Source organism: Pseudomonas sp. IT-P395 (assembly GCF_949767675.1).
Lineage (GTDB): Bacteria > Pseudomonadota > Gammaproteobacteria > Pseudomonadales > Pseudomonadaceae > Aquipseudomonas.
Map to the genome: position 1 here is coordinate 57672 of NZ_CATKPW010000006.1, position 57671 is coordinate 115342.

General features: G+C 59.3%; 49 protein-coding genes and 1 tRNA gene (2 of these 50 cut by a window edge). 30 read left to right on the forward strand and 20 right to left on the reverse strand.

The features are described from left to right. The 14 genes from ACM6IN_RS05570 to ACM6IN_RS05635 form a co-directional block, all read left to right on the forward strand. Positions 1 to 2636: the 3' portion of a bifunctional diguanylate cyclase/phosphodiesterase gene (locus ACM6IN_RS05570; RefSeq protein ID WP_414915558.1), read on the forward strand. It extends 1111 nt beyond the left edge of the window; only the last 2636 of its 3747 coding nucleotides appear in the window; its start codon lies off the left edge, out of view; it ends in the stop codon at positions 2634 to 2636. 15 nt (positions 2637 to 2651) lie between these two features. Next, positions 2652 to 2728 (forward strand) — tRNA-Ile (locus tag ACM6IN_RS05575). Positions 2729 to 2959: 231 nt separating this feature from the next. Then, positions 2960 to 4060 carry an acyltransferase family protein gene (locus tag ACM6IN_RS05580; protein WP_414915559.1) on the forward strand — a complete coding sequence of 367 codons (1101 nt, stop codon included), beginning with the start codon at positions 2960 to 2962 and terminating at the stop codon, positions 4058 to 4060. 176 nt (positions 4061 to 4236) lie between these two features. Beyond that, positions 4237 to 5331, forward strand: coding sequence for a pyridoxal phosphate-dependent aminotransferase (locus ACM6IN_RS05585; protein ID WP_007910087.1), 1095 nt, complete (start codon positions 4237 to 4239; stop codon positions 5329 to 5331). 145 nt (positions 5332 to 5476) lie between these two features. Next, positions 5477 to 5938 (forward strand): Lrp/AsnC family transcriptional regulator, encoded by a 462-nt coding sequence (locus tag ACM6IN_RS05590; RefSeq protein ID WP_007910086.1) that lies wholly within the window; start codon positions 5477 to 5479, stop codon positions 5936 to 5938. A 223-nt stretch (positions 5939 to 6161) separates the two neighbouring features. Then, positions 6162 to 7844 carry a flavin monoamine oxidase family protein gene (locus tag ACM6IN_RS05595; RefSeq protein ID WP_414915560.1) on the forward strand — a complete coding sequence of 561 codons (1683 nt, stop codon included), beginning with the start codon at positions 6162 to 6164 and terminating at the stop codon, positions 7842 to 7844. A 12-nt stretch (positions 7845 to 7856) separates the two neighbouring features. Then, the gene (locus tag ACM6IN_RS05600; protein WP_007910081.1) at positions 7857 to 8651 is read left to right on the forward strand and encodes a carbon-nitrogen hydrolase family protein; all 795 of its coding nucleotides are present in this window, start codon (positions 7857 to 7859) and stop codon (positions 8649 to 8651) included. A 38-nt stretch (positions 8652 to 8689) separates the two neighbouring features. Beyond that, complete coding sequence (gene pqqF, locus ACM6IN_RS05605) at positions 8690 to 11104, forward strand: pyrroloquinoline quinone biosynthesis protein PqqF (RefSeq protein WP_414915561.1); 2415 nt, start codon at positions 8690 to 8692, stop codon at positions 11102 to 11104. Between the two features lie 156 nt (positions 11105 to 11260). After that, positions 11261 to 11335 (forward strand): pyrroloquinoline quinone precursor peptide PqqA, encoded by a 75-nt coding sequence (gene pqqA, locus ACM6IN_RS05610; protein ID WP_003422658.1) that lies wholly within the window; start codon positions 11261 to 11263, stop codon positions 11333 to 11335. A gap of 81 nt (positions 11336 to 11416) precedes the next feature. Beyond that, positions 11417 to 12328, forward strand: a complete 912-nt coding sequence (pqqB, locus tag ACM6IN_RS05615) for a pyrroloquinoline quinone biosynthesis protein PqqB (protein ID WP_095112716.1) — start codon at positions 11417 to 11419, stop codon at positions 12326 to 12328. Between the two features lie 134 nt (positions 12329 to 12462). Next, on the forward strand, positions 12463 to 13215 hold the full coding sequence (pqqC, locus tag ACM6IN_RS05620; protein WP_007949605.1) for a pyrroloquinoline-quinone synthase PqqC: 753 nt from the start codon (positions 12463 to 12465) through the stop codon (positions 13213 to 13215). After that, entirely contained in the window at positions 13212 to 13487 is a 276-nt protein-coding gene (gene pqqD / locus ACM6IN_RS05625; protein WP_007910068.1) for a pyrroloquinoline quinone biosynthesis peptide chaperone PqqD, read from the forward strand. The genes pqqC and pqqD overlap by 4 nt, the downstream gene beginning before the upstream one ends. Beyond that, the gene (gene pqqE, locus ACM6IN_RS05630; protein ID WP_123375972.1) at positions 13459 to 14619 is read left to right on the forward strand and encodes a pyrroloquinoline quinone biosynthesis protein PqqE; all 1161 of its coding nucleotides are present in this window, start codon (positions 13459 to 13461) and stop codon (positions 14617 to 14619) included. The genes pqqD and pqqE overlap by 29 nt, the downstream gene beginning before the upstream one ends. Then, the gene (locus ACM6IN_RS05635; protein WP_414915562.1) at positions 14585 to 16396 is read left to right on the forward strand and encodes a prolyl oligopeptidase family serine peptidase; all 1812 of its coding nucleotides are present in this window, start codon (positions 14585 to 14587) and stop codon (positions 16394 to 16396) included. The genes pqqE and ACM6IN_RS05635 overlap by 35 nt, the downstream gene beginning before the upstream one ends. A gap of 111 nt (positions 16397 to 16507) precedes the next feature. Here ACM6IN_RS05635 and ACM6IN_RS05640 read toward each other — a convergent pair whose 3' ends face one another. From ACM6IN_RS05640 to ACM6IN_RS05655, 4 genes are all read right to left on the reverse strand, one after another. Next, positions 16508 to 16666, reverse strand: coding sequence for a YqaE/Pmp3 family membrane protein (locus tag ACM6IN_RS05640; RefSeq protein ID WP_003228885.1), 159 nt, complete (start codon positions 16664 to 16666; stop codon positions 16508 to 16510). Positions 16667 to 16775: 109 nt separating this feature from the next. Beyond that, a complete protein-coding gene (locus ACM6IN_RS05645; RefSeq protein WP_007910062.1) occupies positions 16776 to 17096 on the reverse strand; it encodes a helix-turn-helix domain-containing protein in 321 nt (106 codons plus the stop codon). Further along, complete coding sequence (locus ACM6IN_RS05650; protein ID WP_414915563.1) at positions 17089 to 17445, reverse strand: type II toxin-antitoxin system RelE/ParE family toxin; 357 nt, start codon at positions 17443 to 17445, stop codon at positions 17089 to 17091. The genes ACM6IN_RS05645 and ACM6IN_RS05650 overlap by 8 nt, the downstream gene beginning before the upstream one ends. 253 nt (positions 17446 to 17698) lie before the next feature. Then, a complete protein-coding gene (locus tag ACM6IN_RS05655) occupies positions 17699 to 18982 on the reverse strand; it encodes an aspartate aminotransferase family protein (RefSeq protein ID WP_095112719.1) in 1284 nt (427 codons plus the stop codon). A 169-nt stretch (positions 18983 to 19151) separates the two neighbouring features. Between ACM6IN_RS05655 and ACM6IN_RS05660 the strand changes: the two genes are divergently transcribed. Beyond that, positions 19152 to 20066 carry a LysR family transcriptional regulator gene (locus ACM6IN_RS05660; protein WP_007910057.1) on the forward strand — a complete coding sequence of 305 codons (915 nt, stop codon included), beginning with the start codon at positions 19152 to 19154 and terminating at the stop codon, positions 20064 to 20066. Positions 20067 to 20293: 227 nt separating this feature from the next. Here the strand turns inward: ACM6IN_RS05660 and ACM6IN_RS05665 are convergent, their stop codons facing one another. From ACM6IN_RS05665 to bioB, 10 genes are all read right to left on the reverse strand, one after another. Then, positions 20294 to 22072: an acyl-CoA dehydrogenase C-terminal domain-containing protein gene (locus tag ACM6IN_RS05665; protein WP_414915564.1), complete on the reverse strand. Its 1779-nt coding sequence runs from the start codon at positions 22070 to 22072 to the stop codon at positions 20294 to 20296. 196 nt (positions 22073 to 22268) lie between these two features. Beyond that, positions 22269 to 24065, reverse strand: coding sequence for an acyl-CoA dehydrogenase C-terminal domain-containing protein (locus ACM6IN_RS05670; RefSeq protein ID WP_414915565.1), 1797 nt, complete (start codon positions 24063 to 24065; stop codon positions 22269 to 22271). Positions 24066 to 24155: 90 nt separating this feature from the next. Beyond that, entirely contained in the window at positions 24156 to 25445 is a 1290-nt protein-coding gene (locus ACM6IN_RS05675) for a GGDEF domain-containing protein (protein WP_007910051.1), read from the reverse strand. Between the two features lie 192 nt (positions 25446 to 25637). Beyond that, positions 25638 to 27443, reverse strand: coding sequence for a phenylacyl-CoA dehydrogenase (locus tag ACM6IN_RS05680; protein ID WP_095112722.1), 1806 nt, complete (start codon positions 27441 to 27443; stop codon positions 25638 to 25640). Between the two features lie 275 nt (positions 27444 to 27718). Next, complete coding sequence (locus tag ACM6IN_RS05685; protein WP_007910046.1) at positions 27719 to 28015, reverse strand: hypothetical protein; 297 nt, start codon at positions 28013 to 28015, stop codon at positions 27719 to 27721. Positions 28016 to 28122: 107 nt separating this feature from the next. Further along, positions 28123 to 28803, reverse strand: a complete 681-nt coding sequence (gene bioD / locus ACM6IN_RS05690) for a dethiobiotin synthase (protein ID WP_007910044.1) — start codon at positions 28801 to 28803, stop codon at positions 28123 to 28125. After that, the gene (bioC, locus tag ACM6IN_RS05695; protein ID WP_414915566.1) at positions 28800 to 29609 is read right to left on the reverse strand and encodes a malonyl-ACP O-methyltransferase BioC; all 810 of its coding nucleotides are present in this window, start codon (positions 29607 to 29609) and stop codon (positions 28800 to 28802) included. The genes bioD and bioC overlap by 4 nt, the downstream gene beginning before the upstream one ends. Then, the gene (locus ACM6IN_RS05700) at positions 29602 to 30333 is read right to left on the reverse strand and encodes an alpha/beta fold hydrolase (protein WP_007910035.1); all 732 of its coding nucleotides are present in this window, start codon (positions 30331 to 30333) and stop codon (positions 29602 to 29604) included. Before ACM6IN_RS05700 ends, bioC begins: the two co-directional genes overlap by 8 nt. Continuing rightward, complete coding sequence (bioF, locus tag ACM6IN_RS05705; RefSeq protein ID WP_414915567.1) at positions 30326 to 31504, reverse strand: 8-amino-7-oxononanoate synthase; 1179 nt, start codon at positions 31502 to 31504, stop codon at positions 30326 to 30328. The genes ACM6IN_RS05700 and bioF overlap by 8 nt, the downstream gene beginning before the upstream one ends. Before the next feature lie 130 nt (positions 31505 to 31634). After that, on the reverse strand, positions 31635 to 32690 hold the full coding sequence (gene bioB / locus ACM6IN_RS05710; RefSeq protein WP_007910031.1) for a biotin synthase BioB: 1056 nt from the start codon (positions 32688 to 32690) through the stop codon (positions 31635 to 31637). Between the two features lie 91 nt (positions 32691 to 32781). On the opposite strand from bioB, the gene ACM6IN_RS05715 reads away from it, so the two are divergent. The 5 genes from ACM6IN_RS05715 to rarD all read left to right on the forward strand — a co-directional run bounded on the left by ACM6IN_RS05715 (position 32782) and on the right by rarD (position 38635). Beyond that, positions 32782 to 33516 carry a ComF family protein gene (locus ACM6IN_RS05715; RefSeq protein WP_414915568.1) on the forward strand — a complete coding sequence of 245 codons (735 nt, stop codon included), beginning with the start codon at positions 32782 to 32784 and terminating at the stop codon, positions 33514 to 33516. Between the two features lie 189 nt (positions 33517 to 33705). Continuing rightward, complete coding sequence (locus ACM6IN_RS05720) at positions 33706 to 34470, forward strand: TOBE domain-containing protein (protein ID WP_007910027.1); 765 nt, start codon at positions 33706 to 33708, stop codon at positions 34468 to 34470. A 70-nt stretch (positions 34471 to 34540) separates the two neighbouring features. Continuing rightward, positions 34541 to 36442, forward strand: a complete 1902-nt coding sequence (locus ACM6IN_RS05725) for a PhoX family protein (RefSeq protein WP_007910026.1) — start codon at positions 34541 to 34543, stop codon at positions 36440 to 36442. Positions 36443 to 36612: 170 nt separating this feature from the next. Then, a complete protein-coding gene (locus ACM6IN_RS05730; RefSeq protein WP_007910023.1) occupies positions 36613 to 37587 on the forward strand; it encodes a serine/threonine protein kinase in 975 nt (324 codons plus the stop codon). Between the two features lie 160 nt (positions 37588 to 37747). After that, complete coding sequence (gene rarD, locus ACM6IN_RS05735) at positions 37748 to 38635, forward strand: EamA family transporter RarD (protein WP_007910020.1); 888 nt, start codon at positions 37748 to 37750, stop codon at positions 38633 to 38635. Positions 38636 to 38858: 223 nt separating this feature from the next. Here the strand turns inward: rarD and ACM6IN_RS05740 are convergent, their stop codons facing one another. Further along, a complete protein-coding gene (locus ACM6IN_RS05740; protein ID WP_007910018.1) occupies positions 38859 to 39377 on the reverse strand; it encodes a glycine cleavage system protein R in 519 nt (172 codons plus the stop codon). Between the two features lie 504 nt (positions 39378 to 39881). On the opposite strand from ACM6IN_RS05740, the gene ACM6IN_RS05745 reads away from it, so the two are divergent. Beyond that, positions 39882 to 42059, forward strand: a complete 2178-nt coding sequence (locus ACM6IN_RS05745) for a malate synthase G (RefSeq protein ID WP_414915569.1) — start codon at positions 39882 to 39884, stop codon at positions 42057 to 42059. A gap of 280 nt (positions 42060 to 42339) precedes the next feature. Here the strand turns inward: ACM6IN_RS05745 and ACM6IN_RS05750 are convergent, their stop codons facing one another. Next, positions 42340 to 42786 carry a response regulator gene (locus ACM6IN_RS05750; protein WP_414915570.1) on the reverse strand — a complete coding sequence of 149 codons (447 nt, stop codon included), beginning with the start codon at positions 42784 to 42786 and terminating at the stop codon, positions 42340 to 42342. 257 nt (positions 42787 to 43043) lie between these two features. On the opposite strand from ACM6IN_RS05750, the gene ACM6IN_RS05755 reads away from it, so the two are divergent. From ACM6IN_RS05755 to ACM6IN_RS05790, 8 genes are all read left to right on the forward strand, one after another. Then, complete coding sequence (locus ACM6IN_RS05755; protein WP_414915571.1) at positions 43044 to 44978, forward strand: putative nucleotidyltransferase substrate binding domain-containing protein; 1935 nt, start codon at positions 43044 to 43046, stop codon at positions 44976 to 44978. Further along, positions 44975 to 45682 (forward strand): PolC-type DNA polymerase III, encoded by a 708-nt coding sequence (locus tag ACM6IN_RS05760; RefSeq protein WP_414915572.1) that lies wholly within the window; start codon positions 44975 to 44977, stop codon positions 45680 to 45682. Before ACM6IN_RS05755 ends, ACM6IN_RS05760 begins: the two co-directional genes overlap by 4 nt. Before the next feature lie 338 nt (positions 45683 to 46020). Further along, positions 46021 to 46497 (forward strand): RNA polymerase sigma factor, encoded by a 477-nt coding sequence (locus ACM6IN_RS05765; RefSeq protein WP_256588363.1) that lies wholly within the window; start codon positions 46021 to 46023, stop codon positions 46495 to 46497. Next, positions 46494 to 47468, forward strand: coding sequence for a FecR domain-containing protein (locus ACM6IN_RS05770; RefSeq protein WP_007910012.1), 975 nt, complete (start codon positions 46494 to 46496; stop codon positions 47466 to 47468). The genes ACM6IN_RS05765 and ACM6IN_RS05770 overlap by 4 nt, the downstream gene beginning before the upstream one ends. 231 nt (positions 47469 to 47699) lie before the next feature. Continuing rightward, the gene (locus ACM6IN_RS05775) at positions 47700 to 50126 is read left to right on the forward strand and encodes a TonB-dependent siderophore receptor (protein ID WP_414915573.1); all 2427 of its coding nucleotides are present in this window, start codon (positions 47700 to 47702) and stop codon (positions 50124 to 50126) included. Between the two features lie 74 nt (positions 50127 to 50200). Further along, positions 50201 to 51331 (forward strand): PepSY-associated TM helix domain-containing protein, encoded by a 1131-nt coding sequence (locus ACM6IN_RS05780; RefSeq protein ID WP_414915574.1) that lies wholly within the window; start codon positions 50201 to 50203, stop codon positions 51329 to 51331. Further along, positions 51328 to 51507, forward strand: a complete 180-nt coding sequence (locus ACM6IN_RS05785) for a hypothetical protein (RefSeq protein ID WP_007910007.1) — start codon at positions 51328 to 51330, stop codon at positions 51505 to 51507. The genes ACM6IN_RS05780 and ACM6IN_RS05785 overlap by 4 nt, the downstream gene beginning before the upstream one ends. A 209-nt stretch (positions 51508 to 51716) precedes the next feature. Continuing rightward, positions 51717 to 52346, forward strand: a complete 630-nt coding sequence (locus ACM6IN_RS05790; protein WP_414915575.1) for a glutathione S-transferase — start codon at positions 51717 to 51719, stop codon at positions 52344 to 52346. 208 nt (positions 52347 to 52554) lie between these two features. Here ACM6IN_RS05790 and creD read toward each other — a convergent pair whose 3' ends face one another. The 4 genes from creD to ACM6IN_RS05810 form a co-directional block, all read right to left on the reverse strand. Further along, positions 52555 to 53925: a cell envelope integrity protein CreD gene (gene creD, locus ACM6IN_RS05795; RefSeq protein ID WP_007910002.1), complete on the reverse strand. Its 1371-nt coding sequence runs from the start codon at positions 53923 to 53925 to the stop codon at positions 52555 to 52557. A 169-nt stretch (positions 53926 to 54094) separates the two neighbouring features. Continuing rightward, complete coding sequence (gene creC / locus ACM6IN_RS05800) at positions 54095 to 55513, reverse strand: two-component system sensor histidine kinase CreC (protein ID WP_414915576.1); 1419 nt, start codon at positions 55511 to 55513, stop codon at positions 54095 to 54097. Further along, on the reverse strand, positions 55513 to 56193 hold the full coding sequence (creB, locus tag ACM6IN_RS05805) for a two-component system response regulator CreB (protein ID WP_042704954.1): 681 nt from the start codon (positions 56191 to 56193) through the stop codon (positions 55513 to 55515). Before creB ends, creC begins: the two co-directional genes overlap by 1 nt. Before the next feature lie 73 nt (positions 56194 to 56266). Continuing rightward, positions 56267 to 56770, reverse strand: coding sequence for an ATP-dependent zinc protease (locus tag ACM6IN_RS05810; RefSeq protein ID WP_008078089.1), 504 nt, complete (start codon positions 56768 to 56770; stop codon positions 56267 to 56269). Between the two features lie 307 nt (positions 56771 to 57077). Here ACM6IN_RS05810 and ACM6IN_RS05815 point away from each other — a divergent pair, with 307 nt between their 5' ends. Further along, on the forward strand, positions 57078 to 57671 hold the 5' portion of the coding sequence (locus ACM6IN_RS05815; protein WP_414915577.1) for an acyltransferase. Its footprint extends 294 nt past the window's final position; 594 of the gene's 888 nt are visible here — the first part of the coding sequence; its start codon is at positions 57078 to 57080; its stop codon lies off the right edge, out of view.

Below are 57671 nucleotides of genomic sequence, written 5' to 3' on the forward strand. Positions count from 1 at the left end.
CGCAGAATTACTGCAAAGAAGCACTGCGCGAGGGTCGCGATCACATCGTCGATTATCGCGTGATCACCGCGGATGGCCGCTGTTTGTGGGTACGCGACATCGTCAGTCTGATCGAACATGGTCACGAGCCGGTGATGCGTGGTTTGATGATCGACATCAGCGAAATCAAGCGCACAGAAGAGGCGCTGCGGCTCTCGGAGCAAAAATTCGCTTCGGTCTTCCAGCAGTGCCCGGACATCCTGGTCATTGCACGGCTGTCCGATGGCTGCCTGCTGGAGGTCAATGAAGCATTTGAAGAACAGATCGGGCTGAAAGCCGAGGAAGTGCTTGGGCAAACGGCCACCGACCTGAATATCTGGGGAATTCCCGGCGTCGGTCCGGGACTGCTGCAACGTTTGCAGGCGGGCAGTATTCGCAATCTGGAGATGCCTTTTCGCCGCAACAACGGCCAACTGTTTACTGGTCTGATTTCCGCCGAACCCTTCGATCTGGACACAACGCCAGCCCTGGTCGTCGTCGTGCGTGATATCACTCAGCTCAAGGAAACCCAGCAGCAACTGCAAACCTCCGAAGAGAAGTTCGCCAAAGCCTTCCATGCCTCGCCGGATGGTTTGTTGTTGTCACGCCAGAGCGATGGCCTGCTGCTGGAGGTCAACGAAGGTTTCAGCCGCATCACCGGTTTCAATAGCGCCATGTCGGTGGATCGCTCGGCGCTGGATTTGGGCATCTGGGTGAACCTCAACGAGCGCAAACAGATGCTCGACCTGTTGCACCGCGATGGCTTCGTGCGTGACTTCACCTGCCATATCCGTCGCAGTGACGGGCAGATTCGCCTCTGCGAAGTGTCCAGCCGTCCGCTGCCGATCGGTGAAGAAGACTGCATGCTGACCATCGCCCGCGACATCACCGAGCGCCATCTGATGCAGGAAAAACTGCAACAGGCCGCCACCGTGTTCGAAAGCACCGCCGAGGGCGTGCTGATCACCGACACCCAACAGCACATCAGCGCAGTCAACCGCGCCTTCACCGAAATCACCGGCTACAGCGAAAGCGAAGCGCTCGGGCATACACCGCGCCTGCTTGCCTCCGGCCTGCACGACAGCGCGTTCTACGCGGCAATGTGGCACCAATTGACCGACGAAGGACACTGGCAAGGCGAGATCTCCAACCGGCGCAAGAACGGCGAGTTGTACCCGAGCTGGCTGACCATCAGTGCCGTACGCAATCGCGACAAGTTCATTACTCACTTTGTCGCGGTGTTTGCCGACATTTCCAGCCTCAAGCATGCACAAGCCAAGCTCGACTATCAGGCGCACCACGACCCACTTACCGGTCTGCCGAACCGCACGCTGTTCGAAAACCGTTTGTTGATGGCGTTGAACAGTCAGCAGGAAAACGGCGGACAGGGTGCCGTGCTGTTTCTCGATCTCGACCGTTTCAAACATATCAACGACAGCCTCGGCCATCCGGTCGGCGACCTGCTGCTCAAGGGCATCGCCGTGCGCCTGAAAGAGCAACTGCGCGACATCGATACCGTGGCGCGCCTGGGCGGCGACGAATTCATCATTCTGTTACCCGGCCTGCAACAGGCCAGCGACGCGGATAACATCGCCACCAAACTGCTCAACTGCTTCGGTGCACCGTTCCAGGCGGGCGAGCATGAGTTTTTCATCAGCGCCAGCATCGGCACCAGTCTCTATCCTCGGGACGGCAACGACGTCGCCACACTGGTGAAAAACGCCGACGCGGCGATGTACCGCTCCAAGGCCAAGGGCCGCAATCGTGTCGAAAGCTACACCCGCGACCTCACGGCCCAGGCCAGCGAGCGCATAGCGCTGGAACACGAATTGCGCCGCGCCATTGAGCGTGACGAACTGTTCCTCTACTACCAACCGAAAATAAGCCTCGATGACCATCGTCTGGTCGGTGCCGAAGCGTTGATCCGTTGGCGTCACCCGACTTTCGGCGAAGTACCGCCAGAGCACTTCATTCCGCTGGCCGAAGAAAACGGCATGATCCTGCAGATCGGTGATTGGGTGCTCGAGACCGCGTGCCGGCAAATGTTCGAATGGAATCAGATCTACGACAGCCTCGGCCCGCTGTCGGTGAACCTCGCCGGCGCACAGCTGCGTCAGCCGAATCTGCTCGGACGCATCGAACAACTGCTCAAGGACAACCGCCTCCAGCCAGACTTACTGCAACTGGAAATTACCGAGAATTTCATCATGAGTCAGGCCGAAGAGGCGCTGGCGGTGTTGCACCAGCTCAAACACCTCGGCGTGCAACTGGCGATCGATGACTTTGGCACCGGATATTCTTCGCTCAGTTACCTCAAACGCCTGCCGCTGGACATCCTCAAGATCGACCAGTCATTCGTTCGCGGACTGCCCGACGACCCCCACGATGCGGCGATTGTCCGGGCCATCATCGCACTCGGGCGGAGCATGCAATTCACGGTCATCGCCGAGGGCGTGGAAACCCAGGCACAACAACAATTTCTCGCCGCCGAAGGCTGCGAACAGATCCAGGGCTACATCGTCAGCCTGCCGCTACCACCGGAAGAATTCGCGGCAACGTTTCTTCGTGTAACCGTATCGGATTATTCGGATAGCACAGCCGAGAAACCGTCGCTATAATCCGCGACCTACTGAGGGCCTATAGCTCAGTTGGTTAGAGCAGAGGACTCATAATCCTTTGGTCCACGGTTCAAGTCCGTGTGGGCCCACCAAACCTGAAAGCCGCGCAAATGCGCGGCTTTCGCGTTTCTGGCGCGAGAGCGGGCCAAGTGTCGAAGCAGAACGGCATCCGCCTCACTCAACACCCGCCGTAACGTTGCAATTTTTTGAAATCGATTGCCGTATGGCAAATGGCGGTTTCCGCGCTTCGCCCTTGCGTCAAAGATGCGTTACTTTCAAACTGCCAACACAGGATGTCTAGCCAGTTCGAAGGACGAAATCAGGTGCATAAACTTACCTCGCTACAAGCTGCTAGAGGCCTGGCGGCTCTTTTGGTTGTTGCGTTCCATTCTATTTTTATCAATACAAAATACCTACAGAATGAGTTGATCATTCCCGAGCTGTTTGTATTCGGACAAACAGGCGTCGACCTGTTCTTCGCACTCAGTGGCTTCGTAATGATCATCGCCTTTCGCAAAAAATTTGGGCTGCGCGGCGAGACATTAAACTTTCTCAAGGGCCGCTTTCTTCGAATCTATCCGACCTACTGGGTTTATTTTCTGGCAGTCCTATTGGTCTTCATCATCAGGCCAGAACTGGTAAACAACTCTCAGAGCGGCCATTCAAATATCCTTTCGTCCTTTCTATTACTACCTGAAGAGTCAGCTCCCCTGGTGATGGTTGCGTGGTCACTCACGCATGAAATATGGTTTTACCTGGTCTTTGCCTTAATATTGAAGCTGCCAGTACAGTACGTTTCGGCTGCCTTGCTCGTGTGGTTGCTTGCAATTGTCTTCGCTTCTTTTTTCATGACCACAACGGGCGCTCCTTATCTGCGGATTATCACCCACGAATTTTCAATCGAATTCATACTCGGCGCGCTGTCGGGCGTCGCTTATCTGAAGCTTGCGCAACGCGGCCTGAAAACGATACCCCCCGTGTTACTTGCAGCGGTGGGGATGAGCAGTCTGCTCTACGCGTTTTTCGATAAAACAGTGGGCAATGCTGATGTTATTCAGGCGATATCACTGAAAAGGGCGTTCCTGGTCGGCGGTGGCTACGCTCTATTGTTATTGGCTTGTGCCTTGCAAGAAGTCATAAGCAAAAAACACGCTCCCCGCCTGCTAGCATTTATCGGCGACATTTCCTATTCAATGTATCTGTCGCACATCCTCACATTAAGTGTCTGCGGCCGCATTTGGAGCATGCTCGGTTACTCCAACGGTGGGCTGTGGAGCGCCATACTTTTCTGGACCATTTCTTATAGTGCGGTCATTCTCGTTTCATTCATCAGTTACCAACTTGTCGAGCGCCGCGTAATGCAGGTATCTCGTCGAGCCAGAAGGCCTTTGCCACGATCACTAGAAAACGCAAACACCCTCTGAAGAGTGCAGATGGCAAACGCCTTGTATCCAGAAAACTGCATAGATCTATTTCAGGACTGAGTGTGTCATCGCTTTTCACAGTGCCTCAACGGTAAATCAACCATTAACCATTTCGTTACTTCATTAAAGGGGCCACACAGCAGTGGCGCATCTGATGATCCGAAAAGGGAGTTCTCATGGTTGATGTCACTCGACGCTCATTCGTTGGATTTGCCGCGACGCTGCCACTGCTGGCGCACAATCCTTGGGCTCAGGCTCAAATTGAAACAGCCTCTGTAGCGGCAACTTCTGACGAGGTGCTGATCAACTTCAACGAAAGCCCTTGGGGACCCTCGACGGCTGCTCGACAAGCGATGCAGGAAGGTATCGCCCTGTCGGGACGTTATCCCTACAAGATCCAGTACCGGCTCAATGCACTGTTTGCCCGCCAGCAAGGCATTCCCGAAGATTTCGTGCAGACCTACAGCGGCTCCAAGCAGGCCCTGCAGCACGCCGTGCATGCCTTCACGCAACAGGGAAGTCTGGTGGTTGCCGCACCGTCCTATGAAGATCCCGTCCAGGCTGCGCGCGGTAGAAATGTCGCTGTCCACGAAGTACCGCTGAACGCTGAGCATGCTCACGACCTGCCGCGCATGCTGGCTGCCGATCATCAGCCGGGGTTGATCTACATCTGCAATCCGAATAATCCGACCGGCACCCTCACTGCCCGTAGCGATATTGAACGCGCGTTGAAGGACAAACCCAAAGGCTCGATTCTGTTGGTGGATGAGGCTTACATCGATTTCTCGCAGGCCATCACCTGCATCCCACTGGTCAAGGATCACCCCGACCTGCTGGTGCTGCGTACCTTTTCGAAAATCTACGGCATGGCGGGTGCAAGGCTCGGCATCGCAGTAGGTAACCCTGCGCTGTTGGAACAATTGGAAGTGTTCGGCAACTACAACGTCCCGGCCGCTTCGTCTTTGCTGGGAGCAATCGCCAGCCTTGAGGACGCTTCGTTGCTGGCGCAAAGGAAACAGAACAACACGCGTCTGCGAGAGGAAACCATCGCCTGGCTGAGTGCGCGAGGCTTTCGTTGCACAGCGTCCCAGGCCAATTGCTTCATGATTGATGTCAGACGCCCTGCGGCTGCCGTGGTAAAGGCATTGGCCGAGCGCCACGTTCATGTCGGTCGCGTATGGAAAGAATGGCCGACCTGGGTTCGAGTGAGTGTCGGCACGGACGATGACATGCGCCGATTCCGGGAGGCATTTGCCAAGGTACTGGCGTAAGAAACACGGGCTCGAATCAACGGTCAGGTTTCAGCAGGACAATAGCGTCGACATGCGGATGAAACCCAATCATCGCCTGCAAGCGTCCCGGCAATTGAGCCTGTAACATGCGCCAACCACCGATCCGCGCCAATGGAGCCGCCCCTTGCCAGACATCCGCCCGCCCGTGCTTGATGAAATCGATCGTCAGTTGATCGCTGCCCTGCAGATCAATGCTCGTGAGAGCGTGGCCATGCTTGCCCGGCAATTGGGCATTGCGCGCACCACCGTGACGTCGCGTCTGGCGCGCCTGGAAAAAGCCAAAGTGATCACCGGCTATGGCGTACGCCTGGGTCAGCGGGTGGTCGATGGCGGGTTGCAGGCGTATGTCGGGATCAAGGTGCAGCCGCGCTCAGGCAAAGAGGTGTTGCGCCGGTTGAGTGCGATGGCACAGGTGCAGCAACTGTGTGCCGTGAGTGGCGAGTTTGATTATGTGGCGTGGTTGCGTACGGACTCGCCGGAGCAACTGGATCAGTTACTCGATCAGATTGGCAGCGTGGATGGGGTGGAGAAGACCACGACTTCGATCATATTGAGTAGCAAGATTGATCGGGGGCAGCCGGTTTAAGATTTTGATCGGGCTTCTCGGGTGGATTTCAGAGCTTCTTCGCGAGCAGGCTCTCTCGCAAATTTTGGTCGGTGTGTAGCCACTGCTCGTCATATTGATCGCTAATCTGGCAAAACGACGACACTTTGCGTCTTATTAACGTGTTCTACGCTCCCTAGAATGGCTGGCATCTTTTCCTATACTCAGACGCGCATCCCGCGTCGGGTCGCCAGCAAGGTCAGCCATGAACAAGAACAATCGCCATCCTGCAGACGGTAAGAAACCAGTCACCATTTTCGGCCCGGACTTTCCGTTCGCGTTTGACGACTGGATCGAACACCCGGCCGGTCTCGGCACTATTCCTGAACACCATCATGGCGCTGAAGTGGCGATCGTCGGCGCAGGCATCGCCGGCCTGGTGGCCGCTTACGAGTTGATGAAGCTCGGCTTGAAACCCGTGGTTTACGAAGCATCAAAACTCGGTGGCCGTCTGCGTTCGCAGGCCTTCAACGGCACTGACGGCATCGTCGCTGAACTGGGCGGCATGCGCTTCCCGGTATCGTCCACCGCGTTCTATCACTACGTCGACAAGCTCGGCCTCGAAACCAAACCTTTCCCGAACCCGCTGACGCCAGCCTCTGGCAGCACGGTGATCGACCTGGAAGGCAAAACTCATTACGCACAAAAACTGGCGGATCTTCCTGCACTGTTTCAGGAAGTGGCTGACGCCTGGGCGGATGCGCTGGAGGCCGGCTCGCAGTTCGCCGATATCCAGCAAGCCATCCGCGACCGCGATGTGCCGCGCCTGAAAGAGCTGTGGAACACGCTGGTGCCGCTGTGGGACGACCGCACCTTCTATGACTTTGTCGCCACCTCCGAGGCCTTCGCCAAACTGTCGTTCCATCACCGCGAAGTGTTCGGTCAGGTCGGTTTCGGCACCGGCGGCTGGGACTCGGACTTCCCCAACTCGATGCTGGAAATCTTCCGCGTGGTGATGACCAACTGCGACGATCATCAGCATCTGGTGGTCGGCGGCGTCGAACAAGTACCGCAGGGCATCTGGCGTCATGTGCCGGAGCGTTGCGTGCATTGGCCTGAAGGTACCAGCCTGAAATCCCTGCACCGTGGTGCGCCGCGCTCCGGCGTGAAGAAAATTGCCCACGCGGCGGATGGTCGTTTCGCGGTCACCGACAATAATGGCGACACCCGCGAATACGCCGCCGTGCTGACCACTTGTCAGAGCTGGCTGTTGACCACCCAGATCGAATGCGACGAAAGCCTGTTCTCGCAGAAAATGTGGATGGCCCTCGACCGCACCCGCTACATGCAATCGTCGAAGACTTTCGTGATGGTCGACCGGCCGTTCTGGAAGGACAAGGACCCGGAAACCGGCCGCGACCTGATGAGCATGACCCTCACCGATCGCCTGACCCGTGGCACTTACCTGTTCGACAATGGCGACGACAAACCGGGCGTGATCTGCCTGTCTTATTCGTGGATGAGCGACGCGCTGAAGATGCTGCCGCATCCGGTGGAAAAACGCGTTGAGCTTGCGTTGAATGCGTTGAAAAAGATCTACCCGAAAGTCGACATCGCTGCGCGGATCATCGGCGATCCGATCACCGTGTCGTGGGAAGCCGACCCGCATTTCCTCGGTGCATTCAAAGGCGCCCTGCCCGGTCACTATCGCTACAACCAGCGCATGTACGCGCACTTCATGCAGGACGAAATGCCAGCCGAGCAGCGCGGGATTTTTATCGCTGGCGACGATGTTTCGTGGACGCCGGCATGGGTCGAAGGCGCAGTGCAGACGTCGCTCAACGCGGTGTGGGGGATCATGAAGCATTTCGGCGGTTCGACACATAAAGCGAACCCGGGCCCGGGTGATGTGTTCAAAGACATCGGCCCTATCGCCCTGCCCGAGTAAGAGGAATTCCTGATGCGTGTAGCCCTTTACCAATGTCCACCGCTGCCACTGGAGCCCGCCGCCAACCTGCAACGCCTGCATCAACTGGCGATGGAGGCCAAGGGTGCCGACCTGTTGGTGCTGCCGGAGATGTTCATGACCGGCTACAACATCGGCGCCGAAGCGGTCAGCACCTTGGCCGAGGTCTACAACGGTGAATGGGCGCAGCAGATCGGCCGGATCGCCAAGGCTGCGGGTCTGGCGATTGCTTACGGTTATCCGGAGCGCACCGCCGACGGGCAGATTTACAACGCGGTGCAGTTGATCGATTCGAGCGGTGAGCGCCTGTGCAATTACCGCAAGACGCATCTGTTCGGTGATCTGGATCGCTCGATGTTCAGCCCCGGCAATGATGATTTTCCCATCGTCGAACTCAACGGCTGGAAGCTCGGTTTCCTGATTTGTTACGACCTGGAGTTTCCGGAAAACACCCGACGTCTGGCGCTCGCCGGCGCCGAATTGATTCTGGTGCCGACGGCGAACATGATCCCGTTTGATTTTGTCGCTGACGTCACCGTGCGTTCACGCGCCTTCGAAAACCAATGCTACGTGGCTTACGCCAACTACTGCGGCCACGAAGGTGACATCCATTACTGCGGGCAAAGCAGCATCGCCGCACCGGATGGCAGCCGCATCGCTCAGGCCGGACTCGACGAAGCGCTGATCATCGGCAAGCTCGATCGACAGTTGATGCTCGACTCCCGCGCCGCCAATCGCTACCTCAGCGACCGTCGCCCCGAACTTTACGACGCGCTCAACCAGCGCTAATCCGCTAGCATTGGCACTTCACTGTTCTGGAAGTGCCCATGCCTGCGCCGACTCACCCCCGCCTCCACTCTGAAACCCTGGCCAACGGCTTGCGCGTGACCCTGCGTCATGTGCCCGGGCTGAAGCGCAGTGCCGCTGCATTGCGCGTGGCTGTCGGTAGCCATGATGTGCCGCTGGCATGGCCGGGACTGGCGCACTTTCTGGAGCACTTGCTGTTTCTCGGCACCGAGCGTTTTCCTGCCGGCGATGGGCTGATGGCCTACGTACAGCGTCATGGTGGGCAAGTGAATGCCAGCACGCGCGAACGTACTACTGACTTTTTCTTTGAATTGCCGACGCGCTCATTCAGCGACGGGCTGGAGCGTCTGTCAGACATGCTCGCTCAGCCGCGTATGAATCTGGACGATCAGTTGCGGGAACGGGAAGTGTTGCAGGCAGAATTTGTCGCATGGACGCAGGATTCTGCGGCGCAGCAGCAGTTTTCCTTGTACGAAGGTTTACCGGCAGATCATCCGTTGCGCGGATTTCATGCGGGGAATCGCGACAGCCTGCCAGTCGAACAATCTGCGTTTCAACAGGCGTTGAAAGCCTTCCACCAGCAGTTTTATCGGACTGGGCAGATGACGCTGAGTCTGGTCGGACCGCAGAGTCTTGAGGAACTGAAAGCACTGGCTGAACAATTTGCAGCGGATTTGCCAGCTGGGGATAAAGTTGCGCAGGCGGCATCCATACCGCTGGCGGTAAAAAGTTATCAACAGGTGGCTGAGCGACGCGGCAACCTGATGTTTGCGTTCGATGCCTTGCCTGAGTCGTCTGGCGAGGCTTTGGCATTCCTTTGCCATTGGTTGAACAGCGCCCAACCCGGAGGCTTGCTGGCGCATTTGCAGCAGCAGAATCTGGCTGATGGATTAAAAGCTGCGCCGGTCTATCAGTTTGCCAGCCAAGCGTTGCTGCATCTGGAGTTCAGCGCAGCGTTCGAATCGTTAAACGCCATTGCCGAGCGGGTGCTGGATTGGCTGAGTTTCTTTGCTCAACAAGATTGGGCGCCACTGCAAAAAGAATACGCGGCGCTGCTTCAGCGTCAGCAACAAGTCAGCGGCGCGCTGCAACTGGCGCGGCTCGATAGTGAAGCGTTGGAAGTCGGGTTGTCTGATTCCGGCGTTAAAGCCCTTACACAGATTCTCAGCGAAATCGGCACTGTGGATAACTTCAGCGATCACTGGAGCCTGCCTGCTGCCAATCCTTTTCTGAGAGCCAGCGAACCCTTGGCCAACGCCGGGCTGATTCGCGGCCAGACCAGTGCCCACCGAGGGCTGCGCACGTTCGCTCAGGATCGTTCGCGCGGCCGTCGTGAACGCTCGCCGATGCAGTTCAGTCAGGCGTTGCCGGACAACACGGATGAAGGCGCAGTTTATCTGCGCTGGCAGGTGGAAGTTGCAGCCAGCGCTGATCTGCAATCGAGGTTGCAGCGTAGTCTTCGGCAAACGCAGCAAGACGCCCGAGAAGCCGGCGTCGACCTGTCTTTCAGCGACGCTGGCAATCAATGGCTGCTGAAGCTCACCGGGCTGCAAGAGCCAATGCCCAGCGTCCTTGAACATGCGCTGAAATCTCTGACGCAAGTTGACCCCGATTCGCCGCGCAGTGAGCCGCAAGCGCCGTTGAACCCCATCCGCCAACTGCTGAAAACGTTGCCGGAACAGACGCTGGAATCAGCCAAAACCGGCGACGACGCCCAACACCTGTGGACAACTTCACGCTGGGACGGCCTCGCCCTGGGCCTGAATCAACAGACTCAATCTGCCATGGGCTTGGCCCTGAGCCGGATTCCCGGGATTGCGGACAATCAGTTGCCAGCGCCGACGACGATCACCGCGCAAAAACACTGGCGACATATCGATACCGCCTCCAGCGAATACGCCTTGCTGCTGTTCTGCCCGACTGCCAGCCGCAGCCTCGCCGACGAAGCCGCGTGGCGGCTGTTGGCGCAGTTGTGCCAGACACCTTTCTACCAGCGCCTGCGGGTCGAATTGCAATTGGGTTATGCAGTTTTCAGCGCACTGCGCCAGATTCACGGCCAGACGGCCATGCTGTTCGGCGTGCAATCCCCGAACACCCCACCCGTGGAACTGCTCGGCCACATTCGGCAGTTCTTCGAAAGCCTGCCAATGCTGGTCGAAAAGAATGATGAGTCGAGCTTCGAGCAACAACGCCAGAGCCTCGCTGATCAATTCGACGACGCCAACCTGTCCAGCAAAGACGCCGCCGAACTGCTTTGGCAGGCCAGGCTTGCAGGTCACTCGTCGGATTATCTTGAGCAATTGATCGCCGCCATCGGCCAACTGGATCGCCAGACATTGCTCAGCGCTGCGCAGCGCTTGAGCAACGCCGAAGGCGCCTGGCTCTGCCTCGCCAGCGATCCGGCGCCCGAGACCTCATGGCAGGCAGCAAATTGATCATTACCAAGGCTGCAAGGAGCTTTCTCAAAGATTCACGGGCATTTACCCGGAAATTTTGAGTAACATAGCAGCCTAACTATTTGGAACATCTTTGCGCTGCCGTGGACTATAACTATGGACAGCGCTATCCCACCCACCCTGAGGAGACACACCATGTCCTGGACAAAACCGGCTTACACCGACCTGCGTATCGGCTTCGAAGTCACCATGTACTTCGCCAGCCGCTGAGTTCTGCTTACGTAGAATTGCAGTGCAACGCCTCGGCTCGCCGAGGCGTTTTATTTTCCGCGTTGAAATGATGGAGTGTTCATGTTCGTCCAGATTCTGGGTTCGGCCGCTGGCGGCGGTTTTCCGCAGTGGAACTGCAACTGCGTCAACTGTGCAGGTTTTCGCGACGGCAGCCTGAATGCCAAGGCCCGCACCCAATCGTCCATCGCGATTTCCGACGACGGCGTGAATTGGGTGCTGTGCAACGCCTCACCGGACATCCGCGCGCAGCTGCAAAGCTTCGCCCCGATGCAACCGGGCCGGGCCCTGCGCGACACCGGCATCAGCGCGATCATCCTGATGGACAGCCAGATCGACCACACCACCGGCCTGCTCAGCCTGCGCGAAGGCTGCCCGCATCAGGTCTGGTGCACGGACATGGTTCATGAAGATCTGAGCACCGGTTTTCCGCTGTTCAAGATGCTCACCCACTGGAACGGTGGGCTGGACTGGAACCGCATCGAACTTGACCAAAGTTTCACCGTGGCCGCGTGCCCGAGCCTGCGCTTCACTCCGCTGCCGTTGCGCAGCGCGGCGCCGCCGTATTCGCCACACCGCTTCGATCCGCATCCGGGCGATAACATCGGTTTGATCGTTGAAGACCTGAACACCGGCGGCAAGCTGTTCTACGCGCCGGGGCTGGGCAAGGTCGACGCACCGTTACTGGAGATCATGGCGGGCAGTGATTGCCTGTTGGTCGACGGCACGATGTGGGATGACGATGAAATGCAGCGCCGTGGCGTCGGCACGCGCACCGGTCGCGAGATGGGTCACCTGGCACAGAACGGGCCTGGCGGCATGCTCGAAGTGCTGGAACAACTGCCAGAGCAGCGCAAGGTGCTTATCCACATCAACAACACCAATCCGATTCTCGATGAGGATTCGCCGGAGCGTGCCGAGTTGGCGCGGCGTGATGTTGAAGTGGCGTATGACGGCATGAGTATTGTGCTGTAGCGGATGGCCCCATCGCTGGCAAGCCAGCTCCCACAAGGTTCTGTGGTGTACACAAAACCTGTGGGAGCTGGCTTGCCAGCGATGACGTCCTGACAGACACCACAGAATCCAACGGTTGTTCCCGGAGAACAGACATGACTGACACGCCAATGTCCCCCACCGAATTCGAAGCGGCCCTGCGCGCCAAAGGCGCCTACTACCACATCCACCACCCCTACCACGTGGCGATGTACCAAGGCCGAGCAACTCGCGAACAGATTCAGGGCTGGGTCGCCAACCGCTTCTACTATCAGGTGAACATCCCCCTGAAGGACGCGGCGATCCTCGCCAACTGCCCCGATCGGGAAATCCGCCGCGAATGGATTCAGCGCCTGCTCGACCACGACGGCGCTCCCGGTGAAGACGGCGGTATCGAAGCCTGGCTGCGCCTCGGTCAAGCGGTAGGTCTCGATCCGGATCAACTGCGCTCCCAAGAACTGGTATTGCCCGGCGTACGCTTTGCCGTCGACGCCTACGTCAACTTCGCCCGCCGCGCCAGTTGGCAGGAAGCCGCCAGCAGCTCGTTGACCGAACTGTTTGCACCGCAGATCCACCAGTCGCGCCTCGACAGCTGGCCGCAGCATTACCCGTGGATCGACCCGGCCGGTTACGAATACTTCCGCACCCGCCTCGGTCAGGCACGGCGTGATGTCGAGCACGGTCTGGCAATCACGCTTGAGCACTACAAGACGCGTGAAGGCCAGGAGCGCATGCTGGAAATTCTCCAGTTCAAACTGGACATTCTTTGGAGCATGCTCGATGCCATGAGCATGGCCTACGAACTGAACCGCCCGCCGTATCACAGCGTCACCGAACAACGCGTCTGGCATAAAGGAATCACCTTATGAGTTTCGACCGCAGCAAAGTCCCGACCTGGCGTCCCGGCTACCGCTTCCAGTACGAACCGGCGCAGAAAGGTCACGTGCTGCTCTACCCCGAAGGCATGATCAAACTCAACGACAGCGCCGCGCTGATCGGTGGGCTGATCGACGGTGAACGCGATGTCGCGGCGATCATCGCCAAACTCGACGAGCAGTTCCCCGGCGTGCCTGAGCTCGGTGATGACATCGAGCAATTCATGGAGGTTGCCCGTGCGCAGCACTGGATCGAACTTGCCTGATCTGCCGGCCAAGCCTGAAATCGGCCTGCCGCTGTGGCTGCTCGCCGAGCTGACCTACCGCTGCCCGCTGCAATGCCCGTACTGCTCCAATCCGCTGGATTTCGCCGAGCAGGGCAAAGAACTGACCACAGAACAATGGGTCAAGGTGTTCCGCGAGGCGCGGGAGATGGGCGCGGCGCAACTGGGTTTTTCCGGCGGCGAGCCGCTGGTGCGTCAGGATCTCGCCGAGCTGATTCATGAAGCGCGGCAGTTGGGTTTCTACACCAACCTGATCACCTCCGGCATCGGCCTGACCGAGCAGAAAATCAGCGACTTCAAGAAGGCCGGCCTCGATCATATCCAGATCAGTTTCCAAGCCAGCGACGAGCAAGTGAACAACCTGCTCGCCGGTTCGAAAAAGGCTTTCGCGCAGAAGCTGGAAATGGCCCGCGCAGTGAAGGCCCACGGCTATCCGATGGTGCTGAACTTCGTCACCCATCGGCACAACATCGACAAGATCGACCGCATCATCGAACTGTGCATAGCGCTCGAAGCCGACTTTGTCGAACTCGCCACCTGCCAGTTTTACGGTTGGGCGCAGCTCAATCGTGTCGGCCTGTTGCCGACCAAGGAACAACTGGTGCGCGCCGAACGCATCACCAACGAATACCGCGCCAAGCTGGAAGCCGAAGGGCATCCGTGCAAACTGATTTTCGTCACCCCGGATTACTACGAAGAACGCCCGAAAGCCTGCATGAACGGCTGGGGCAGTATCTTTCTGACGGTCACCCCGGACGGCACCGCGCTGCCCTGCCACGGCGCCCGACAGATGCCGGTGCAGTTTCCCAATGTGCGCGATCACAGCATGCAACACATCTGGTACGACTCGTTCGGCTTCAACCGCTTCCGTGGTTACGACTGGATGCCCGAGCCGTGCCGCTCTTGTGACGAGAAAGAAAAAGACTTCGGCGGCTGCCGCTGCCAGGCGTTCATGCTCACCGGCGATGCGAGCAATGCCGACCCGGTGTGCAGCAAGTCCGAACATCACGGTGTGATTCTCAAGGCCCGCGAAGAAGCCGAGACCGCCACCCAAACCATCGAACAACTGGCCTTCCGCAATGAACGAAACTCGCGCCTCATCGCCAAGGGCTGAACCTTTCAGCGCCTCGCAAGCCGTCGCTGCCGGCATGGACTTCGCCGAGTTGCAGCTCGGCGCCAACGGGTTGTTCTGGATTGAATATCGACCGGAGGATGCCGCGTGCCGGATCTGGCATTGGCGCGATGGCATGGCGAATTGTCTTACGCCAGACGGTTTCAGCGTGCGCAGTCGGGTGTACGAATATGGCGGTGGTGCGTTTTGTCTGACGCCGAACGGGGTGGTTTTCGTTGCTGAGGCGGATCAGCAGTTGTATCGGCAGAGGCTGGATGGTTCGCCAGAGGCGCTGACGTCGGGTGAGTGCCGTTATGGCGATGTGCAATTCGCCTTCGGCCAGGTTCTGGCGGTTGAAGAACAGCAAGATCAGCATCGGCTGGTAGCAATCGGTCTCGCTGACGGGACGCGGCATTTATTGGCTGAAGGCGCGGATTTTTATGCGGCGCCAATCCTCAGTGTGGATGGCCAGCGTTTGGCGTGGATCGAGTGGAGTCGGCCGCATCAGCCGTGGACGTCGACTCGGTTGATGGTGGCAGAGCGTTTGACTGACGGTGCATTTGGTTCGCCGCAATGTGTCGCTGGTGTCGAGCTTGAAGAGTCGATCCAACAACCTCGATTCGATGCCGACAATCGCCTTTGTTGCCTGACCGATCGTGGTGGATTCTGGCAGCCATGGGCTGAGACTTCCGACGGTTTGGCGCCATTACCCGCTGCGCAAGCCGATCACGCTCCGGCGCCTTGGCAATTGGGCGGCTGCACTTGGTTGCCTGTTGAAGATTCGGTTTTAGCCAGTTGGAGTGAAGGCGGTTTTGGCCGTCTGACATTAGGCGATGACGACTTCACCGGTGACTACAGTCGTTTCCGGCATTTGGCTTTGGATGCGCAATTTATCTACTGCATCGCCGCCTCGCCGATCAGTCCTTCGGCGGTCATCGCCATTGATCGAACCACGCGCGAAGTGAAGGTGTTGGCCGGTGGCGTAGCGCCCCTGCCTGCCGAACGCATCAGTCGCCCGCAAACCCTGCGTTACCCGAGTGGATCGGGTGAGGCTCACGGTTTTTTCTACCCTGCCATGAGCGGTGAGACGAAACCGCCGTTGGTAGTATTCATCCACGGTGGCCCGACGTCAGCCTGCTATCCGATGCTCGACCCGCGCATTCAATACTGGACGCAACGCGGCTTCGCCGTCGCCGATCTCAACTATCGCGGCAGCAGTGGATATGGCCGGGAATATCGACAAGCACTGCATCTGAGCTGGGGCGAGGTGGATGTCGAGGATGCTTGTGCGGCGGTGAGTTATCTCGCCGAACAGGGTTTGATCGACGGTGAACGCGCATTCATTCGAGGTGGCAGCGCAGGCGGCTACACCACGTTATGTGCGCTGGCGTTCAAACACGTCTTCCGCGCCGGAGCGAGTTTGTACGGCGTTAGCGACCCGGTTGCATTGGCTCGGGCAACGCACAAATTCGAGGGTGATTATCTGGACTGGCTGATCGGCGATCCCGAGCAAGACGCCGAACGCTACGCCGCCCGCACGCCGTTGTTGCACGCAAACAACATCCGCGTACCGGTGATCTTCTTTCAAGGTGAACTGGACGCCGTCGTTGTCCCGCAACAGACCCGCGACATGGCCTCGGCACTGGAGCAGAACGGCATCGCGGTCGAAGCCCACTACTACCCCGACGAACGCCACGGCTTCCGCCGCGCCGCCAATCAGGCGCATGCGCTGGAGCAGGAGTGGAAGTTCTATCGGCGGGTGATGGGATTTACAGACTGAAACCCTCTTCCTGTAGGAGCTGCGGCACGCTGCGATCTTTTGATCCTGATCCTCGAATTAAAATCAAAAGATCGCAGCGTGGCGCAGCACCTACAGGTTTATGCCGCTGACTCAGCGCTTGGCGATGATATACACCGCATGCACGATCCCCGGAATATACCCGCACAACGTCAGCAGAATGTTCAACCAGAACGCCCCGCCAAATCCGACCTGCAGAAACACGCCCAGTGGTGGCAACAGAATAGCGATGATGATGCGAATGAAATCCATGGGGCAGCTCCTGTGTGGGGGTTGGCTCATTTGAGCCATACAAGCTAATCGACCCGCGCCGTTCGTCAGGGTTCAGTGCTAATCACAGTGTCGGTATCAAACTGATAGCTCAGCTAAGAATTTGCAGTCCGTGCTTCTGCACGATGCTCAGTAACTTCAGCGCCATTCCGCTGGGGTGTTTGTCTCCCGACTCCCATTGTTTGACTGTCGACGCGCTAGTGTTCAAGTAGCGAGCGAATACCGGCTGGCTGACGTTATTGCGTTCGCGCAGAGCCTTGATCTGTTCCGCCGGGATCGCTTCAGGAACCGTTGCCAGACACGACTCATCAAACTCCCGCATTGTTGCCTTGCTGATTGCTCCGACAGCCAGTAGAGCGCTGGCTGATTCGTGTATCGATTCAAAAACTTCACTTTTGAATTTCTTACTCATGAAATATCTCCACAAACTCCTTCATTGCCAACAAATCCCGGATCTGCTCCTCGGTCAGTTGAGCATAGGTTTTGGCTAACTTTCGTAAATCCTTCAATTCGGATGTTGTGATGTTGCTCTGATCTTTCTTGGCGAACAGCACTTGATAGATCCAGTAACGCCCGCCCTTAGCCAAAACAATCGAACGATGACGGTTGGCGTTCAACCGCTTCTTCCAGACGCCACCACCAAGATCGTCAGCCTGACCTTCAAGCAGCTCGCAAAATGCTTCCCGGAGCTCCGCGTCGCTGATCCAAGCCTTGCCGGCTCGTATCGCAAAACCCTTGGTTTTGAACAGCCTGAATGACATCGGTATCCCTTCCAAAAAACATACCACCCAGTGGTATAGATTACAAAGCCATCCGTCTCGAAAATATCGATCGGTCTGCCCCCGCATTCCCTGCAGGGACTTTCTAAAAAACCATTCGCACAACGAACTCTCAAGCACTAAACGCCATCTGCAAAACCCGGCCACAAAAAAAACGCCCCACGCCAAAAGAATCAGGCGTGGGGCGTGCGTTATACCGCGAGACGGTTCTGGAAATCGGGTGGGAAACTTCAGCTCAGACGGCAATCCCTTTGCGGCATTGCAGTTGCGCGGTGCGCACTCGCGAGAAGGAGCGGCCTAGGCGCAGGAGCATTTCATCGATGTTGGTTTTGCTGACGGTGAGGGCCGGGGTGAAACGCAGGCAGTTGGCTTGCGGCGCATTGAGCAGCAGGCCTTCGTGCAGGGCGGCGTGGACCACGGCCTCTGCGGAATCGTCTGACAGGGTCAGTCCGAAGAAGAGGCCTTGACCGCGCAGTTCGCCGTGGTAATAGCGGTGTGCCAATCGGACCAGGCCTTCGCGCAGGTACTGGCCGTTGTCGTTGACCTGCTGGAGGAAACTGCGGTCGTGCACGCTGTCGAGCACTACCAGACCGGCCGCCGTCATCAATGCATTGCCGTGATGGGTGCCGCCCAGTTCGCCGGCCTCGAAACAGCACGCTTTGCCCCGCGCCAGCAGCGCCGCCAATGGCACACCGCCGCCAAGTCCTTTGCCGAGCACGACGATATCGGCGCGCACGCCGTAGGACTGTTCCGCGAGCAGAGTGCCGCAGCGGCCGATACCGGTTTGCACTTCGTCGAGGATCAAGAGAATGCCCAGTTCACGACAGAGTCGTTCGACACCCTTGAGGTAATGTTCAGTGGCCGGAATAACGCCGGCATCGCTCTGGATCGGCTCCAGCATGATCGCGACGGTTTGTGCATCGACCGCGGCGTGCAGGGCCGGCAAGTCGTTGAACGGCACCAGATCGAAACCCGGCAGCAGTGGCGCAAAACGGTTGTGCAGGTTGCAGCTGTCCGAGGCGGAAATCGTCGCCAGGCTGCGACCGTGACAACCCTGCTTCGCGACAATGATCCGCGAGGCGCCGCCGCGATGCAGCTGCCCCCATTTGCGCGCGAGTTTGATCGCCGCTTCACAGGCTTCGCTGCCGCTGTTGAGCAGGTAGGCCTGATCGCTGGAGGTAGCGGCGCACAGACGCTCGGCAAGGCTGAGCATGCCTCGATTGTGCAGATTGAAGCCGGGATTGATCAGCGCCTGCGCCTGACTGCTGATGGCTTTGACCAGCGCCGACGGGCTGTGGCCGAGGCTGTTGGCGCCGCCGGCCTGAGAAAAGTCGAGATACGCGCGGTCGTTACTGCCCCACAGCCACGACCCCTGACCACGGACAAACACCTGTTGCGGCCGTTCGACGCTAGGCATCAGGCGCTCGGCGCTGAGACTTTCGCTGATGTCTGAAGGGTTGGCCTCGAAAGCGAGGTCATCAAGACTCGGCGTCTGGCGCCGCAAACTGAACAGATTCATTGAAAAACACCTCGTTTGAAGTGTTTTGAACTGCCTATGCAAACACTGTCGAAGCGATCGCTATTCATCGAGCTTTCTGGCCCTGTAAGCCTTGTGAATGCGGTTAGACTAGGCGCACTGACGGCTTCGGGCCATTTCGATTTATCAGCATTTTCGATAAGCGTTACTTATGGATTTCAAGCAACTGCGTTATTTCGTCGCGGTCTACGAAGAAGGTCATGTCGGCCGGGCGGCTGAACGCCTGTCGATCTCGCAACCGGCGCTGTCGCAGCAGATCCGCCAGCTCGAACAGAACCTCGACGTCACCTTGTTCGAGCGCAGCAGCAAGCGCCTGCTGCCGACCCTCGCCGCGCACACGTTGTACAACCATGCGTTGCCGCTGCTCGATGGCTTGCAACGGGCGCGCGAGGCGCTGGGCAACTTCAAGGGCCAGGCCTTGCGCACGCTGGCGATCGGCGTGCTGCAAACGGTGCACACCAGTCTGGTCCCGCAAATGCTTGAGCGGGTGCGCAAGGCACAGCCACATCTGGTGGTGCAGATCTATGAATTGACCGGACTTGAGATCGAACGGCGGCTGCTCAACGGTTCTTTGGACATCGGCATCAGTTACCTGCCGCCGCGCCAACCGGGCCTGCACGGTGTGATGCTTTACGAAGATGAGCTGACGCTGGTCATCCCGGCGGATCATCCATTGCGTGAATTCAAGAAAGTCTCGATGCGTCAGGCTGCCGAATTGCCGATGTTGCTGCTGGGCGAAGAGTTCCAGATCCGCCAGATATGGCAGGCGCAACTGACCGCCCTCGGGCGCCGTCCGCAGGTACAAGCCGAGTTGAACAATATGGTGGGTATTCTCGACAGCCTTCCACACACCAAACTGGCGACAGTGCTGCCGGGGCGTTCGCAGAAGGAATACGACGATCAGGATCTGTTGTGGAAACCGCTCAGCGAACCGCGCGTGCCGCTGAAGGTTGGCCTGGTGTGTCGCGATGTGCAGCGCCAGCAGGCCTCTTTGGCGCTGTTGCGGACGTTGCTGGAAGAAGTGATGGAGCGAGAAGTAAAGCCGCCGCTCGACCCTTTGGTCTGAGCACTTTTCTTCAGGCAAAAGAAAACCCCGCCGAAGCGGGGCTTTGCAGACTGTTTCCCTGACATCCATTTCACTCCGCCACCCTGGCAGAATCCTACGTGTCCGTGTTGTTGCTTTGCGCTTCCTGCGCGACGTCCATGAAATGTAGATTAGCTGTGGATCCAATCTTCGCCTATGGGAGAACAGCAGCACGTCATGTAAGAGAATGCTTACATGACGTCATCGCATCAGAATTGCGCTGCATCCAGCTGGAACAGCGACTCGCTACCGGCCTTTACTGACGCACTCAACGAGTGAATCCGCGGGAGCAAGCGGGCGAAATAGAAGCGCGCAGTGCCCAGTTTGCTGGCATAGAAATCGTCTTGCGCTTCTTTGCCCAGCGAAGCTTTGGCCATCAATGCCCACATGTAGGCATACGCCGTGTATCCGAATGCTTGCAAATATTCGACCGAAGCCGCGCCAATTTCGTTCGGGTTGTTTTTTGCCCGATCCAGCAACCACGAGGTCAGCTCGTCGAGCGTGTCGACGGCATCGTTCAGCGGTTTGGTGAATTCGCCCAGATCGGCACTGGCTGTCGCGGTGAAATGGCGGATCTCGTCGGCGAACAGCTTGTAGAACGCGCCGCCGCTGCCGACGATCTTGCGCCCGACCAGGTCCAGCGCCTGAATGCCGTTGGTGCCTTCGTAGATCTGAGTGATACGCACGTCGCGCACCAGTTGCTCCTGGCCCCATTCGCGGATGTAGCCGTGGCCGCCGAAAATCTGCTGGCCGTGCACGGTGGTTTCCAGACCCAGGTCGGTGAGGAATGCCTTGGCTACCGGCGTCAGCAACGCGACCAGATCTTCTGCACGCTTGCGGGTGGTGGCGTCTTCGCTGAACTTGGCGGTGTCGAGTTGCATCGCCACGTAGGTGGAGAACGCACGGCCGCCTTCGTTCGAGGCTTTCATGGTCAGCAGCATGCGCCGCACATCCGGGTGGACGATGATCGGGTCAGCGACTTTGTCTTTGTTCTGCGCGCCGGTCGGCGAACGGCTTTGCAGACGGTCGCGGGCGTATTCAACGGCGTTCTGATACGAACGCTCGCCGGTGGCCAGGCCTTGGATGCCGACGCCGAGGCGCTCGTAGTTCATCATGGTGAACATCGCGGCCAGGCCTTTGTTCGGCTCGCCAACCAGATAACCCACGGCTTCGTCGAAGTTCATCACGCAGGTCGCGGACGCCTGAATGCCCATCTTGTGTTCGATCGAACCGCAGTTCGCCGGATTGCGTGCGCCCAGACTGCCGTCGGCATTGACCATGAACTTCGGCACCAGGAACAGCGAAATGCCTTTCGGACCCGCCGGGGCGTCCGGCAGTTTCGCCAACACCAGATGAATGATGTTTTCGGTGAGATCGTGTTCGCCACCGGTAATGAAGATTTTGGTGCCGCTGACTTTGTAGGAACCGTCGGCCTGAGGCTCGGCTTTTGTCCGAATAATCCCCAGGTCGGTGCCGGCGTGCGGCTCGGTCAGGCACATGGAGCCGGCCCAGACGCCGGCATACATGTTCGGCAGGTACGCGGCTTTCAGCTCTTCGCTGGCATGGGCGTTGATCGACAGGCAGGCGCCAGCGGTCAGCATCGGGTACAGACCGAACGACAGGCTGGCGGAGTTGACCATTTCTTCAACCTGCGCCGATACGGCTTTGGGCATGCCCATGCCGCCGTATTGCGGATCGCCACCGACGCCAACCCAGCCGCCCTCGGCGTAAGTCTGATAAGCCTGTGGAAAACCGGCTGGAGTGGTGACGGCGCCGTCAGCCCAGTGACAGCCTTCTTCGTCAGCGGCACGGCTCAGCGGCGCGATGCTTTTGCTGGTGACCTTGCCGGCCTCTTCGAGAATGGCTTCAACGGTTTCGGCGTCGACGGTCTCGGCCAGAGCCGGCAGTTCGGCCCAGAGTTTGGCGACCTCGAACACTTCATTGAGGACGAAGCGCATATCGCGCAGCGGCGCTTTGTAGTCAGCCATGGCAAACCTCGCAAGATCTAAACAGGTGATTCGTGGAATGATATTTTCTGAGCCCGAGTGTACCTCAACAACTTTTGCGACACATAGGGTCAACCGGTGACTGATTTGTTATTTTTAGTCACCACAAAAAATCGCAGCCTCGACAACGCCCGATTCCCTGTAGGAACTGCCGAAGGCTGCGATCTTTTTATCTTCTCTAAAGTGCAAACAACTCCGCAGACAGTTTCATCAGGCAATCACTCCCCGCCTCGATCGCCGCCCGATGCGCCGCCGTACGCGGCAACAAACGCTTGAAGTAGAACTCGCACGTCGCCAATTTCCCGCGCAGGTAATCCGCCTCACCCTCGCCCGCCTCCAGCTGCGCCTGCGCCACCAACGCCATGCGCAACCACAGATAACCGAGAATTATGTAACCGCTGTACATCAGGTAATCCACCGACGCCGCGCCCACTTCATCCGGGTTCTTCATGGCCGCCATGCCGACCTTCATGGTCAGGTCGCCCCACTGCTGGTTCAGCTCATTGAGCTGCGCAGCGAAACTGCCCAGCTGCGGGTGCTCAGCGTTGGCCGCGCAGAACTTATGGACGATTTTGGTGAAACCGCGCAGCAACTTACCCTGACTGCCCAACACCTTGCGCCCGAGCAGGTCCAGCGCCTGAATACCGTTGGTGCCCTCGTAGATTGGCGCGATCCGACAGTCGCGAACCAACTGTTCCATGCCCCATTCACGAATGAAGCCGTGGCCACCGAATACCTGCATGCCGTGGTTGGTCACTTCCAGGCCAGTGTCGGTCATGAACGCTTTGCAGATCGGCGTGAGGAACGCCAACAAATCCTCGGCCTCCTGCCGTGCTTCGGCATCAGTGCTCAGATGCGCGACATCGAGCAACTGCGCGGTGAAGTAGGTCAGCGCCCGATTGCCTTCGTTAAAGGCTTTCATGGTCAACAACATGCGCCGCACGTCCGGGTGGACGATGATCGGGTCGGCGGCTTTGTCCGGGGCTTTGGCGCCCGTCAGTGAACGCATCTGCAAGCGGTCGTTGGCGTATTTGATGGCGCCCTGGAAACTCGCTTCACCCAAACACAAACCCTGCATCCCGGTGCCGAGCCGTGCGTGGTTCATCATGGTGAACATGCAGTTCAGGCCCTTGTTCGGCTCGCCGATCAGGTAACCCTTGGCGCCGTCGAAGTTGAGCACGCAAGTGGCCGAGGCCTTGATGCCCATCTTGTGTTCGATCGAACCGCAGGACACGCCGTTGCGCTCGCCTGCCTCACCCGCCGCATCCGGCAAGAATTTCGGCACGATAAACAGCGAAATCCCTTTGGTCCCGGCCGACGCATCCGGCAACTTGGCCAACACCAGATGGATGATGTTATCGCTCATGTCGTGCTCGCCGGCGGAGATGAAAATCTTGCTGCCGGTGACCGCATAACTGCCGTCAGCCTGAGGCACGGCGCGGGTCTTGATGATGCCCAGGTCGGTGCCGCAGTGGGCTTCGGTCAGGCACATGGTGCCGGTCCACTGGCCGGCGGTGAGTTTGCTCAGGTAGGTGTCTTTTTGCTCAGCGCTGCCGTGAGCGTGGATCGCCGACATCGCGCCGTGGGTCAAACCCGGGTACATGCCCCAAGAGGTATTGCTGGAGCCGACCATTTCGCTGATCACCAGCCCCAGCGAACTCGGCAAGCCCTGCCCGCCATAAGCCGGATCCGCCGCCAGACCGTGCCAGCCGCCCTCGACATATTGTGCGAAGGCTTGCTTGAAGCCTGTAGGCGTTGTCACCACACCGTTGTCGAAATGGCAGCCCTCTTCGTCACCGCTGCGATTGAGCGGCGCCAGAACGTTCTCGCAGAACTTCGCGCCTTCTTCAAGGATCGCGTTGATCATGTCCGGGCTGGCGTCGTGGGCGCCGAGGGCGGCGTAGTTGCTGTGAAAGTCGAAGACGTGGTCGATCAGAAAGCGCATGTCGCGCAGGGGAGCTTTGTACTCAGGCATGGTGGCTTCTCCGTCAGCAGTTTTCTCCAACCTACTGCCGGCCCCCACACCCCACAATCACTGTGCAGACGCTGAATGCGCCGTCATCACTCAACCTGCGGCAGCGTCCATGCGCACCGCGCCACGGCGGTTTTGTCCGTAGGCCATCACGCAATTACGCCCCGCGCCTTTAGCGGCGTAGAGTGCCTCGTCGGCAGACTTGAGCACTTGTTCCGGGTTGCGTTGCTCCACTCGTTCAGCGACGCCGATGCTCACCGTCACCGACACACTGGAGGCACCCGAGCCGGCGCGGCGCTGACGACCTTGCTGATCATCCTGCGGGCGGTTTTCCTGATTTCGCAGCTGAATGTTGTAGGACGCAATCGACTCGCGGATCACCTCAAGGTGCGGCATACACTCCTCAAGGGTTTTGCCTGCAAACACCAAGGCGAATTCCTCACCGCCATAGCGATACGCCCTACCGCCACCGCTGATTTTCGACAGTTTGCTGGCGACTAATCGCAGTACCTGGTCACCGACATCGTGGCCGTGGGTGTCGTTGAATTTTTTGAAGTGATCGACGTCACTCATCGCCAATACGTAGTTGCGACCAAGGCGTTGCATGCGTTCGTTGAGCGCGCGACGGCCCGGCAGACCGGTGAGTTCGTCGCGGAAGGCCATTTGATAAGCCTCGTGCGCAACCGCTGCGGCGATCATCAACATCACTTGGCTGCACATGATGTTCAGGGTGAACGGCAGGATGAAGGTTTTCGGCAGCATCCAGAACACGCCGAGCAGGCCAACCAATTGCGCCGCATGCAGCGGACGCGGATTGCGCCAGTATTGCCAGGCCAGTAGCAGGAACGCCGAAATAAACACCGGATAGGACAGCTGAATCAGACTCATCCACGCGCCGTGCAGCGCCGGCCAACGGATCTCCGACAGCCAGATCAGCAGCGCCTGGGGATAACTTTGTTCAAGTCCCAGCGCCACGCTGCCGAAGGCCAGCAAAACGGCGAAGCGCGCGACCATGTCCTGAAACAGATGCGTGCGCTCCTGCCACGCCGCAAACAGCCCAAACAACAACGGCAGCAATAAACAGACGAGATGGAAGACCACCGCAGCGTCTTCGCGGACCTTGCCGTTGTCGCGGTAATAGTCGGTCTGGGTGTCGAGCAAAAAGTAGGCGATGTACACCGTGAGCATCAGAAACAGTTCGCGCTGACGCCGGTAAACCGCGCAATAAGCGCCGCCCAGCAACAGCACCAAAGTCGGCAACACGTTGAACAGCGACGTGAAGAACACGCTGAGGTCTTTGACGTACGCAGCCGCCAACCCCGCAAGTAACAACAGCAGTGAAGGTAGGAAATGGCTGAAACGTACAGCGGAAGAACGCGGCAAGGGTAAAGCTCCGACCCGTCATATCAAAGAGATGGCATTGTGCCTGCAAAGTGCGGCCAAGCCCACACAATGTGACCCAGATCACACACTGTCTCTTTAACGGCCGGAAGCCCGACTATCTGAGCGATTCACTAACAAAAAAACCGCCGCCCCCTAACAGGAGCAGCGGTTTTCAAAAGACCGCGCTAAGACTTAGTAGCCCAGTGCGAAGTCTTCTTCTTTCATGTCCATCAGGTTGTTGGCGCCCGACAGCATGGTGGCCACGTGGGTACGGGTACGCGGCAGAATGCGCTGGAAGTAGAAGCGCGCGGTTTGCAGCTTGGCGGTGTAGAACGCCGCGTCGCCGGTGCCTTCGGCCAGCTTTTCAGCAGCCAGACGCGCCATGTCGGCCCAGAAGTAAGCCAGGCAGGCATAACCGGAGTACATCAGGTAGTCCACGGAAGCCGCACCGACTTCTTCGCGATCTTTCATGGCGGCCATACCGACCTTCATGGTCAGCTCGCCCCATTCCTTGTTGATCGCGGCCAGCGGTGCGACGAATTCTGCAACGGCTTCGTTGCCTTCGTTGTTCTGGCAGAACTTGTGGACGATCTTGGTGAAGCCTTTCAGGGCTTCGCCTTGAGTCATCAGCACTTTACGGCCCAGCAGGTCGAGTGCCTGGATACCGGTGGTGCCTTCGTACAGCATCGAAATGCGGCTGTCGCGAACGTTCTGCTCCATGCCCCACTCGGCGATGAAGCCGTGGCCGCCGTAGATCTGTACGCCGTGGTTAGCGGATTCGAAACCGACTTCGGTCATGAACGCTTTGGCGATCGGAGTCATGAAGGCCAGCAGTGCGTCAGCTTTCTTTTTCTCTTCTTCATCGACGCCGTATTTGACGATGTCGACCTGTTTGGCGGTGAAGTACACCATCGCACGGTTGCCTTCGGCGAACGCCTTCATGGTCAACAGCATGCGGCGTACATCCGGGTGCACGATGATCGGGTCAGCAGCTTTGTCCGGCGCTTTCGGGCCAGTCAGGGAGCGCATTTGCAGACGATCGCGAGCGTATTTCAAACCGCCCTGGAAACCGATTTCGGCGTGGGCCAGACCTTGCAGCGCGGTACCCAGTCGTGCGGTGTTCATAAAGGTGAACATGCAGTTCAGGCCTTTGTTCGCCGGGCCGATCAGGTAACCGGTGGCGCCGTCGAAGTTCATCACGCAGGTAGCGTTGCCGTGGATGCCCATCTTGTGTTCCAGCGAACCGCAGCTCACTGCGTTGCGTGCACCGACGGTGCCATCAGCATTCGGCATGAATTTCGGAACGATGAACAACGAGATGCCTTTGGTGCCAGCCGGTGCGTCCGGCAGGCGGGCCAGTACGATATGGACGATGTTGTCGGCCATATCGTGTTCACCGGCCGAGATGAAGATCTTGGTGCCGGAAACTTTGTAGGAGCCGTCGGCCTGAGGTTCGGCCTTGGTGCGCAGCATGCCCAGGTCGGTGCCGCAGTGCGGTTCGGTCAGGCACATGGTGCCGGTCCATTCGCCGGAAACCAGTTTGGTCAGATAGGCTTCTTGCTGCTCTGGAGTGCCGTGCTCGGAGATGGTGTTCATCGCGCCGTGCGACAGGCCTGGGTACATGCCCCACGACCAGTTGGCTTCGCCAACCATTTCGCTCACGGCCAGACCCAGCGACTCCGGCAGGCCTTGGCCGCCGTGCTCAACGTCGTGGGCCAGGCTTGGCCAGCCGCCTTCGACGAATTGCTTGTAAGCCTCTTTGAAGCCGGTCGGGGTTTTCACGCCGGACTCGCTCCAGGTGCAACCTTCGAGGTCGCCCACGCGGTTCAGCGGTGCCAGTACCTGCTCACAAAACTTGGCGCCTTCTTCGAGAATGGCGTCAACCATGTCCGGAGTTGCGTCTGCGCAAGCCGGAAGGCTCTGATAGTGCGCTTCGTAGCCGAGCAGTTCGTCACGAACGAAGCGAATATCACGCAAGGGGGCCTTGTAGTCAGGCATAGCGATAAACCTCTGCTGATGTAACCGGGAATGAACGACCGTGTTGATTTGTTGTGACGGTCAAACAGTTGTTTGAAACATACGTTTACGCCGAAATCTTGTCAAGCATCGATCTTTTGCCGTTCGTCATCAGAATTTTCAAACGCAGGGCACAGCAAACCGCCATGAGCTCGCACGAGTCACGGGTGCTGAAAAAAGATTAGTTGAGGGAGAAGGACTTACCATGAAAAACGCCGCGACAGGTCGCGGCGTTCAGCGTGCAGAAGACAGAAAAATCAGGCGAAGGTGTCGATGATCGTACCGAGCACTTCGTCGGAGGCTTTGGCGACCTTCACACCCAGCTCCGCCTGGATCTTGCCCTGAGACATCTCGACCATATTGCTGGCCAGATCCGATTGCTGGGCACGATCGACACCGCGTAGACGGTCAACCTGCACTTCGGAAGACTGGCTGGTCACCGAGCGTTCAATCGTATTATTGGCAATCTGGCTGGCCGCCTGATCGACGCGGTTCTGCCCGCTCTGAATCGAGCTCAGACCTGCATAAAAAGCTGTGTTACCGGAGATTTCCATAACGGTTCTCATCCTTGGGAAGGATCAATGGCGCCATTGAAGCAGAGGCGTCAGAAAAACACCCGTCAAAAACACTAATGGCACAGTGCCTGCCCATAGAGAAAAGCTTAGTCGAGCAGATCCAGTTGCAAATGATCGGCCACCGCCTCTGCACTCAAGGCCTTGAGTTTCGGCACGCGCCCCAGGCACGGCGCCGGAATCCGCTCGGCCAACGTCGCGAGGTTTTCTTCCAGCCGCGAAGTCTTCGCATCGATGATATTCGCCACCCACCCGGCCAACTGCAGCCCATCACGAGCAATCGCTTCCGCCGTCAGCAAGGCATGACTGATACAACCCAGCCGCACGCCTACCACCAGGATCACCGGCAGTTTCAAGGCAATCGCCAGATCCGACAAATTATCCTGATCCGCCAGCGGCACTCGCCAGCCGCCCGCGCCTTCGATCAAGGTGAAATCGGCATTCATTGCCAGAATCTCACGCATCGGCGCCAGCAACGATTGCACGGTCAACGCTACACCGGCCTCGCGCGCTGCCAGATGCGGAGCAATCGCCGGCTCGAACGCTACCGGATTGACCTGTTGATAAGTCAGCGGCAGCGAACATTCGGCCAACAGCGCCAACGCATCGGAATTGCGCAGCCCCTTGGGCGTCACTTCGCACCCGGACGCCACCGGTTTGCCCGCCGCCGTACTCAAGCCCGCCGAACGAGCTGCATGCAGCAACCCGGCGGCAACGGTGGTCTTGCCGACATCGGTATCCGTTCCGGTGATGAAATAGGCTGCGCTCATACGGGTTTCTCCAACACGGCGTAGACCACCTGATAAGTCGCCGGCAACCCCGACGTCTCACGGAACTGCTCGTAAGCTTCGACCAAACCGAGAATCCGCGCCCGCCCGGTCAAACCGCCCGGCCGCCCCGGGTTCAGATTGTGCGCGCCCAAGGCTTTCAATTCATGGGTCAGGCTGCGCACATCCGGGTAATGCAGCACGTGTGGTTGATTCTCCAGACTCAGCGTGCGCAAACCACTGGCCGCACACAATTGCTGATAACGGGCGAACTCGCGGAAGCGGTTGACGTGCACCAGCCCGTCGACTTGCCGCCAGCTGTCGCGCAACTCAAACAACGTCCCTACACAAAGACTAGCAAACGCAAAAATCCCACCCGGTTTCAGCACGCGAAAAGCTTCGCTGAGCACTGCATCGAAATCCGCACACCACTGCACCGCGAGGCTTGAGAAAATCAGGTCGCAGGTCGACTCCTGCAGCGGCAGCCGCTCCGCGTCGCCAGCAATGAAATGCTCGGCACCGCCCAGTGGCCGCGCATGCTCAAGCATGCCTTCGGCGATATCCAGCGCCAGACCATGGCCTTCAACAAAACGCGAGGCCAGCGCCCGGGTGAAATACCCCGTGCCGCAGCCCAGATCCAGCCAGCGCGCTGGTACGAAATCCACCGGCAAGCGCTGCAGCAATTGTGTACCGACATCACGTTGCAACTCGGCGACGCTGTCGTAACTGGCCGCCGCGCGAGAAAAAGAGGCTGCGACCTGACGCTTGTCAGGCAAGCCGCCAGGCAGCACAAGAGACAAATCAGTCATCACCGCACTCGTGTAGAAAAGCCTGGATAGCGCCCGCCAGTCCGTGGGGGTCTTCCAGAAGAAACGCATGACAGGCCTGTTCGATCAGACCTATTTCGATATCCGGCAACAGGGCGAACAACGCCCCCGCCGCTTCCGCCGGGACCAGGGCATCCTGTCCCGCGAACAGATGAAATTGCGGACCGCGAAATGCTTGCAGGGCTTCGCGTGTGTCCATCTGCGCGAGCAATTCCAGTCCCGCCATCAATGCAGTCGGCGCAGTGTGCGGTGCGCCGCCCAACATCAATCGCGACAGGCCGCGCGGATCCTGCGTCCCCTGAGCACAGAGCAGCGAAAAACGTTTGAGGGTCATCCGCGGATCGGCCTGGCAACCGGCGAGAAACGCATCGAACGTTTCGCCCGGCATCGCGTTCGGCCATTGTTCATGGGCAACAAAAGAAGGATTACTCGCTAGCGTCAGCAACCCGCAGCAACGCTCGCCGCGGCGCGCCGCCAGTTCGGACGCAAGCATGCCGCCCAGCGACCAGCCACCGAGCCAGACGTCTTGAGGAATGTTTTCATCGAGTTCCTCGAGCCAGTCTTGCAGATCGCTGGAATCCAGCTCCGGCAGCGGCTCGATGTCGACTTTCAGATGTTCATCGAGCCCCTGCAACGCCGCAGCCAGAGGCTCCATCGGCGACACACCGAGGCCCCAGCCGGGCAGCAGAATCAGGCGATCACGCATGGCTTGGCTCCGACGACAATTGGGCAAAGCAATCGGCCAGTCCCTCTAACAATAGCTGCACCTGCGCCTCGCTGTGGGCAGCGGTCAGGGTCACGCGCAAGCGAGCGCTGCCGGCGGGCACGGTCGGTGGGCGGATCGCCGTGACCATCAGGCCGCGCTCGCGCAACATCTGCGACAGCCGCACGGCGCGCCCGGCATCGCCAATCATGATCGGCTGAATCGGCGTGAAGCTGTCCATCAACTCCAGGCCAATCTGCTCGGCGCCATGGCGGAACCGACGGATCAGCGTTTGTAGATGTTCTCGACGCCAATGCTCAGTGCGCAGTAGCTCCAGACTTTTCAGCGTTGCGCAGGCCAGCGCCGGTGGCTGACTGGTGGTGTAGATATACGGACGGGCGAACTGGATCAGGCTTTCGATCAGCTCTTCGCTGCCCGCGACGAACGCGCCAGCGGTGCCGAACGCTTTACCGAGGGTGCCGACCAGCACCGGCACGTCCTCCTGACTCAAACCGAAATGCTCGACAATCCCGCCGCCATTTGCACCCAGCGGCCCGAAACCGTGAGCGTCATCGACCATCAGCCACGCGCCTTTGGCCTTGGCTTCGCGGGCCAATGCCGGCAGATCAGCGAGGTCGCCGTCCATGCTGAACACGCCATCGGTGACGACCAACGTATTGCCGGTGGCTTTCTCCAGACGTTTGGCCAGGCTCACCGCGTCGTTGTGCAGATAGCGATTGAAACGCGCGCCGGACAACAGACCCGCATCCAGTAACGAGGCGTGATTGAGCCGATCCTCCAGCACCGTATCGCCCTGCCCGACCAGCGCCGTGACGGCGCCGAGATTGGCCATGTAGCCGGTGGTGAACAACAGCGCACGCGGACGCCCGGTGAGATCGGCCAACGCTTCTTCCAGTGCGTGATGCGGGCCGCTGTGGCCGATCACCAGATGCGAGGCGCCACCACCGACACCCCAACGTTCAGCGCCGGCGCGCCAGGCTTCGATCACTTGCGGGTGATTGGCCAGACCGAGGTAATCGTTATTGCAGAACGCGAGTAGCGGTTTGCCGTCGACCACCACTTGCGGCCCCTGCGGGGACTCGAGCAGCGGTCGCTGGCGATAGAGGTTTTCGGCACGACGGGCAGCAAGGCGTGCGGCGAGATCGAAAGACATGCAGGCCTCACATCTGAAAAATGACTGTGTAGGAGCTGCCGAAGGCTGCGATCTTTTGATGTTGTTTTTTAAAAGACAAGATCAAAAGATCGCAGCCTTCGGCAGCACCTACATGGAATCCGTATGGCGATCAGACGGCGGCGTTGTAGAACTGCTCGCTGCTCTTCTGCTCCACCAGCGCCTGCTCGATCGCGGCCTGATGCACCTCGTCGGAATGCTCCTCGCGGGCTTCCGGCTGAATACCCAGACGCGCAAACAGTTGCATGTCCTTGTCTGCCTGCGGGTTGGCGGTGGTCAGCAACTTGTCGCCGTAGAAAATCGAGTTGGCCCCAGCAAAGAATGCGAGGGCCTGCATCTGCTCGTTCATCGCTTCGCGGCCGGCGGACAAGCGCACGTGGGATTGCGGCATGAGGATGCGCGCCACGGCGAGCATGCGGATGAAGTCGAACGGGTCGACGTCTTCGGCGTTTTCCAGTGGCGTACCGGCGACTTTCACCAGCATGTTGATCGGCACCGATTCCGGATGCTCCGGCAGGTTGGCCAACTGGATCAGCAGATTGGCGCGGTCATCCAGCGATTCACCCATACCGAGAATGCCGCCGGAGCAGATCTTCATTCCCGACTCACGCACGTAAGCCAGGGTCTGCAGACGCTCGCTGTAAGTACGGGTGGTGATGATGCTGCCGTAGAACTCGGGCGACGTGTCGAGGTTGTGGTTGTAGTAATCGAGACCGGCCTTGGCCAGTGCTTCGGTCTGGTCCTGGTCGAGACGGCCAAGAGTCATGCAGGTTTCCAGGCCCATGGCCTTTACCCCTTCAACCATTTTCAGCACGTAGGGCATGTCTTTGGCCGACGGATGCTTCCACGCCGCGCCCATGCAAAAACGTGTCGAGCCGATTGCCTTGGCGCGTGCTGCCTCTTCGAGGACCTTCTGCACTTCCATCAGCTTTTCTTTTTCCAGGCCGGTGTTGTAGTGACCGGACTGCGGGCAGTACTTGCAGTCTTCCGGACAGGCACCGGTCTTGATCGACAGCAGGGTCGAAACCTGAACGCGGTTGGCGTTGAAATGTGCGCGGTGCACCGTTTGCGCCTGGAACAGCAAGTCGTTGAATGGCTGTACGAAGAGTGCTTTGACTTCGGCCAGAGACCAGTCGTGACGCAGGGTGGCAGTGGTGCTCGCGCTCATGGGTAGTTCCTTGGTTATGCTTGGCTGGCGGCTGCGGGAACGGAATACCCACAGGCGCGACACGGATGTTCGGCATATTTAAGGAAGAGTCATGCGCTGTCAACCACGATACGAAGGACAGGTTTACATCTGTTTAAATAATGTACAAACCTGCCTGCTTTGCGATGAGCCGGCAGAAGCAGAAATGCCAATTTGCGTGGCTTGCGAAACTGATCTGCCCTGGCTCGGCGACCACTGCCAGACCTGCGCCTTGCCACTCCTCGCCGCGGGCCTGACCTGCGGCGAGTGCCTGCTAGAGCCGCCGGCGTTCGAACTGGTGGTGGTGCCGTGGCAGTATGGCTTCCCCGTCGACAGTTTGATTACGCGCTTTAAACACAACGCAAAATGGCCGTTTGGCCACCTGCTCGCCGACGTTCTCGGGCAATACCTGCAACATCGCTTCGATGAGGGTTTGCCACGGCCTGATGCGTTGTTGCCGGTACCGCTGGCGAATAAACGCCTGCGTCAACGCGGGTTCAACCAGGCAGCTATGTTGGCGCGGTGGTTGAGTGAGTCGCTGGATCTGCCGTGTGAAGAAACGGTTCTGCGCCGAGTCAAGGACACCGATGCCCAGCAGTCGCTCGACGCCAAATCGCGTAAACGTAATCTGCGCAATGCCTTCGACCTCATGCCGGATGCGCAGGTAAAAAACCGACATCTCGCGCTGGTTGATGACGTATTGACCACCGGCGCTACCGCACAGGCTCTCGCCCGGTTGCTGATGAACGCTGGCGCCGCGCGGGTCGATGTCTATTGCCTGGCGCGCACGCCAAAGCCTGGAGGCTGAAGTCGACACAATCCCCCTGTGGGAATGAGCCTGCTCGCGATAGCGTCATCATTGCCAACATTTATGCTGACTGATCCACCGCCATCGCGAGCAGGCTCACTCCTACAATGGATTTGGGTTCGGCTTGACTCTCGCGTTGCGAGCGGCCAACTTCCACGTCCACCGCCACAGCAAAAAAGCACCCCATCCATGTCCATGCCGTCCCTGTTGTCCCAGCACATCGTCCGCCGTCCGCAGCGCATCGCCCTGCTGCAACACATCGCCGAACAGGGCTCGATCACCCGCGCCGCAAAAAGCGCAGGCCTGAGTTACAAAGCGGCGTGGGATGCCATCGATGAGCTGAACAATCTGGCGCAAAAACCGCTGGTCGAGCGTGCCGTCGGCGGCAAGGGCGGGGGCGGTGCGAAACTCTCCAGCGAAGGCGAGCGCGTGTTGCGCCTGTATCAAAAGCTTCAGGCCTTGCAGGCCCAGGTGCTGGAGGCAGCGGAAGATGCCAGCGACCTCGACCTGCTCGGTCGCTTGATGCTCAGAACCAGCGCGCGCAACCAGTTGCACGGCAAAGTCGTGGCGATCGAAGCGCAGGGCCGCAATGACCTGATCCGCCTCGAACTGGCCGAAGGGCTGTGCCTCGACGCGCAGATCACCCACGACAGCACCGTGCATCTGGAGCTGCAAAGCGGTACCGAAGTGGTGGCGCTGATCAAGGCCGGCTGGCTGGAATTGCTCGGCACCGAGCAATCTGCAACGTCTGGTCACAATCTTCTGAAGGGCACTATCGAAGCGATTCTCGACGCCGAGGACGGCCCTAGCGAAGTACGGATTACCCTGCCCAACGGCCATACCCTCTGCGCCTTGGCTGAGCCGCTCGATTTGCGCACTCGCGGGCTGACCGTCGAGCAACCGGTGCAGGTGCAGTTTTCGCCGTCCAATGTGCTGATCGGCACGCCGCTGTAATCAGGCGCTGCAACGAAAGCGTCATCGACGCTCATTAAGGTAGCTGCCAAAACCAAGCAGGGAGCCTGATGTGAGCCTATTAGAAGAAAACCAATCCACTGACCTGGAAAAAATGGTCGGCCTCAGCCGTCGTGGTTTCATCGGCGCCGGTGCGCTGTGCGGCGCGGCGATGTTCCTCGGTGGCAGTCTGTTGAGCCGCAGCGCGCTGGCCACCGGCGTCAGCGCCGGCAACAGCCGCCTGCTCGGTTTCGAGAGCATTCCCGCTGCGACCACCGATGTCATCACGCTGCCCAAAGGCTACAAGTCGTCAGTGCTGATCAGTTGGGGCCAGCCATTGCAGAAAAACGGTCCGGCCTTCGACCCGAGCGGTAACGGCACCGCGGCCGCACAGGAAGTGCAGTTCGGCGACAACAACGACGGCATGAGCCTGTTCGCCTTCCCCGACGACCGCAACCGCGCGTTGATGGCGATCAACAACGAATACACCAACTACCGCTACCTCTACCCGCACGGCGGCATGCCGCAATCGGCCGAAGACGTGCGCAAGGCGCTGGCCTGCGAAGGCGTGTCGGTGATCGAAGTGCAGCGCAAGAACGGTCAGTGGCAGTTCGTCCAAGGCTCGCGCTACAACCGCCGCATTCACGGCAACTCGCCGCTGCGCATCAGCGGCCCGGCGGCCGGTCACGACTTGATGAAAACCGCCGCCGACAAACACGGCAAGAAAGTCCTCGGCACGTTCCAGAACTGCGCCAACGGCAAAACGCCGTGGGGCACTTACCTGACCTGCGAAGAAAACTTCACCGACTGCTTCGGCAGCAGCAACGCCCAGCAGCAGTTCGACCCGGCGCAGAAGCGCTACGGCGTCTCGGTCGCCAGCCGCGAGATCAACTGGCACCCGTACGACCCGCGCTTCGACATGGCGAAGAACCCCAACGAACTCAACCGACACGGCTGGGTGGTCGAGATAGATCCGTTCGATCCGCAATCGACCCCGGTCAAGCGTACTGCACTGGGCCGCTTCAAACATGAAAACGCCGCCCTGGCCGAGACCGACGACGGTCGCGCCGTGGTGTACATGGGCGACGACGAGCGGGGCGAGTTCATCTACAAATTCGTCAGCCGCGACCGCATCAACCACCGCAACGCCAAGGCCAACCGCGACATCCTCGACCACGGCACCTTGTACGTAGCGAAATTCGACAACGGCGACAGCAACCCCGATCACCCGAAAGGCCAGGGCCAGTGGATCGAGCTGACCCACGGCAAAAACGGCATCGACGCCAGCAGCGGTTTCGCCGATCAGGCTGAAGTGCTGATCCATGCGCGCCTTGCCGCCAGCGTGGTTGGCGCAACGCGCATGGACCGTCCGGAATGGATCGTCGTCAGCCCGAAGGACGGCCAGGTCTATTGCACCCTGACCAACAACGCCAAGCGCGGCGAGGACGGGCAACCGGTGGGCGGACCGAACCCGCGCGAGAAGAACGTCTACGGGCAGATCCTGCGCTGGCGCACCGACCGCGACGATCACGCGTCGAAGTCGTTTGCCTGGGATCTGTTTGTGGTCGCCGGCAATCCGGGCGTACATGCCGGAACGCCGAAGGGTGGCTCGAAAAACATCACCCCGCAGAACATGTTCAACAGCCCGGATGGCTTGGGCTTCGACAAGGCCGGGCGCTTGTGGATTCTCACCGATGGCGACTCCAGTAACGCTGGGGACTTTGCCGGGATGGGCAATAACCAGATGCTTTGCGCCGATCCGAAGACCGGTGAAATTCGTCGGTTCATGGTCGGGCCGATTGGTTGTGAAGTGACGGGCATCAGCTTCTCGCCGGATCAGAAAACCCTGTTTGTCGGGATTCAGCATCCGGGGGAGAACGGTGGTTCGACCTTCCCTGAGCATTTGCCGAATGGCAAGCCGCGGTCTTCGGTGATGGCGATTACTCGCGAGGATGGTGGAATCGTCGGCGCCTGACAGGCCCTCATCGCGAGCAGGCTCACTTCTACATTTGGAATGCGTGCGTTCCCCTGTGGGAGTGAGCCTGCTCGCGATGGCGTCAGCACAGACACCAACCAACTCCCCCGCTGCCATCTGCGCTACCATGCTGGGCCGGACGCGGCAGCCTGCTGCGCGCAGGAGTCAGCATGGCCCACCCGTTTGAAACCCTCACCCCCGACCTCGTGCTTGATGCCGTTGAAAGCATCGGCTTCCTCAGTGATGCACGCATTCTGGCGCTCAACAGCTACGAAAACCGCGTCTATCAGGTCGGCATCGAAGACTCCGAACCGCTGATTGCCAAGTTCTATCGCCCGCAGCGCTGGACCAACGAAGCCATCCTCGAAGAACACAAGTTCACCTTCGAGCTGGCCGACGTCGACATTCCGGTCGTGGCGCCGCTGATCCATAACGGCGAAACCCTGCACGAGCATGCCGGTTTCCGCTTCACCCTGTTCCCGCGGCGCGGCGGCCGTGCGCCGGAGCCGGGCAATCTTGATCAGCTGTATCGCCTCGGCCAGTTGCTCGGGCGCATTCACGCGGTCGGCGCGACCAAGCCGTTCGAACACCGTGAAGCCCTCGCCGTGCAGAACTTCGGCCACGCCTCACTGAACACCTTGCTGGAAGGCAACTTCATTCCGAAAAGCCTGCTGCCGGCCTACGAGTCCGTCGCCCGCGACCTGCTTAAACGCGTGGAAGATGCCTACGCCAACACGCCACACCAGAACATCCGCATGCACGGCGACTGCCACCCCGGCAACATGATGTGCCGCGACGAAATGTTCCACATCGTCGACCTCGACGACTGCCGCATGGGCCCGGCGGTACAGGACATCTGGATGATGCTCGCCGGTGATCGCCAGGAATGCCTGGGGCAGTTGTCGGAGTTGATGGATGGCTACAACGAGTTTCACGACTTCGACCCGCGTGAGCTGGCGCTGATCGAACCGCTGCGCGCCTTGCGTCTGATGCACTACAGCGCCTGGCTCGCGCGGCGCTGGGATGACCCGGCGTTCCCGCACAGCTTTCCGTGGTTCGGCACCGAGCGTTATTGGGGTGATCAGGTGCTGGCGTTGCGTGAGCAGCTATCAGCGCTTAACGAAGAACCTTTGAAGTTGTTCTGAATTAAAGATCAAAAGATCGCAGCCTTCGGCAGCTCCCACATGGATCGCATTCCCCTGTAGGAGCTGCCGAAGGCTGCGATCTTTTCGCTTTCTGACACGACACATCTATACAACCTCCTTACAATCCCTCCTTTGTTAGCTGCCTAAGCAAGGATTCTGCATGCAAGCCGCCAACCCGCGTCGCGGGTACATTCTGGGCCTGAGTGCCTACATCATCTGGGGCCTGTTCCCGATCTACTTCAAAGCCATCGCCGAGGTTCCGGCGGTCGAGATCATCATCCATCGGGTGTTGTGGTCGGCGCTGTTTGGTGCGCTGTTGCTGATGGTGTGGAAACACCCGGGCTGGTTGCGCGAGTTGCTCGACAATCCCAAGCGACTGGCGATTCTGGCCTTGAGCGGAACGCTGATCGCGGCCAACTGGCTGACCTACGTGTGGTCGGTAAACAACGGGCGCATGCTTGAAGCGAGTCTCGGTTACTACATCAACCCGTTGGTAAACGTGCTCTTGGGCATGTTGATTCTTGGCGAACGCTTGCGGCGGATGCAGTGGATCGCGGTCGGTCTGGCAGCGGTCGGTGTAGCGCAACAGGTCTGGCAGGTCGGCAGTCTGCCGTGGGTGTCGCTGGTGCTGGCGCTGACGTTCGGCTTCTACGGTCTGATCCGCAAACAGGCGCCAGTCAAAGCGTTGCCGGGGCTGGTGGTGGAAACCTGGATGCTGGTGCCGATCGCGATTGCCTGGCTGCTCTTCAACCAGACCGCGACCAGCGCTCAACCGGAGTTCTGGACCACGTCCCAAGCCTGGTGGCTGGTGGCGGCCGGTCCGGTGACATTGGTGCCGCTGGTGTGCTTCAACGCCGCCACGCGCCACTTGCCTTACACCACCATCGGCTTCCTGCAATACCTAGCGCCGACCCTGGTGCTGCTGCAAGCGGTGTTGCTGTTCGGTGAGCACTTGTCGTCGAGCACGTTAGTCGCGTTTATCTTCATTTGGGCCGGTCTGGCCGTTTACAGCGTCGATGCCGTGATCAGTTTGCGCCGGCGCAGCTGATCAAAAAACGTACAAAGCCTCGCAGGCCACGGTTCTCGTGGCCTTCATCGTTCCTTCCCAAGGTTATCCACAGCGTGATCCCCGCCGTTTGTGTGCAAGTCACTGAATGTTGGCGGTTTTTTGATCAACTCCAGCAAAGCCACGGCGGGCCTGGCGATGCGGGCAGTCTCTACAGGTTATCCACAGGCAGGTGCACGTTTAAACTGGATAACCCGGTCAGCGTTTAAACGTCTGTGCGTAACACCAGTTCGACCATCAGATCATCGGCCAGGGTTTCCAGGCGCGACTGCAAGACGTCGAGCGACAAGGTCAGTGGCACTGCAAGAATCGCCTCAGCGTGGAACAGCGGTTCACTGCTCATCGGTGCCGGGCGCACTTCCGTCACCAGCCGCTCAAGGTTGACGCCTTGCTCGCTCAACAGCCGGGTGATGTCGCGCACGATGCCGGGACGATCATTGCCCACCAACTCCATGGCGATCGGTTTCCAGGTGCAGGACTGCTCGATACCACTCTCGGCAATCAATACGCGGATGCCATGCGTCGACAGTGCTTGTAGGGAATCGACTAATTCGTCGTAAGCCTCCGCTGGCACGCCCACCCGAAGAATGCCCGCAAACTGCCCGGCCATCCGCGACATGCGGCTTTCCAGCCAGTTACCGCCATGCTCGGCGATGCATTGGGCGATACGCTCGACCTGCCCGGGCTTGTCCGGGGCGAATACGGTGAGTACGAGATGGTCCATGGCGTCGCCCTCTTGTCATGACTTTTGTTATAGAAGGGGAAGTATAGGCAAGGGTCGAATTTGCGTTGAGGCGACCGACGCTTTCGCGAGCAGGCTCGCTCCCACATAAACCGTTGCCATAGCAGCCAAATAGCATTTATGTGTACAACTTTTTATATTTAGCTGGAACAATCCAATGGTTTTTTGAGAACATCCCGTTCCGCGATGTGACCGCAATGCGACATGAGGTCGCAGAACGACGTAATTAGTCTGATTTTCACAAGCGCAACTCATCATGTAGTATGCCGCAGCGCGCACTACATAACGCTGGATCGATGTCTGCCCAAGGCCTGTTCGCAACCCTGAAAGCCCCGTCAGCAAGGCCCCCAAGCCGTTGATTGGTCCCAGCCCAGCCGCCCGCAATGGCATGTACTGGTCGGCAGGTTTGTGGTTTAAATGGCCAGAGGCTTCATTGTCAAATTGAAGAGCTGAAAAGCGAAATAGCTGAGCAGAGTGAGGCAAGCAATGACTGAACACGTTCAAGTCGGTGGCCTGCAGGTCGCCAAAGTCCTGTTCGACTTCGTGAACAACGAAGCCATTCCCGGTACCGGCCTCACCGCCGACAAGTTCTGGGAAGGTGCCGACAAGGTCATTCATGACCTGGCGCCGAAGAACAAAGCCCTACTCGCCAAACGCGATGACTTCCAGGCTCGTATCGATGCCTGGCATCAGGAACGCAACGGTCAGGCGCACGACGCCGTGGCCTATAAAACCTTCCTGCAAGAAATCGGTTATCTGCTGCCAGAAGCGGCTGATTTCCAGGCAACGACACAAAACGTCGATGATGAAATCGCCCGCACCGCCGGCCCACAACTTGTTGTGCCGGTGATGAACGCCCGCTTCGCTCTCAATGCCTCGAACGCCCGCTGGGGTTCGCTGTATGACGCCCTCTACGGCACCGACGCGATCAGCGAAGACGGTGGCGCGGAAAAAGGCAAAGGCTACAACAAGGTGCGTGGCGACAAAGTCATCGCCTTCGCCCGTGCGTTCCTCGACGAAGCTGCGCCATTGGCAGCTGGCTCCCACGTCGATTCGACCGCCTACAAAATCGCTGACGGCAAACTGCTGGTCACCCTCAAGGGCGGCAGCAACACTGGCCTACGCGATGACGCTCAGTTGATCGGTTTCCAAGGCGACGCCAACGCGCCAATCGCCATCTTGCTGAAACACAACGGTCTGCACTTCGAAATTCAGGTCGACGCTACTACCCCGGTTGGCCAGACCGACCCGGCCGGCGTCAAAGACATCCTGATGGAAGCGGCCCTGACCACCATCATGGACTGCGAAGACTCCGTGGCCGCCGTCGATGCTGACGATAAAGTGGTGATCTACCGCAACTGGCTCGGCCTGATGAAGGGCGACCTGTCGGAGTCCGTGTCCAAGGGCGGTCAGACCTTCACCCGCACCATGAACCCGGATCGCACCTACACCGCGCCGAATGGCGGTGAAGTGACGTTGCACGGTCGTTCGCTGCTGTTCGTGCGTAACGTCGGTCACCTGATGACCATCGACGCGATCCTCGACAAAGACGGCCACGAAGTGCCGGAAGGCATCCTCGACGGTCTGGTCACTTGCCTCGCGGCGATGCACAACCTCAACGGCAACACCTCGCGCCGCAACACTCGCACCGGTTCCGTGTACATCGTTAAACCGAAGATGCACGGCCCGGAAGAAGCGGCGTTCACCAACGAGCTGTTCGGCCGCATCGAAGACGTGCTGGGCCTGAAGCGCAATACGCTGAAAGTCGGGATCATGGACGAGGAACGCCGTACCACGGTCAACCTCAAGGCCTGCATCAAGGCAGCCAGCGAGCGTGTGGTGTTCATCAACACCGGTTTCCTCGACCGTACCGGCGACGAAATCCACACCTCCATGGAAGCCGGCCCGGTTGTGCGCAAGGCCGACATGAAGGCTGAGAAGTGGATCGGCGCGTACGAAAACTGGAACGTCGATATCGGTCTGAGCACTGGCCTGCAAGGTCGTGCGCAAATCGGTAAAGGCATGTGGGCCATGCCCGACCTGATGGCCGCGATGCTCGAGCAGAAAATCGCGCACCCGCTGGCCGGCGCCAATACCGCTTGGGTACCGTCGCCAACGGCTGCTGCGCTGCACGCGCTGCATTATCACAAGGTCGACGTGTTCGCCCGTCAGGCCGAACTGGCCAAACGTGCTCGTGCTTCGGTGGACGACATCCTGACCATCCCGCTGGCGGTCAACCCGAACTGGACGCCAGAGCAAATCAAGAACGAACTGGACAACAATTCCCAGGGCATTCTCGGTTACGTGGTGCGTTGGATTGACCAGGGTGTTGGCTGCTCGAAAGTACCGGACATCAACGACGTCGGCCTGATGGAAGACCGTGCCACGCTGCGTATCTCCAGCCAGCACATCGCCAACTGGCTGCGCCACGGTGTGGTGACCGAAGCGCAAGTGATGGAAAGCCTCAAGCGCATGGCGCCGGTGGTGGATCGTCAGAACGCCAACGACCCGCTGTACCGTCCGCTAGCACCGAACTTCGACAGCAACATCGCCTTCCAGGCGGCGGTCGAACTGGTGGTTGAAGGCACCAAGCAGCCGAATGGCTACACCGAGCCGGTGCTGCACCGTCGTCGTCGCGAGTTCAAGAAGGCCAACGGCTTGTAACTTGCGCTGAATGCCGGACATGAAAAAGCCCTGATCGAGAGATCAGGGCTTTTTTGTTTGTGTGGTGTGGGCTGGTATTTGTGGAGGGCTTGAGATCCATCCCCCTCACCCCAGCCCTCTCCCCCAAGGGGTAGAGGGGGAAAGGGAGCAGATTGGGGAAGCTTCAAGTTCTGAGTTCGACTCGGTAATTTCAAGTCGGTGTACCTTGCACATTCACCGCGCTCAGTCCCCTCTCCCTCTGGGCGGTCCGACGTTTCGGGAGGGTTAGGGTGAGGGGCTCTCAGGGGTCGATACCCAATTCGTGTTTGACCAGACCGAGCAACTTGCCCGTATCAATCGGCTTGAGCAAAAAATCCACCACGCTCAAATGCATCGCCGCAATCGCGTCTTTCACATCAGCATCGCCGGACACGATGATGATCGGCATCGCTGCCCTCACCGACTCACGCACCTGACGGATCAGCTCGAGGCCGTCGACATTGCCCATGCGCAGATCCGTGATCACCAGCCCGATCGAAGGCTTTTCTTCGAGCATCTTCAGCGCCGTCTCGCCACTGGCTGCGGTCATGCAACGAATGCCATCCAACGCGAGAATCTCCGACAACAGCTCCCGGGCGTCCTTGTCGTCATCAACGATCAATACACGCTGAGGTGGCAGGTCAGGTTCGAGCATGACTGCACTGAGCGCTTCTCGCTCGGCATCGCTCAAAATATCGTGGTCGGACATGGCGCTCTCTAAATATTCAAAACAGTCCCTTGGCAAGTGGTCAGACATCGCTGGGCAGAGCTTCAATGTGCACTTCGTCGGATTTTTTTCCAAGGGGGCAAACCAGGGAATTTCCGACTGTTTGCGTAGGGCATCTCCGAAACTGCGCCAATGGTGGCAAAACCTAGACTTACGTCCAATGGGCACCCCGCCCGCAGGGGTCGACCATGGCCAGAACGATCCGACAACAACAATTCGAAAAGACTGCGGTAATGGTTATGAGTAAAGCGGACGCCTTCACCCAGGCAGGGAAAACCGCGGTATTGCAGAACATTCAGGGCACCCTGCAATTCCTTCAGCGCTTCCCGCCCTTCAATCAGATGGAACACGCCCACCTGGCTTATCTGGTGGAGCAATGTCAGCTGCGTTTCTACGGCCAGGGCGAGAGCATCATCAAACCCGCCGACGGCCCGGTCGAACATTTCTATATCGTCAAACAAGGTCGGGTGGTCGGCGAACGTCAGCACATCACCAAACCCGGCACCGAGACCACGTTTGAAATCACCACCGGCGAATGTTTTCCGTTGGCCGCACTGCTCGGTGAACGCGCGACGCGCACCGAACACCTGGCCGGCGAAGATACGTTCTGCCTGCAACTGAACAAACTGGCGTTCATCAAACTGTTCGCCCTGTCCAACGCCTTCCGTGATTTCGCCTTGCGCGGGGTCAGCAGCCTGCTTGATCAGGTCAATCAGCAAGTGCAGCAAAAAGCCGTGGAAACCCTCGGCACGCAGTACTCGCTGAACACCCGACTCGGCGAACTGGCGATGCGTCACCCGGTGACCTGCGGCCCGGACACGCCATTGCGCGAAGCGGTGAAGTTGATGCACGAGCAGCAGGTCGGCAGCATCGTTGCGGTGGATGAACACAAGGCGCCGTTGGGCATTTTCACCCTGCGCGATCTGCGTCATGTGGTGGCCGCCGGTATTGGCGATTTCGGCGAAGCCATCGAGCGCCACATGACGCCTTCGCCCTTTTATCTTTCGCCGGATCACAGTGCGTTCGATGCGGCGATTGCCATGACCGAACGGCACATCGCGCATGTCTGCCTGGTCAAGGATCAGCGCCTGTGCGGCGTGGTCTCCGAGCGCGATCTGTTTTCCCTGCAACGGGTCGATCTGGTGCATCTGGCGCGGACGATTCGCAGCGCCCAGCGCGTCGAACAACTGGTGAGCCTGCGCGGCGAGATCGGCCAACTGGTCGAACGCATGCTCGCCCACGGTGCGTCCTCGACGCAGATCACCCACATCATCACCCTGCTCAACGACCACACCGTGTGCCGCGTCATCGAACTGACCCTCGCCGAAAAAGGCGATCCCGGCGTGCCGTTCAGTTGGCTGTGTTTCGGCAGCGAAGGTCGCCGCGAGCAGACGCTGCACACCGATCAGGACAACGGCATTCTGTTCGACGCGCGGGACGCAGCACATGCGGCAGAGATTCGCGGCAAGTTGCTGCCGATTGCCCAGCAGATCAACCACAGCCTGGCGCTGTGCGGTTTCACCCTGTGCAAGGGCAACATCATGGCCGGCAACCCCGAACTGTGTCTGTCGCGGGCAGAATGGGCGCGGCGTTTTGCGGCGTTCATTCGCGAGGCGACGCCGGAAAATCTTCTTGGGTCGAGCATCTATTTCGATCTGCGCGTGGTCTGGGGCGATGAAAAAAGCTGCGAACAGTTGCGCCGGGGCATTCTTGACCAAGTCGGCGACAACCGTTTGTTCCAGCGCATGATGGCCGAGAACGCCCTGCGCAATCGTCCACCGGTGGGACGTTTCCGCGAGTTTGTGCTGGCGCGCAAGAATGGCGAGAAAGCCACGCTGGATCTGAAGGTGCAGGGGCTGACGCCATTCGTGGATGGCGCGCGACTGCTCGCGCTGGCTAACGGCATCGACGCCAACAACACCCTCGAACGCTTCCGTCAGTTGGTCGAGAAAGAAGTGATCGAACGGCTGGACGGCGCGGCGTATGAAGAGGCGTATCACTTCATTCAGCAAACGCGCATGCAGCAGCATCAGTTGCAGACCCGCGAGAATCTGCCCTATTCCAACCGCGTAGACCCCGACAGCCTCAATCACCTGGACCGGCGCATCCTGCGTGAATCCTTGCGTCAGGCGCAGCGCCTGCAAAGCAGCCTGACCTTGCGGTATCAGCTATGAGCCTGTTTTCGTGGCTGCGCCCGGCGAGTGCGGTGGTGCCGGTGGATTTCCAGCAGCGTCTGGCTCAGTTGCCAACGATTACACAGCTCAGCGAATGCACACTGCGCGAACAGCGCTGGGTGGTGCTGGATCTTGAAACTACCGGGCTGAATCTGAGCAAAGACCGAGTGTTGTCGATTGGCGCGGTGGTGATCGAGGACGGCGCGATCGATTTCAGTCAGCAGTTCGAACGCACGTTGCAATGTCGCGAATTGAAGCTCAGCCCCAGCGTGTTGATTCACGGGTTGGGGCCGAATGCGATTGCGGCGGGCAGTGAGCCGGCCGAGGCGTTGCTCGAACTCATGGAATTTATCGGCGACAGCCCGGTATTGGCGTTTCATGCGCCGTTTGATCAGCACATGCTCGGGCGCGCGTTGAAGGAGCATCTGGGGCACAAGTTGCAGCAGGTGTTTCTTGATGTCGCCGACATTGCACCGCTGGTGTGTCCGCGGGCGCACATTCGTGAGGCTGGACTGGATGAGTGGATCGACTGGTTCAAGCTTGAGGTGTTCGAGCGGCATAACGCGAGTGCCGATGCGCTGGCGACGGCGGAACTGGCGTTGATTCTGTTCAGCCGGGCGCGGGGGCAGCAAATTCATAGTCCGTTGAATTTGCAGCAGCGGTTGAGTCAGTGGAAGCGTAGGCAGCAGGCGCCTTCGTTTTAAATCAAAAGCCCCTCACCCCAGCCCTCTCCCGGAGGGAGAGGGGGCCGACTGAGGTGTCTCGGGCTTTTCATCGACCTGAAAGACCGAGTTGATTGTGGATTCACTGAAAATCGTTCAGATCGGTGTATCTCCTGAATATCCCCCAATCGGTCCCTTCTCCCCCCGGGAGAGGGCTAGGGTGAGGGGGTCTGCCTTTACATGCCCACCTGACCAGTGGCCAATTGCTAACCATTCCCACCTCTGCCACAATCGCGAACAATTCGCGTTAGTTAACACTTCCCAATCGGTGATGTCCGGTGTCGTCAGTCCCAAGCCCTCACAGTGAGCTCGTCGGTGCGATGTATCGCGACCATCGCGGTTGGCTGCTGGCCTGGCTGCGGCGCAATGTGGCGTGTCCAGAGCGTGCCGAGGACCTGAGTCAGGACACCTTTGTGCGCCTGCTCGGTCGCGACGAAATGCTGACACCGCGCGAGCCGCGGGCCTTTCTGGTGGCGATCGCCAAAGGCCTGCTGTTCGACTACTTCCGTCGTGCGGCGCTGGAACAGGCCTACCTCACCGAACTGATGCTGATCCCCGAAGGCGAGCAACCGTCGGTGGAAGAACAGCAAATGATCCTCGAAGACCTCAAAGCCATCGACCGCTTGCTCGGCAAACTGTCGACCAAGGCCCGCGCCGCTTTCCTTTATAACCGTCTCGATGGCCTCAGCCATGCCGAGATCGCCGACAAGCTCGGCGTCTCGGTGCCGCGTGTGCGTCAGTATCTGGCGCAAGGCATTCGTCAGTGCTACATCGCCCTGTACGGTGAGCCGACATGAGTCCGGCCAGTTCCAGCCCCGTACCGGCGCATGTACTGGACGCGGCGATTGCCTGGCAACTGACCCTCGACTCGAGCAGCCCGCTAGAGCGCGAGGAGTTTGCCAAATGGCATGCGGCCCATGAAGAACACGCCCGGGCGTGGCGACAACTGGGCATGCTCGATCAGCGTTTCAGCGTGGCTAAAGGCCCGGCACGCAGTGCCTTGCTACAGTCGCGCGAAGGCATTCGCCGGCGCGTGCGCAAGCTTGGCAGTGGGTTGGCCAGCGTTGTAGTGATTGTTGGTTTGGGGTTGTTCGCCAGTGAACGGTTTCTGCCGCTGGATTACTGGCTTGCCGATCAACGCACTGCGACTGGTGAACAGCGCACCGTGCGTCTGGCTGACGGCACGGTGCTGAATCTGAACACCCACAGTGCGGTGGATGTGCGGTTCGATGACAAGCGCCGATTGATCGTGTTGCAGGAAGGCGAAATTCTCGTCGAGACCGGTCATGGCGATGCGCGTCCCTTTATCGTCGAAACCCGCGAAGGCAGCATGCGCGCCTTGGGTACGCGGTTTCTGGTCAAGCGTGAAGACGAAGGCACGCGCCTGAGCGTGTTGCAGTCGGCGGTCGCGGCGCACCCGCAATCCAATCCTGAAGAGCAAATTCTCCATGAAGGCCAGCAAGTGCTGCTGCGCAGTGATGGATTGGGTTCGATCGTCGCGCTCAATCCCGGCGCGGATGCCTGGACGCGTGGCATGTTGGTGGTGGATAACGCGCGCCTTGGCGATCTGGTGCATGAACTGGGGCGTTATCGTCGTGGGCACCTGGGCGTGGCCCCGGAAGTGGCGGACCTGCGCATCACTGGCAGCTTTCCGCTGCATGACACCGATAAGGCCCTGAGCGCATTGCTGCCGACCCTGCCGGTGCAGATCGAGCGGCATACGCCGTATTGGGTCACTGTCGCGAAGGCCGATATCAAGCCTGAGTAATGCGGTGTCTGAGCGGCCGCCATCGCTGGCAAGCCAGCTCCCACAGGGATCTGCGGTGAGCAGCAATTTTGTGAACAGCACTGAAACCTGTGGGAGCTGGCTTGCCAGCGATGAGGCCCCTACAGCCTCCACTTTCAGTTAATCGAAATTATTTTCATCCAGCCCTATCACTTTTCGCTTTTCATCCGGCACACAGGCAATTGAGAAATATTTCCATTCAGGAGCCGCCGTATGTCCCGTTCGCTAGACACCTTGTTGCGCCCCAGTCTGCTGGCCGTCGCTATCGCGCTCAGCGCGCCGCTGATCAGCAGTCCGTTGCTCGCCGCTGAACAAGCGTCCAGCGTGCGCGCCTACAATCTGCCGGCGGCGCCACTGTCGACCACCTTGAACCAGATCGCCAGCCAGGGCGGCATCGCGCTGTCGCTGAATCCGTCGCTGGCCGCAGGCAAGACCTCGGCACCGGTGAACGGCCAATACGACGCGGCCGGTGCCTTGCGCGCGGCCCTGCGTGGCACCGGTTTGCAACTGGAGCAAAGCAATACCGGCACTTACACCTTGGTCGCCGTGCCTGAAGGGACGTTGGCCCTGCCGGAAACTTCCGTCATCGGTGTGGAGAACTTCGAAAGCGCCTGGGGCCCGGTTGAAGGCTACACCGCCACCCGCACCGCCGCCGGCAGCAAGACCGACACCGCACTGGTCGAAGCGCCGCGTTCGATCTCCGTCGCGACTCGCCAGCAAATGGACGACCGTAGCGTGCACAGTCTCGACGACGCTGTGCGCTACATGCCGGGCATCACCGCCAGCAGCTACGGCAGCGACACCCGCGCCGACTGGCTGCGTGTGCGCGGTTTCGAACCGACCCAGTTCCTCGATGGCCTGCCGCTGCCGAAAGGCGTGTACGCCAACCCGAAACAGGAAACCTGGAACCTCGATCGCCTCGCCCTGCTGCGCGGCCCGGCCTCCTCGGTTTACGGCCAGACTCCGCCGGGCGGTTTGCTGGACATGGTCAGCCGTCGTCCAAGCGCTGAAGACAGCAACGAAATCCAGCTGCAGTACGGCAGCGACAACCACCGTCAGATCAACTTCGCCAGCACCGGCAAGATCGATGACGCCGGCCAGTTTCTCTATGGCCTCAGCGGTGTGGTGCGCGACAGCGGCACGCAGGTCGATCACGTCGACAACAAGCGCTACAACATCGCGCCGAGCCTGACCTGGAACATCGACGACGACACCAAGCTCACCCTGCTGAGCCAGTTCACCCGCGACGATACCGGCATCACCAGCCAGTTCCTGCCGGTGCAGGGCACCAAGATCAAGTCGCCGCTCGGTGATATTTCCCACCACAAGAATCTGGGTGATCCGGACTGGGAATATTACGATCGCACCTACTACGCGCTGGGCTACGCCTTCGAACATCGTCTGAACGATGTCTGGCAGTTCAAGCAGAACCTGCGCTACACCAAGTCGGATCTGTCGTTCCAGTCGCTGACGCCGGGTTCCTACCCGTTCACCGAAGTGGATGATCAAGGCAACGTCGGGCGCACCAGCACCAGCGTCGAAGAAGACATCAGTCAGTTCGCCGTGGACAACAACTTCCAGGCCGACTTCGCCACCGGCGACATCCGCCACACCCTGCTGCTGGGCCTGGATCATCAGCGCAGCAACACCAACTACACCTCGATCTTCGGCGACGGTTTGACCACCAACGTGATCACACCGATCTACGGCCAGCCAATCGTACGTCCAGCGCGCTCCACGGCGTTTTACGATTACGACCAGAAAACCTACCAGACCGGCCTGTACATCCAGGACCAGATGGCCCTCGACCAGTGGCGCCTGACCCTCGGCGGCCGTGAAGACTGGGTGCACACCAGCACAAAGTTCATCAACAAGGGCGATGCCACCAACACCCAGCGTGACAAGGCCTTCAGCGGCAACGCAGCGCTCAGTTATGTCTTCGACAACGGTTTCGTGCCGTACCTGTCGTACGCCGAATCCTTCCAGCCGACCACGGGCGCCGACGCCACCTCGACCGGTTCGCTCAAACCGACCGAAGGCAAGCAGTGGGAACTGGGCATCAAGTACCAGCCACCGGGCAGCAAAACCCTGCTGACCGCCGCCGTGTACGACCTCACCCAGAAGAACGTCTCGGTTAACACCTTCGTCAACAACGTGTCGATCACCAGTCAGACCGGCGAAGTGAAAGTCAAAGGCCTCGAGCTGGAAGCGGTTTCCGACGTCACCGACAACCTGAAAGTCATCGCTGCCTACACCCTGGCCAAATCCGAAGTGCAGAATGGCGTCGACAAGGGCAATCGCCTGCAACTGATGCCGAACCAGCAAGCGTCGCTGTGGACCGATTACACCTGGCACGCCGGCGTCCTCGACGGCTTCGGCATTGGCGGTGGCGTGCGTTACACCGGCAACACCTACGGCGACAAGGCCAACACCTGGCTGGGCAAAGCGGACGCCTACACTGTGTTCGACGCAAGTGTGCATTACGACCTCGGCCGTCTGGACAACAGCCTCAAAGGCGCGTCGCTGGCGGTCAACGCAACCAACCTGTTCGACAAGGAATACATTTCCACCTGCGACAGCTTCTACTGCTACTACGGCGACACGCGCAGTGTCGTCGCCAGCGCCACTTACAAGTGGTAAGCAACTGAGCTGAAACAGGCCCTGTGACCAGGCCGTCCTTCGTGGACGGCTTTGGTGTTTTTGAAGGTCATGAAATGAAAAGTAAAACAATTCGTCGCTGGTCGTTCATCCACACCTGGACCAGCCTGGTCTGCACCGTGTTTCTGCTGATGCTGGCACTGACCGGATTGCCGCTGATTTTCCATCACGAGATCGAGCACCTGCTCGGCGATGCGCCCGAAGTGCGCGAGATGCCCGCCGACACGCCACGTCTGAATCTGGCGCAACTGGTCGAGGCCGCCGAGAAACATCGTCCCGATGAAGTCGTGCAGTACTTCGGTTTCGATGACGATGAGCCGAATGCCGTACTGACGATCATGGCGAAAACCGCCGGCACCGAACCGAACTCCTCGCACACCTTCATGCTCGACGCACGCACCGGTGAAGCGCTGGAAACCCCATCGGCCAATGGCGGCTTGATGCTGTTTATCCTGCGCCTGCACGTCGACATGTTCGCCGGGCTGCCGGGCAAATTGCTGCTGGCGTTTATGGGCTTGTTGTTTGTCGTGGCCATCGTGTCCGGAACGGTGCTGTACCTGCCGTTCATGCGCCGTTTGAAGTTCGGCACGGTGCGTCAGGACAAGTCGACACGGCTGCGCTGGCTCGACCTGCATAACCTGATTGGCGTGGTCACCCTGACCTGGGCGTTGGTGGTCGGCGTGACCGGTGTGATCAGCGCCTGCGCCGACCTGCTGATCGCCGCTTGGCGCAACGATGCACTGACTGCGCTGATCGAACCTTACCGCGATGCGCCACCGCTGACCCACTTGGCGCCGGCCACGCGTTTGCTCGATATCGCTGCTGAAGTTGCGCCGGAGATGAAACCGGACTTCATTGCCTTTCCCGGCACACGCTTTTCCAGCGAACACCATTACTCGGTGTTCATGAAGGGCGGCACGCACCTGACCTCGCATCTGCTGACGCCGGTACTGATCGATGCGACCACTCTGCAGGTTACCGCCGTGGCCGAACGTCCGTGGTACATGGACGCCATGGGCATGTCGCAGCCGTTGCACTTTGGTGATTACGGCGGCATGCCGATGAAAACCCTCTGGGCCACGCTCGATGTGTTGACGATCATTGTGCTCGGCAGTGGCGTTTATCTGTGGGTGGTGCGGCGCAAAGCGGCCAAACCCCTGCTGGAAACGGCGGAGGCGTCTGCATGAAGCCGCGTCAGTCGAATTTCTGGAAGGTGTTCAGCACGCCGATCGTGATTGCGTTGCTGAGTGCAGCGGGGTTGTTTGCGGCGTTGCTGGGGGATGGGATTTGGGATGTGTTGAGCTGGGTTGGGCTGGGTGTTCCGGCATTTCTGGCGATCAGGGGATTGTTGCTGCGCAGGTAGTTTTTGTGCTGTCGGTGATGGCCTCATCGCTGGCAAGCCAGCTCCCACAAGGATCTCTGCTGGGCCTGAAATGTGTGTTCACTGCAAAAACCTGTGGGAGCTGGCTTGCCAGCGATGGCGGCCGGATGGGCGCCATAAATTCCCTCGCCAGCCATCGCGGTTCTGACTAGGCTAACCACCTGCTCTTCGACGATCACCGAGGTTTGCCAATGTCTGCCCCCAGCATGACCCTGTACCACAACACGCTCTCTCCGTTTGTGCGCAAAGTGATGGTGTTGCTGCACGAAACCGGCCAGCAGGATCGCGTCGCCTTGCAAGACTGTGTGCTCAGCCCGGTCAGCCCGAGTGCCGAGCTCAATGCCGATAACCCGCTGGGCAAGATTCCCGCCCTGCGTCTGGCCGACGGCAACGTCATCCATGACAGCCGGGTGATCCTCGAATACCTCGACCAGCAGCACGTCGGCAATCCGCTGATCCCCCGCGAAGGCGCGGCTCGCTGGCGGCGTCTGACCCTGGCATCGATGGCCGACGGGATCATGGATGCGTCGGTGATGGTGCGTTATGAAATGGTCCTGCGCGCGCCGGAAAAACATTGGGACGAATGGCTCGAAGCGCAGCGCGACAAGATCCGCCGTGCCCTCGCGGTGTTGGAAAAAGATGCCATTGCCGAGCTGACCAGCCATTTCGATGTCGCGGCGCTCAGCGTGGCGTGTGCGCTGGGTTATCTCGATCTGCGTTTCCCGGACCTGGGCTGGCGTGATGCCAACCCGCAACTGGCCAACTGGTACTTTGAGGTGAGTCAGCGACCGTCCATGATCGCCACGATGCCCAAGCCTTAAATCGGCGGCGCCTGTTCCGGCCTCTTCGCTGGCAAGCCAGCTCCCACAGGATTTGTGGTAGATCGGGGATTTATGTCATCACCGAACTCATTGTGGGAGCTGGCTTGCCAGCGATGGCACCCACTCGGTTCCACAGGCAAAAACCCGATAATCCGCGTCACCAGTTCATCCTTCCAGCACTGATCCTCACGCAACCCAAGCGACCGGCTCATTGCATCGCCCCCACATCAAACTCCAACGGCTGCGCCGGTTTCTGCCCGATCCCGTACCAATCCAGTTTGCGCGTCAGCACCATGAACACACCGAGCAGGCCGAACAGCAACAATGAGCCCATCAACAACGCGTAATCCTCTGCGCTCAGCAAGCCATAGAGCAGGCCATACAACGCCGCCAGCCCCGCCGAAAAACTCAAGCCGTGACGCACACTGCGCAGCACGTGGCAGACATAAAACCCGATCAACAGCACGCAAGCACTGGCCGACAACAGATACGCCAGAGCGAAACCAATGTGCTCCGACAGCGACAGCAGCAACAGATAAAAGAACGCCAGGGCCACACCGACCAGCGCGTATTGCACCGGGTGCACCGCCAGGCTCTTGAGTACTTCGAACAAGAAGAAACCGGCGAACGTCAGGACGATGAACAGCAAGGCATATTTGATCGCCCGGTCGCTCTTCAGATATTGATCCACCGGGTCGATGAAGCTCACACCGAAGCTGCGACCGTTGAACGCCTCGCAATCATTACTGCTCACGCAACGGCTCATGGCGTCTTGCAGGTTGGTGGAGAAAAACGTGGTCTGCCAATCGGCGCTGAAACCCTGATCGTTGATCTCACGTTTGGCCGGCAGGAAATTGCCGATGAAACTTGGATGCGGCCAATTTGCAGTGAGGCTGACGCTGCTGCTCTTGCCCACCGGCAGTACCTGCAACGAACCGGTGCCTTGCAGCCGCAGATCGAAACCGAAGCTCAGTTCCGTGGTTTTGCTGGTGTCGAGCAACGGCAGCGACACTCGTACACCCTCGCCGAGCCAGCCGACCTGGGTGCCCGGCACGAAGTCCAGACGCTGACCGTCAAGTTCCAGTTTCAGCGCATTTTCGATACCGCGAATGTCGCTGATACCTACCGCGAGAAACGGTGCATCGAACTGGTAGTCGCTGAAGTCTTCCTTGATGCCCAATTGCGCCGGCAATGAGAAATGGCCGTTGATGCGGTTGTCGGCGTGGAACAACCGCGCTTCATAAATGCCCCGTGCGCGCAGCTCGGTTTGCACCTGACCATCGAGTTCGAAACGCTCCGGCAGGAAGTACAAACGACCGCGCTCTTCGCTCGGCTCGTCGTAGCGCTGATTGGTCTTGTCGTTGGTTTTCCAGTTGTGAATCACTTTGCGATACGGCACCACCATCACCGGCCCGCTCAGTTGCTGGCTGTAGCTGGAACTGCGGGCGATGTCTTCGAGCACGCCATCGCGCAGCTGTTGGCGGTCGTCGATGACGCCGTCGATCATCAGCAACGGGATCAGCAACAGCAGGATGAGCACGGCGATGGCGCCGAGCTTTATCGTCAGATTCTTGTTCATGGGACTCTCCCTGTTTGGATGGGCAGAGTCTGCTGGTGCTGTATGAGGGGAATGTGGGGGGAATATGGAGATTGTGTGGAAAGATCAAAAGATCGCAGCCTTCGGCAGCTCCTACAGGTGTACGCAATCCAATGTAGGAGCTGCCGAAGGCTGCGATCTTTTGACGGTATCAAGGCAAGCGCAATATCACTTCAACACCGTTTTCGACATTGCGAATCTGCATCGCCCCACCATGCAACTTGACCACCTCTTCGACGAAGTTAAGCCCCAAACCCGTGCTTTTGCGCCCACTGTCCGGACGCGGCAACGAGTAGAAACGCTCGGTCAGACGCGGCAAGGCGTAGTCAGGAATCGGCACCGTTTCATTGAACAATCGAAATTCGATCTGCTCGCCAACCCGCTCGGCGCTGAAGCGCAACAGCCCCTGTGACGGAGTGAAATCCAGCGCATTCTCCAGCAAGTTACCCAGCGCCTGACGCAATAGAAACGGCTCGCCAATCAACAGCAGATCCGCCGCAATGGTCTGTTCGATGCGCAACTGCTTACCTTCAATCCGCGCAGCCTGCCCTTGCAACAGTTCATCAACCAAAACCGCCAGCGGCACAGCGACCCGTTCTTCCAGTCCCTGACGTTGCTCGACCTGCGCCAGATTCAGTAACCGTTCGATCAACTGCTGCATCCGCGCACTTTCGCTGTCGATGTTGCCGACAAAGCGCAGGCGCTGAACCGGCAACATATCCCCTTGCAGCAACTCCGCCGCGCCACGAATCGCCGCCAGCGGACTTTTCAGCTCATGGGTCAGCGTATGCACATAACGCTCGACGTAGGCCTTGCCTTCCAGTTGCGTGCGCATCTGTTCCACGGCGGTAGCCAGTTGTTCCAGTTCACCGCCACGGTAATGCGGCACTTCCACCCGCCGGCCCTCACTTACCGCTTGGGCATAACCGGTCAAGCGATGCAGCGCGCGGCTCAGCCACCACGAGAGCAAAGCACCGAACAACAGGCCGAGGCCGATCAAACCAGCACCGTAAAACAGCAAACGCCGCTCGGTGCGATCGACATAAGGCTGCAATGAGCTGTTGGGCTTGGCGACGGTGACCACACCGATGATCTTGCCGTTGTCGCGGATCGGCGCGCCGACGTGCATCACTGACGAACTGGCGTCATCCGGATCACTGCGGCTCGAACGTGCACCGTACTCACCGCGCAGGGTCAGGTAGACATCGTTCCAGCGCGAGTAATCCTGACCGACCGCTACACCACTGGAATCGAGCACCACCATGCCCTTGGCGTCAGTCACGTAGATACGGTGGTTGACCTGATTTTTCGGCAAGCCCCAAATCGTCGCTTGTGGCTGACGCTCGCCATAGGCGCGCAGCAATTCAGGCCAGCGGTTCTCGCTGAGGGTCCCAGCCTTGAAATCGTCCCGCAGGATTTCCGCCATCAGGTTGGCGGTATCGACCAGGGTCTCTTCGGTGGATTGGCGCACGCCGGGACGGATTTCCTCCATCACCGTGTTGAGCACGAAATAACCGGTGAGGCCGACAAACAGCACATACACCAGAAAGATCCGCAGCCCCAGCGACATCAGCTATGCCCCGGGCTGTAGCTGTAACCGAGCCCGCGATGGGTCTGGATCGGCTCGGCGTCGGCGCGCACCAGACGCAATTTGGCGCGCACGCTTTTGATGTGGCTGTCGATGCTGCGCTCGTAACCGGCGTCGGCCGCCACGCCCAACGCATCGAGCAGTTGTTCGCGACTGAACACCCGCTCGGGTTGTTCGAGCAGGCACTGCAACAGGCGGAATTCGTGGCGGGTCAGGCTTAACGTCTGGCCGCGATAGCTGATTTGTACGCGCTCGGGATCGATGCGAAACAGCGCCGAAGAGGCTTCAATCACTGGACGCGGCGCCATGCGTTTGAGGATGGCCTTGACCCGCGCCGCCACCTCTCGAGGGCTGAACGGCTTGACCACGTAGTCGTCGGCGCCAATCTCCAGCCCCACCACGCGATCAATCTCGGCATCGCGGGCGCTGAGGAACAGCACCGGCACCTCGCTGAAACGCCGCAGCTGCTTGCAAGTCTCGAAACCGCTGATGTCCGGCAGGCCGATGTCGAGGATGATCAGATCGGCCGGGGTCTGGCGCTGATGCTCCAGCGCCGCCGCGCCGAGGCTCAGCCACGTCGTGCTAAAGCCCTCGCCTTGCAGGGCGAAAATCAGCGTGTCGGCAATCGCCGCTTCGTCTTCGACAATCAGGATATGAGGCATGGCGTCCGAGCCCGTGGGTTAAGTGCGCGAACGGTGCCCCAAGCCTGACGTTACGTCAATGAGACCACTTGGCTCAGCAGTCCGGTTTGTCGGCGGTGAAGCGCCGCGCCGGGTTCACTGCCGCGCCGAACTCGCGCAAGGCCTTGGCACCGATCAGCAGCGGATAATTGAAGTTGCTGCGGTCGGTCAGGTTGACCTCAACGGTACGCTTGACGTTGCCCAGGCACAGCTCCAGATCGACCACCGGGCGCTTGGCGACTTCGGTGCTTTCGCCCTCGTCCTCTTCATCCGAACGGCTCTTGATCTTGCTGATGCGCGCCACCTTGTGTTCGTAGACCTTGTTGCTGGCGTCCTTGGTGCCGAGGCGGAAACGCACCCAGTCGTCACCATCACGGGTGAAGGTTTCGATGTCCTTGGCCGACAGCGAGGCGGTCAGTGCGCCGGTGTCCATCTTGGCCTTGAGCACTTCACCGCCGATTTCCGGCAGCGCGATGTATTCGTAGCGCCCGTACAGAGTCGGCTCGGCGGCCATGACCGGCAGAGCGACGAGGGCAAACAGTGCAAGGAGGGATTTCACGTAAGGGGCTTCCTTGGAAAATGAGGGCGGCAGACGCGAGATTTTAGACACCCGGCGAGCAATTCGTTCGCCCGTGAGACCGCATCGCTGGCAAGCCAGCTCCCACAAGGATCTTCAATGAATGCAATTCTCGTGAACACCAGAGAAACCTGTGGGAGCTGGCTTGCCAGCGATGAGGCCAGCACATTCAATACAATATCTGGCACCAGCATACCGGCCCAAAAGTGAAACATTCGTCACCACCGATTTGGCCTGTCGCGCGAAGCTGCTTATCATGGCGCGCCCATCCGTTTGCAAAGAGTTGCTTATGCGCCGCCTGCTCACCGGCTGTTTCGTCACCCTGCTGCTGTTGCTCAACACCCTGATCCTGATCGGGCCGCTGCTGGTGTTTGCCCTGCTCAAACTGGTCGCGCCCGGCCGCTGGCGCGACTACGCGTCGGGGGCGGTGATGTGGATCGCCGAGACCTGGGCCGAGATCGACAAACTGATTTTCCGTCTGTGCATTCCCACTCAGTGGGACATTCGTGGCGGTGAAGACTTGCGCGGCGATACCTCCTATCTGGTAGTCAGCAACCACCAATCGTGGGTCGATATTCCGGCGCTGATTCAGACCCTCAACCGCCGCACGCCGTTCTTCAAATTCTTCCTCAAGAAAGAGCTGATCTGGGTGCCGTTTCTGGGGCTGGCGTGGTGGGCGCTGGATTACCCGTTCATGAAGCGCTACACCAAAGCGTTTCTGGCCAAGCACCCGGAACTGGCCGGCAAGGATCTGGAAATCACCAGACAGGCCTGCGAGCTGTTCAAGCGTCAGCCCGTGACCGTGGTCAATTATCTGGAAGGTACCCGCTACACCACGGCAAAAAGCGCGCAGCAGCAATCACCGTTCAACCACCTGCTCAAG

What these genes read in the sequence shown, in the direction of transcription:
- ACM6IN_RS05585 (WP_007910087.1), top strand. Translation starts at nt 4,237, where the DNA reads ATGGTTGATGTCACTCGACGCTCATTCGTTGGATTTGCCGCGACGCTG.
- ACM6IN_RS05595 (WP_414915560.1), top strand. Translation starts at nt 6,162, where the DNA reads ATGAACAAGAACAATCGCCATCCTGCAGACGGTAAGAAACCAGTCACC.
- ACM6IN_RS05600 (WP_007910081.1), top strand. Translation starts at nt 7,857, where the DNA reads ATGCGTGTAGCCCTTTACCAATGTCCACCGCTGCCACTGGAGCCCGCC.
- pqqF (WP_414915561.1), top strand. Translation starts at nt 8,690, where the DNA reads ATGCCTGCGCCGACTCACCCCCGCCTCCACTCTGAAACCCTGGCCAAC.
- pqqB (WP_095112716.1), top strand. Translation starts at nt 11,417, where the DNA reads ATGTTCGTCCAGATTCTGGGTTCGGCCGCTGGCGGCGGTTTTCCGCAG.
- pqqC (WP_007949605.1), top strand. Translation starts at nt 12,463, where the DNA reads ATGACTGACACGCCAATGTCCCCCACCGAATTCGAAGCGGCCCTGCGC.
- pqqD (WP_007910068.1), top strand. Translation starts at nt 13,212, where the DNA reads ATGAGTTTCGACCGCAGCAAAGTCCCGACCTGGCGTCCCGGCTACCGC.
- ACM6IN_RS05635 (WP_414915562.1), top strand. Translation starts at nt 14,585, where the DNA reads ATGAACGAAACTCGCGCCTCATCGCCAAGGGCTGAACCTTTCAGCGCC.
- ACM6IN_RS05640 (WP_003228885.1), bottom strand. Translation starts at nt 16,666, where the DNA reads ATGGATTTCATTCGCATCATCATCGCTATTCTGTTGCCACCACTGGGC.
- ACM6IN_RS05645 (WP_007910062.1), bottom strand. Translation starts at nt 17,096, where the DNA reads ATGAGTAAGAAATTCAAAAGTGAAGTTTTTGAATCGATACACGAATCA.
- ACM6IN_RS05650 (WP_414915563.1), bottom strand. Translation starts at nt 17,445, where the DNA reads ATGTCATTCAGGCTGTTCAAAACCAAGGGTTTTGCGATACGAGCCGGC.
- ACM6IN_RS05655 (WP_095112719.1), bottom strand. Translation starts at nt 18,982, where the DNA reads ATGAATCTGTTCAGTTTGCGGCGCCAGACGCCGAGTCTTGATGACCTC.
- ACM6IN_RS05660 (WP_007910057.1), top strand. Translation starts at nt 19,152, where the DNA reads ATGGATTTCAAGCAACTGCGTTATTTCGTCGCGGTCTACGAAGAAGGT.
- ACM6IN_RS05665 (WP_414915564.1), bottom strand. Translation starts at nt 22,072, where the DNA reads ATGGCTGACTACAAAGCGCCGCTGCGCGATATGCGCTTCGTCCTCAAT.
- ACM6IN_RS05670 (WP_414915565.1), bottom strand. Translation starts at nt 24,065, where the DNA reads ATGCCTGAGTACAAAGCTCCCCTGCGCGACATGCGCTTTCTGATCGAC.
- ACM6IN_RS05680 (WP_095112722.1), bottom strand. Translation starts at nt 27,443, where the DNA reads ATGCCTGACTACAAGGCCCCCTTGCGTGATATTCGCTTCGTTCGTGAC.
- ACM6IN_RS05685 (WP_007910046.1), bottom strand. Translation starts at nt 28,015, where the DNA reads ATGGAAATCTCCGGTAACACAGCTTTTTATGCAGGTCTGAGCTCGATT.
- bioD (WP_007910044.1), bottom strand. Translation starts at nt 28,803, where the DNA reads ATGAGCGCAGCCTATTTCATCACCGGAACGGATACCGATGTCGGCAAG.
- bioC (WP_414915566.1), bottom strand. Translation starts at nt 29,609, where the DNA reads ATGACTGATTTGTCTCTTGTGCTGCCTGGCGGCTTGCCTGACAAGCGT.
- ACM6IN_RS05700 (WP_007910035.1), bottom strand. Translation starts at nt 30,333, where the DNA reads ATGCGTGATCGCCTGATTCTGCTGCCCGGCTGGGGCCTCGGTGTGTCG.
- bioF (WP_414915567.1), bottom strand. Translation starts at nt 31,504, where the DNA reads ATGTCTTTCGATCTCGCCGCACGCCTTGCTGCCCGTCGTGCCGAAAAC.
- bioB (WP_007910031.1), bottom strand. Translation starts at nt 32,690, where the DNA reads ATGAGCGCGAGCACCACTGCCACCCTGCGTCACGACTGGTCTCTGGCC.
- ACM6IN_RS05715 (WP_414915568.1), top strand. Translation starts at nt 32,782, where the DNA reads ATGCGCTGTCAACCACGATACGAAGGACAGGTTTACATCTGTTTAAAT.
- ACM6IN_RS05720 (WP_007910027.1), top strand. Translation starts at nt 33,706, where the DNA reads ATGTCCATGCCGTCCCTGTTGTCCCAGCACATCGTCCGCCGTCCGCAG.
- ACM6IN_RS05730 (WP_007910023.1), top strand. Translation starts at nt 36,613, where the DNA reads ATGGCCCACCCGTTTGAAACCCTCACCCCCGACCTCGTGCTTGATGCC.
- rarD (WP_007910020.1), top strand. Translation starts at nt 37,748, where the DNA reads ATGCAAGCCGCCAACCCGCGTCGCGGGTACATTCTGGGCCTGAGTGCC.
- ACM6IN_RS05740 (WP_007910018.1), bottom strand. Translation starts at nt 39,377, where the DNA reads ATGGACCATCTCGTACTCACCGTATTCGCCCCGGACAAGCCCGGGCAG.
- ACM6IN_RS05745 (WP_414915569.1), top strand. Translation starts at nt 39,882, where the DNA reads ATGACTGAACACGTTCAAGTCGGTGGCCTGCAGGTCGCCAAAGTCCTG.
- ACM6IN_RS05750 (WP_414915570.1), bottom strand. Translation starts at nt 42,786, where the DNA reads ATGTCCGACCACGATATTTTGAGCGATGCCGAGCGAGAAGCGCTCAGT.
- ACM6IN_RS05755 (WP_414915571.1), top strand. Translation starts at nt 43,044, where the DNA reads ATGAGTAAAGCGGACGCCTTCACCCAGGCAGGGAAAACCGCGGTATTG.
- ACM6IN_RS05760 (WP_414915572.1), top strand. Translation starts at nt 44,975, where the DNA reads ATGAGCCTGTTTTCGTGGCTGCGCCCGGCGAGTGCGGTGGTGCCGGTG.
- ACM6IN_RS05765 (WP_256588363.1), top strand. Translation starts at nt 46,021, where the DNA reads ATGTATCGCGACCATCGCGGTTGGCTGCTGGCCTGGCTGCGGCGCAAT.
- ACM6IN_RS05770 (WP_007910012.1), top strand. Translation starts at nt 46,494, where the DNA reads ATGAGTCCGGCCAGTTCCAGCCCCGTACCGGCGCATGTACTGGACGCG.
- ACM6IN_RS05775 (WP_414915573.1), top strand. Translation starts at nt 47,700, where the DNA reads ATGTCCCGTTCGCTAGACACCTTGTTGCGCCCCAGTCTGCTGGCCGTC.
- ACM6IN_RS05780 (WP_414915574.1), top strand. Translation starts at nt 50,201, where the DNA reads ATGAAAAGTAAAACAATTCGTCGCTGGTCGTTCATCCACACCTGGACC.
- ACM6IN_RS05785 (WP_007910007.1), top strand. Translation starts at nt 51,328, where the DNA reads ATGAAGCCGCGTCAGTCGAATTTCTGGAAGGTGTTCAGCACGCCGATC.
- ACM6IN_RS05790 (WP_414915575.1), top strand. Translation starts at nt 51,717, where the DNA reads ATGTCTGCCCCCAGCATGACCCTGTACCACAACACGCTCTCTCCGTTT.
- creD (WP_007910002.1), bottom strand. Translation starts at nt 53,925, where the DNA reads ATGAACAAGAATCTGACGATAAAGCTCGGCGCCATCGCCGTGCTCATC.
- creC (WP_414915576.1), bottom strand. Translation starts at nt 55,513, where the DNA reads ATGTCGCTGGGGCTGCGGATCTTTCTGGTGTATGTGCTGTTTGTCGGC.
- creB (WP_042704954.1), bottom strand. Translation starts at nt 56,193, where the DNA reads ATGCCTCATATCCTGATTGTCGAAGACGAAGCGGCGATTGCCGACACG.